This is a genomic window from Marisediminitalea aggregata (genome assembly GCF_900129565.1).
GTDB lineage: Bacteria > Pseudomonadota > Gammaproteobacteria > Enterobacterales > Alteromonadaceae > Alteromonas > Alteromonas aggregata.
Map to the genome: position 1 here is coordinate 57,672 of NZ_FQWD01000009.1, position 42,664 is coordinate 100,335.

The 42,664-nt window shown below is 45.1% G+C and carries 45 protein-coding genes and 1 pseudogene (1 of these 46 running past the window's edge); 39 read left to right on the top strand and 7 right to left on the bottom strand.

Annotation, left to right across the window (positions count from 1 at the left end; translation table 11 throughout):
• The 3 genes in view from BUB81_RS20900 to BUB81_RS20910 are tightly spaced (each overlapping or abutting the next) and all read right to left on the bottom strand, a layout consistent with a single transcriptional unit that may run on beyond the window.
• Positions 1 to 1,667, bottom strand: partial view of a hypothetical protein gene (locus tag BUB81_RS20900; RefSeq protein WP_073325302.1) — the 5' portion only. Its footprint begins 184 nt before the window's first position; 1,667 of the gene's 1,851 nt are visible here — the first part of the coding sequence; it begins with the start codon at positions 1,665 to 1,667; its stop codon lies beyond the left edge, outside the window.
• Positions 1,657 to 3,210 carry a site-specific integrase gene (locus BUB81_RS20905; protein WP_073325303.1) on the bottom strand — a complete coding sequence of 518 codons (1,554 nt, stop codon included), beginning with the start codon at positions 3,208 to 3,210 and terminating at the stop codon, positions 1,657 to 1,659. Before BUB81_RS20905 ends, BUB81_RS20900 begins: the two co-directional genes overlap by 11 nt.
• On the bottom strand, positions 3,158 to 3,877 hold the full coding sequence (locus tag BUB81_RS20910) for an ion transporter (protein ID WP_084526783.1): 720 nt from the start codon (positions 3,875 to 3,877) through the stop codon (positions 3,158 to 3,160). The genes BUB81_RS20905 and BUB81_RS20910 overlap by 53 nt, the downstream gene beginning before the upstream one ends.
• Positions 3,878 to 3,960: 83 nt before the next feature.
• Here BUB81_RS20910 and BUB81_RS22220 point away from each other — a divergent pair, with 83 nt between their 5' ends.
• A complete protein-coding gene (locus BUB81_RS22220; protein WP_175555848.1) occupies positions 3,961 to 4,131 on the top strand; it encodes a hypothetical protein in 171 nt (56 codons plus the stop codon).
• Between the two features lie 45 nt (positions 4,132 to 4,176).
• Here the strand turns inward: BUB81_RS22220 and tolC are convergent, their stop codons facing one another.
• Entirely contained in the window at positions 4,177 to 5,547 is a 1,371-nt protein-coding gene (tolC, locus tag BUB81_RS20915) for an outer membrane channel protein TolC (RefSeq protein WP_073325304.1), read from the bottom strand.
• Between the two features lie 313 nt (positions 5,548 to 5,860).
• Here tolC and nudF point away from each other — a divergent pair, with 313 nt between their 5' ends.
• The 7 genes from nudF to BUB81_RS20950 all read left to right on the top strand — a co-directional run bounded on the left by nudF (position 5,861) and on the right by BUB81_RS20950 (position 12,254).
• Positions 5,861 to 6,481 carry an ADP-ribose diphosphatase gene (gene nudF, locus BUB81_RS20920; RefSeq protein ID WP_073325305.1) on the top strand — a complete coding sequence of 207 codons (621 nt, stop codon included), beginning with the start codon at positions 5,861 to 5,863 and terminating at the stop codon, positions 6,479 to 6,481.
• A 43-nt stretch (positions 6,482 to 6,524) separates the two neighbouring features.
• Positions 6,525 to 6,923 (top strand): DUF1249 domain-containing protein, encoded by a 399-nt coding sequence (locus tag BUB81_RS20925; protein WP_245819315.1) that lies wholly within the window; start codon positions 6,525 to 6,527, stop codon positions 6,921 to 6,923.
• Positions 6,920 to 7,651 carry a metallophosphoesterase family protein gene (locus BUB81_RS20930; RefSeq protein WP_073325307.1) on the top strand — a complete coding sequence of 244 codons (732 nt, stop codon included), beginning with the start codon at positions 6,920 to 6,922 and terminating at the stop codon, positions 7,649 to 7,651. The genes BUB81_RS20925 and BUB81_RS20930 overlap by 4 nt, the downstream gene beginning before the upstream one ends.
• Positions 7,648 to 8,232, top strand: coding sequence for a YqiA/YcfP family alpha/beta fold hydrolase (locus BUB81_RS20935; RefSeq protein WP_073325308.1), 585 nt, complete (start codon positions 7,648 to 7,650; stop codon positions 8,230 to 8,232). The genes BUB81_RS20930 and BUB81_RS20935 overlap by 4 nt, the downstream gene beginning before the upstream one ends.
• Before the next feature lie 131 nt (positions 8,233 to 8,363).
• Complete coding sequence (parE, locus tag BUB81_RS20940; RefSeq protein WP_073325309.1) at positions 8,364 to 10,256, top strand: DNA topoisomerase IV subunit B; 1,893 nt, start codon at positions 8,364 to 8,366, stop codon at positions 10,254 to 10,256.
• Positions 10,257 to 10,285: 29 nt separating this feature from the next.
• Entirely contained in the window at positions 10,286 to 10,936 is a 651-nt protein-coding gene (locus tag BUB81_RS20945; RefSeq protein ID WP_245819314.1) for an HAD family hydrolase, read from the top strand.
• Positions 10,937 to 10,961: 25 nt separating this feature from the next.
• Positions 10,962 to 12,254 carry a YfiM family lipoprotein gene (locus BUB81_RS20950; protein ID WP_073325311.1) on the top strand — a complete coding sequence of 431 codons (1,293 nt, stop codon included), beginning with the start codon at positions 10,962 to 10,964 and terminating at the stop codon, positions 12,252 to 12,254.
• 29 nt (positions 12,255 to 12,283) lie between these two features.
• On the opposite strand, the gene BUB81_RS20955 is transcribed toward BUB81_RS20950, so the two are convergent.
• Positions 12,284 to 12,595: a primosomal replication protein gene (locus tag BUB81_RS20955; RefSeq protein ID WP_073325312.1), complete on the bottom strand. Its 312-nt coding sequence runs from the start codon at positions 12,593 to 12,595 to the stop codon at positions 12,284 to 12,286.
• A 113-nt stretch (positions 12,596 to 12,708) separates the two neighbouring features.
• Here BUB81_RS20955 and BUB81_RS20960 point away from each other — a divergent pair, with 113 nt between their 5' ends.
• Positions 12,709 to 12,900 (top strand): putative motility protein, encoded by a 192-nt coding sequence (locus tag BUB81_RS20960; protein ID WP_073325313.1) that lies wholly within the window; start codon positions 12,709 to 12,711, stop codon positions 12,898 to 12,900.
• Here BUB81_RS20960 and epmB read toward each other — a convergent pair.
• Positions 12,891 to 13,943 (bottom strand): EF-P beta-lysylation protein EpmB, encoded by a 1,053-nt coding sequence (epmB, locus tag BUB81_RS20965; protein ID WP_073325314.1) that lies wholly within the window; start codon positions 13,941 to 13,943, stop codon positions 12,891 to 12,893. The two genes, BUB81_RS20960 and epmB, sit on opposite strands and share 10 nt — an antisense overlap.
• 34 nt (positions 13,944 to 13,977) lie before the next feature.
• Between epmB and efp the strand changes: the two genes are divergently transcribed.
• From efp to BUB81_RS21110, 29 genes are all read left to right on the top strand, one after another.
• On the top strand, positions 13,978 to 14,547 hold the full coding sequence (gene efp / locus BUB81_RS20970) for an elongation factor P (protein ID WP_073325315.1): 570 nt from the start codon (positions 13,978 to 13,980) through the stop codon (positions 14,545 to 14,547).
• A gap of 49 nt (positions 14,548 to 14,596) precedes the next feature.
• Positions 14,597 to 15,571, top strand: coding sequence for an elongation factor P--(R)-beta-lysine ligase (gene epmA, locus BUB81_RS20975; RefSeq protein ID WP_073325316.1), 975 nt, complete (start codon positions 14,597 to 14,599; stop codon positions 15,569 to 15,571).
• A 238-nt stretch (positions 15,572 to 15,809) separates the two neighbouring features.
• A complete protein-coding gene (locus tag BUB81_RS20980) occupies positions 15,810 to 18,242 on the top strand; it encodes a TonB-dependent receptor (RefSeq protein WP_073325317.1) in 2,433 nt (810 codons plus the stop codon).
• Positions 18,243 to 18,434: 192 nt separating this feature from the next.
• Positions 18,435 to 19,820, top strand: a complete 1,386-nt coding sequence (locus tag BUB81_RS20985) for a DUF4397 domain-containing protein (protein WP_073325318.1) — start codon at positions 18,435 to 18,437, stop codon at positions 19,818 to 19,820.
• A gap of 394 nt (positions 19,821 to 20,214) precedes the next feature.
• Positions 20,215 to 20,583 carry a 50S ribosomal protein L14 gene (rplN, locus tag BUB81_RS20990; RefSeq protein WP_073325319.1) on the top strand — a complete coding sequence of 123 codons (369 nt, stop codon included), beginning with the start codon at positions 20,215 to 20,217 and terminating at the stop codon, positions 20,581 to 20,583.
• A gap of 12 nt (positions 20,584 to 20,595) precedes the next feature.
• Positions 20,596 to 20,910, top strand: a complete 315-nt coding sequence (gene rplX / locus BUB81_RS20995) for a 50S ribosomal protein L24 (RefSeq protein WP_073325320.1) — start codon at positions 20,596 to 20,598, stop codon at positions 20,908 to 20,910.
• 16 nt (positions 20,911 to 20,926) lie between these two features.
• Complete coding sequence (gene rplE, locus BUB81_RS21000) at positions 20,927 to 21,466, top strand: 50S ribosomal protein L5 (protein WP_073325321.1); 540 nt, start codon at positions 20,927 to 20,929, stop codon at positions 21,464 to 21,466.
• Positions 21,467 to 21,477: 11 nt separating this feature from the next.
• Entirely contained in the window at positions 21,478 to 21,783 is a 306-nt protein-coding gene (gene rpsN, locus BUB81_RS21005) for a 30S ribosomal protein S14 (protein ID WP_073325322.1), read from the top strand.
• A gap of 12 nt (positions 21,784 to 21,795) precedes the next feature.
• A complete protein-coding gene (rpsH, locus tag BUB81_RS21010; protein WP_073325323.1) occupies positions 21,796 to 22,188 on the top strand; it encodes a 30S ribosomal protein S8 in 393 nt (130 codons plus the stop codon).
• 14 nt (positions 22,189 to 22,202) lie between these two features.
• Positions 22,203 to 22,736 (top strand): 50S ribosomal protein L6, encoded by a 534-nt coding sequence (rplF, locus tag BUB81_RS21015; RefSeq protein ID WP_073325324.1) that lies wholly within the window; start codon positions 22,203 to 22,205, stop codon positions 22,734 to 22,736.
• 12 nt (positions 22,737 to 22,748) lie between these two features.
• Entirely contained in the window at positions 22,749 to 23,102 is a 354-nt protein-coding gene (rplR, locus tag BUB81_RS21020; RefSeq protein WP_073325350.1) for a 50S ribosomal protein L18, read from the top strand.
• Between the two features lie 9 nt (positions 23,103 to 23,111).
• Positions 23,112 to 23,612 (top strand): 30S ribosomal protein S5, encoded by a 501-nt coding sequence (gene rpsE, locus BUB81_RS21025; RefSeq protein WP_073325325.1) that lies wholly within the window; start codon positions 23,112 to 23,114, stop codon positions 23,610 to 23,612.
• Positions 23,613 to 23,618: 6 nt separating this feature from the next.
• Positions 23,619 to 23,798: a 50S ribosomal protein L30 gene (gene rpmD, locus BUB81_RS21030; protein WP_073325326.1), complete on the top strand. Its 180-nt coding sequence runs from the start codon at positions 23,619 to 23,621 to the stop codon at positions 23,796 to 23,798.
• Between the two features lie 3 nt (positions 23,799 to 23,801).
• On the top strand, positions 23,802 to 24,236 hold the full coding sequence (gene rplO / locus BUB81_RS21035; protein WP_073325327.1) for a 50S ribosomal protein L15: 435 nt from the start codon (positions 23,802 to 23,804) through the stop codon (positions 24,234 to 24,236).
• A 5-nt stretch (positions 24,237 to 24,241) separates the two neighbouring features.
• On the top strand, positions 24,242 to 25,561 hold the full coding sequence (gene secY / locus BUB81_RS21040; RefSeq protein ID WP_073325328.1) for a preprotein translocase subunit SecY: 1,320 nt from the start codon (positions 24,242 to 24,244) through the stop codon (positions 25,559 to 25,561).
• A 25-nt stretch (positions 25,562 to 25,586) separates the two neighbouring features.
• Positions 25,587 to 25,703, top strand: coding sequence for a 50S ribosomal protein L36 (gene rpmJ, locus BUB81_RS21045; RefSeq protein ID WP_073325329.1), 117 nt, complete (start codon positions 25,587 to 25,589; stop codon positions 25,701 to 25,703).
• A gap of 164 nt (positions 25,704 to 25,867) precedes the next feature.
• Positions 25,868 to 26,224, top strand: a complete 357-nt coding sequence (gene rpsM / locus BUB81_RS21050; RefSeq protein WP_073325330.1) for a 30S ribosomal protein S13 — start codon at positions 25,868 to 25,870, stop codon at positions 26,222 to 26,224.
• A 15-nt stretch (positions 26,225 to 26,239) separates the two neighbouring features.
• A complete protein-coding gene (rpsK, locus tag BUB81_RS21055; RefSeq protein WP_073325331.1) occupies positions 26,240 to 26,632 on the top strand; it encodes a 30S ribosomal protein S11 in 393 nt (130 codons plus the stop codon).
• Between the two features lie 24 nt (positions 26,633 to 26,656).
• Positions 26,657 to 27,277: a 30S ribosomal protein S4 gene (gene rpsD / locus BUB81_RS21060; protein ID WP_073325332.1), complete on the top strand. Its 621-nt coding sequence runs from the start codon at positions 26,657 to 26,659 to the stop codon at positions 27,275 to 27,277.
• 19 nt (positions 27,278 to 27,296) lie between these two features.
• Complete coding sequence (locus BUB81_RS21065; RefSeq protein WP_073325333.1) at positions 27,297 to 28,286, top strand: DNA-directed RNA polymerase subunit alpha; 990 nt, start codon at positions 27,297 to 27,299, stop codon at positions 28,284 to 28,286.
• A gap of 39 nt (positions 28,287 to 28,325) precedes the next feature.
• Positions 28,326 to 28,727, top strand: coding sequence for a 50S ribosomal protein L17 (rplQ, locus tag BUB81_RS21070; RefSeq protein ID WP_073325334.1), 402 nt, complete (start codon positions 28,326 to 28,328; stop codon positions 28,725 to 28,727).
• Positions 28,728 to 28,959: 232 nt separating this feature from the next.
• Positions 28,960 to 29,994 (top strand): hypothetical protein, encoded by a 1,035-nt coding sequence (locus BUB81_RS21075; RefSeq protein ID WP_073325335.1) that lies wholly within the window; start codon positions 28,960 to 28,962, stop codon positions 29,992 to 29,994.
• Between the two features lie 2 nt (positions 29,995 to 29,996).
• The gene (locus BUB81_RS21080) at positions 29,997 to 31,922 is read left to right on the top strand and encodes a rhamnan synthesis F family protein (RefSeq protein ID WP_073325336.1); all 1,926 of its coding nucleotides are present in this window, start codon (positions 29,997 to 29,999) and stop codon (positions 31,920 to 31,922) included.
• 8 nt (positions 31,923 to 31,930) lie between these two features.
• Positions 31,931 to 33,115, top strand: a complete 1,185-nt coding sequence (locus BUB81_RS21085) for a glycosyltransferase family 2 protein (protein ID WP_073325337.1) — start codon at positions 31,931 to 31,933, stop codon at positions 33,113 to 33,115.
• The gene (locus tag BUB81_RS21090) at positions 33,090 to 34,346 is read left to right on the top strand and encodes a glycosyltransferase family 2 protein (protein ID WP_073325338.1); all 1,257 of its coding nucleotides are present in this window, start codon (positions 33,090 to 33,092) and stop codon (positions 34,344 to 34,346) included. Before BUB81_RS21085 ends, BUB81_RS21090 begins: the two co-directional genes overlap by 26 nt.
• Before the next feature lie 21 nt (positions 34,347 to 34,367).
• Entirely contained in the window at positions 34,368 to 35,696 is a 1,329-nt protein-coding gene (locus tag BUB81_RS21095) for a hypothetical protein (RefSeq protein WP_073325339.1), read from the top strand.
• A gap of 102 nt (positions 35,697 to 35,798) precedes the next feature.
• Complete coding sequence (locus BUB81_RS21100) at positions 35,799 to 36,803, top strand: hypothetical protein (RefSeq protein WP_073325340.1); 1,005 nt, start codon at positions 35,799 to 35,801, stop codon at positions 36,801 to 36,803.
• Between the two features lie 12 nt (positions 36,804 to 36,815).
• A complete protein-coding gene (locus BUB81_RS21105) occupies positions 36,816 to 37,538 on the top strand; it encodes a hypothetical protein (protein ID WP_073325341.1) in 723 nt (240 codons plus the stop codon).
• 183 nt (positions 37,539 to 37,721) lie between these two features.
• Positions 37,722 to 40,430: a glycosyltransferase gene (locus tag BUB81_RS21110; RefSeq protein ID WP_073325342.1), complete on the top strand. Its 2,709-nt coding sequence runs from the start codon at positions 37,722 to 37,724 to the stop codon at positions 40,428 to 40,430.
• Positions 40,431 to 40,826: 396 nt separating this feature from the next.
• On the opposite strand, the pseudogene BUB81_RS21115 reads toward BUB81_RS21110, so the two are convergent.
• Positions 40,827 to 41,819: pseudogene (locus BUB81_RS21115) on the bottom strand (IS3 family transposase).
• 232 nt (positions 41,820 to 42,051) lie between these two features.
• On the opposite strand from BUB81_RS21115, the gene BUB81_RS21995 reads away from it, so the two are divergent.
• Positions 42,052 to 42,664 (top strand): hypothetical protein (locus BUB81_RS21995; protein ID WP_139241653.1); only part of this gene is annotated, 613 nt, incomplete at its 3' end.

Genomic DNA, 42,664 nt, shown 5'->3' on the forward strand with positions numbered 1-42,664 from the left:
GCAGGCGTTTGCTGCAACTGCTGCAACGTATCTTTGAAGCTGAGCATCAGCCAGATATCTTCCACATCAGTAACGAAAGTGTGTTGCTGACAATTAAAGCAGGAAAGGAAATCGGTACAGGCTGATTCGCTTTTGTCCGTTGCAACTCCTGCTCGCCTGAGCGACTTTTCAATGATTGAACCTGCGCCCTTACGGCTGTCGTTACAACGCGCACCAGTCGGTGTTCGTGCTTCGTGCGTTCTGTCCTGCCCTTGCCTCAGACGCTGGTATTCGTAGTTATCAAGGATGTCACCGTATTTGTATTTGGCTTCGCTAACCGCCTCTTTGATTTTTTTCCCTTTCGCGACATCATACTTTGCGTTCATTGCAGCACTCAGATTGTTTTCGTGCTCTTTGTCTGTACCATAAATGTATGTCCTAGCGGTGACTTCCGGTGAGTTGTTGTTACTCATGGCTACAAGGTATACCGACTCCGTTACGCGAAAGAGGATATCGGATCTTGTTTTTCGAAATTTGGAAGGGGTGATTGTGGTAAGCCCCAGGTGCTTCAACAGTCTATTTATAGCCTGTTGTGGTTGCTTCGAGCCTTGCGAGTAAGATATTGCACGGCCATCCATCGTAAAACAGGGAAACAAGTAGGCGTTATCATCTCCATTTGCCAGTTGCTTCGATATGTCGAGCCAGCTTTCTATAAATCGTCTGGCGTGCTTACTGAACCCTATAGTGTTATCTTGTTCCTGATAATTGGCTCGACCTTTATCTGAATTAAACAGATACTTACCACCTTGTACTTCTCGAAAAGACACATCGCAAATTCGCATATCTGCCAAGGGGGTTGAATTCATGCCTGTGAACATATAGGTCAACATCATTGCTAACTCGACGATGGGTTTGTTGGGGAGGGCGTTTCTCATGGCATGTGCAAAAGCTGTTTTTCTCCCTCTGAGCTGCTTTCCGTTTGCGCCTTGTTTTTTCGCCTCTTGTTCGATAAGGCTTTCGTCATAAAGTGGGTGCTTTGACGGAATGCTCCCTGCTCTAAAATGATTTAACAAACTGAAGTAAGCACTGAATAGGGCTTTAACAGTAGGCTTTAATTCAGTTTCTAAATCGAGTGTTTCAGTGTCAGTCTTAACATTCTTAATTGATGGAAGCTTCTCTGCATCGTGCCGACGATTATTTTGCCGCAACAGCCACGAAATAGCTCCCTTTCTACATTTGAACTGAGAGCGTGTTAGCAATCCTAATCTATATTGTTGTTGGCACCATCCCATGTATTTATCAATCAGTTCCCACGCCAGGTGTCCATCTTCGGGTATTGCTACATTTGAATCATCCACCCAAACGAGATAATAGACTAAACCGCTGAAATACTCGTACGCTGAATTGGTGTTAATGCCCTCAAAGAGCTGATAGCACTCCCTAATGAAATCGTCACGCTTTGCGTCAATCAGCTCTACTCCTTCTTTGAATTTGGGAATAAACTTCCCAAAGCCTCCGTTGCTCAATTTAGGACAGCCGATATATTTGAGTCGTTTGAAGTACAGAGTGGATGATGGGGTGTTGGTTACCATGTCCTCAATGCGCAAAGGCTCAACAGAACCAGACTGCCTGACCATTGATTTCGATGGTTGCAGGGCTTTTCTTTTGTTTGTCCGGCTATTGCTCACTTGATTCTCCGAGCTGTAACGCTAATGCTTCTGCCTCTAAGTCATCGAAGACTCCCGCGTAATCCAAAATGTCTTCGTAGATTTCATCGCCTGTCGGCGTGTCCTGGGCTATTTTGAGATAATTACTGGTTGTCACGACATCCTCATGCCCAAGACATTCCGAAACCTGAGCCAAGGCTTCATCTGAACCTATGTTTTGCTTCAGTGCGGAACGGAACAGTGATACCGCAAAAGTCGCTCGAAGGTTATGGATGACACCATCAAGCGCTTTGCCTGTTGTCGCTTCAACGGTGCTCCGAATTTCATTCCATCGCGTGTTGGCTTCGCTTAACTTAGTGAAGAAAGGCTTCCCTGTGGTACTAATGAAAAGGTACTTCTTGCCTTCCTCGATAGCATCGTCACCCTCAAAGAGACCATCCTTACCTTCAGCTCTTTCGGTCTGACACATATCCTCAAAAGCCTTCAGACGCTTCTTGTACCTGTCAGTCAACGTATATTCGTACAGAAGCTGCATGATACGAGTGGGAATGATTGTCCTGCGGGACTTGTTACCACCGCCTTTTGTTTTGGTTAGAGAACCATATTGACCGCCGACACCCAAACGCATGTAAGGCTTGCTCCTATCAGGCTTGACGACTTGACCCAGATGCAGGCTGGCAACCTCCTCCTTTCGCAGTCCTGTGTACCTGGAGATGAGGAAAAACAAGCAGTATTCGATAGGTAGTTTGGCAGTTTTCACCTCCCCACCGATGTTTTTGAGCACAGTCTGAGTTTGGGTAAGGATATGCTCAACCGCTGCCCACTCATTGTTAGTGAGAGGTATTAAGTCCCTACGAGACGATGGTAGCGCCCCGCCTTCGTTTCTTTTTGACTTGCCAAAGTTTAGTCTCAAATCGGTAGTGTGGACGTCTCTGGACATGTAAGCCTTCATGCTAGTGCCTGATGCTTGATAGTGAACAGTGACGACCTCGTGCTCAAACGGAGGGTTGTTAAACTGATAGCCGTTGCGAATGTGGAAGGAGTAGAACTTAACGACTGCATTCATGTAGGCAGTTGCAGTTGTTCTCGCTATTCGCTTGTTAGGGTCTGTCTCTTCCAACACAGCCTTCTTAAGTGCTGCGCGGTACAGATACGTAATCTTTTGGCTTTTGCGTACCGGAAACGAATCCCAGGTTGGTCTGGGTAGGTCTACCAACTCATCGTAAAGGTCTTCGTCATACTCGTTATCCCAAAGCTCCTGAAGACTGATTAAGAACGAGAAGAAGTGAAGCAGTGCCTTACTGTATTGCTCCGACTCCTGTTTGTTCTCATCAATATGATGCGACATGAGGAAGCGATTAACATGCTCCATTGGCTCATATGAAACGATGTCTCCATTTTCATTTCTGCCAACGAGATTTAGTAGTGTGAGCTTTTTGATGTGAACAGGATGTAGCCTGGATTCTTCCATTTGCGGTTGTCCATCATCGTCGATAGAAACCAGTGGAGTTCTATACGTATATGGTTTGATTTCTGTTGTTTTGACTTCGTAGACAAGAGTCATGGGACATCCCAAAAGGCCGTGTATTAAACACGACCTTAATGAAAATTCTCAACCTGTCAAATGTGTATGGATGTATTTTTGAAAAAAATGTGTAGCGGTAATCGGTCCAGTCCTCGAAGGTCATTACCCGGAACAAGGTCAGTAGCGAGATAGTGATGTCACCCCAAAGCACCGGGTTGATTTGTTCAAACAGGGTGCTGCCTATCGCTGCGTAGATGTAGAAGATGATAAACATCAGCAACATGACATACCCAAGCTGCGGCAAGGCTTTCATTAGCGATACCAGCAATATGCGTAGTTCAGGGATAATTGAAATCATCCGCAATACCCTGAAAACCCTCACCAGACGCGCAATTAATGCTGTGTCACTATTCTCCAGTGGCAATAGACTCACCAGAACAATAATGGTGTCGAACCAGTTCCAGAAGCTTTTGAAAAAATCGAGTTTTCTTCGTTCGGCTAAAAAACGAATGGTCAGCTCAACCAGAAAAAATGCACTAATAAACCAATCAAGCAGATTGGTGATCTGGTTAACAGTACTGGGCATGTCGTATGTCTTAGCACCTACTAACAGGGCCGAAAACAGAATGACGCCGATAACAAATAGCTCAAACGCTTTGTTAGAGCGGATTTTTTCAAAACGATTTTGTAGTTGTGAGGCTTGCATAGTTGAAGTGTAAATGTTGAGAATTGTTACTATTTAGGATTATACTTAAGTGTAAATCACTTCCATCAGGAGCAGGCTGTATCATGGACGAGAGCAATAAGAGTTTGCAAGCTAAATTATCCCGTTTGAATCACCAATTAGATAACTACTCTTCCAGCGTTGATGAAATAAAAGCGTTAAAAGTGGTTATGGAAGATATTTTAGAAGACTTGGAATCTCTGTCAGATACTTTCGAAGCACAGCACATAAACTAAAAAGCGCCCAACAGGGCGCTTTTGAAATTAAGCTCCGGCGAAGAATTAATCCGCCGCTTTCATACCTTGTTCTAACAACTCGATATCTTCAGCTTTCAGGTTACCCGCTGCTTGCTTAAGCGTGACCATGGCCTGAATAAAATCGTAACGCGCACCCGACAGGTTGGCGCGAGCGTTGAACAGGTTACGCGTACTGTTTAATACGTCAACGATGGTACGAGTACCAACATCAAAACCTGCTTCAGTGGCTTTTAAGGCACTTTCTGCAGACACAACCGCCTGCTCTAAAGCGCGAATGGTAGAAATAGACGCTTTAACATCGTTAAAGGAGCTGCGCACAGACTGAACTGTTTGACGGTAGGCCAGTTCCAGATCCTGACTTGACGATACGTACAAATCACGCGCGCGGTCAGCCTGAGCCGAGACAGAACCACCTTGATAAATAGGCACATTCACAGACACACCAATGCTTTGGCTGTCGAAGAATGGCGTACTGTTTCTGAAGAAAGGTGACTCCGTAGTGCCTTTAGATGCACCGTAAGACGCACTTAAGCCAACGGTTGGATAGTGACCCGCAGTCGCGATGTCGATATCCATTTTCGCTACGTCCAGAGCCAGACGTTGTGCTAACAGTGTCAGGTTGGCATTTTCAGCAATACTCAACCAGCCATCTACTCTTTCCGGTGTCGGCGCGGTTGCCGTAAAGCGTTCTGTATTCAGAACGTACAAACGGTCGTGATATTTACCCGTGATCACGCGAAGAGCTTCACGCGCCAATTCAATCTGATTTTCTGCAACAATTTCCTGAGCAACGGTACTGTCGTAATTGGCCTGTGCTTCGTGAACATCAGTAATCGCCGTCAGGCCCACTTCAAAGCGCTGTTTAGTTTGTTCCAGCTGACGCTCGATAGCGCGCTTTTCTGCCTGTACAAAGTTGAGGTTATCCTGGGCGCGCAGTACGTTCAGGTAGGCAGTCACGGTGCGAACGATGAGTTCTTGCGTTGCGGCTGCGTACGTGGCGTCGCTTTGTTCGGCGGTAAGTTCTGCGCGATCCAGCCCTAACCAGTTTGAGTGATCATACAATGACATGTTCAAATCGATACCGTAACTGGTTGAGTTACTGTCGATATCAACGTTTACAATGTTGAACCCAGTAGAGCCGTCGTCATTGTCTACCTGGATAGTCTGCGTCGTCTCACGCGATGATTTTGAGTAGCCCAGAGAGCCTGAAACTTGTGGAAGTAATGCAGCACGGCTTAGAGGGATCCCCTGGTAAGCGGCATCACGTTGCGCCTTGGCACGATTTACTACCGGATCGTTTGCAAGGGCTTGTTGATATACTTCCAATAAACTATCGGCTAATACCGGTGTAGTCATCCCGAAACCGAGCATTAGTGATATCAGTGTTTTTTTCATTTGTGCGCCTTCAATCTCAATTGTTTTGCGTATCCAAGGTGTGTTGATGGACTGTTTTTACGGTGGTAAGGTGCAAAAAGTTACTTCGTGTAACGCGCACCTCAACGCCATTGAATACGATTCCATGATCTGTTCCGTACTCTAAGTAAGTCAACGACTAAAAGATACTTATAAGACGTAACAGAGCTTGAGCAAGTGTAACAGAATATGTGTTATGCCCACTCAATGTGTATTACTTAAATTATAAATACACGGATGATCGTAAATGATCAAATTCGTATATTAACCGGTTTACTTAACAAAAGAGAATGCAATGAAAGCGAAAATTCAGCGTTTCAACTCAGCTGACATCGAAATTCTGAATAAAAAGCCGTTATACGAAGGCTTTTTTACCATGATGATGTATGAGTTCCGCCATAAAAAGTATGACGGTAGCTGGAGTGATGTCGTCAGGCGGGAAATGTTTGAACGGGGCCACGCCGTCGCTGTACTGCCTTATGATCCTGAAACAGAAGAATTCGTACTCATTGAGCAGGTCCGTATGGGTGCAATGGCTACCTCTGACACACCCTGGCTCATTGAGGTCATTGCCGGGATTATCGATGTAGGAGAGACTCAGGAGTCAGTATGCCACCGCGAAGCGGCTGAGGAAGCCGGCATAGAATTAACACACCTGTCTAAAGCGCTCAGTTATCTGGCAAGCCCGGGCGGAACAACGGAAAGATTGCATATCTATATGGCCAAAACAGACGCCACTAAAGCGTCAGGCGTACATGGTTTAGCCTATGAATCAGAAGATATTTTAGTGCACCGGGTAGCAGAAAAAGACGCGCGTGAGTGGTTGGAAAACGGCAAAATAGACAACGCGGCGGCCATTATTGCGTTACAATGGTTTTTTATGAATAAACACTCTTTACTGGCGAGCTGGCAATAACGTGGCAACTCCATTGCGTAAATATGTACCCAACCTTCCCACGCTGCAGGCAATCTGCGAGCGTAATTACGTACATTTGTTGTCGATGCTACCAGACTGTGACACTGAAGAGCTGATCTACCGCTTCAGCGCTGGTAAAGGCCTGAGCTATCAAATTCAAATCATCGAATCAGCGCGCTATACCAGTACATTAGCAATAGAGCAGGTGGATGTTGCCACCCCGGACTTCATGAAGCCAGCCATGACAGTGCGCTTGTATCACGATGCCAGAATGGCTGAAGTCACATCAAGTCAGAATGCCGGCGCGCTAGCTCCTTCTTACGAATACCCCAATGCGAAGATGCGCTTGCGCAACGAAAAGCACATGGTGAACTTGTTCCTCACTGAGTGGTTGCATTTTTGTCTTAACCACGATGCCCAGCCTATCGCTCAACCTCAATGACGTTGATTCAAATTTCTGACTGCCATTTACTCGAAAGCCCGGCGCGAAGTGGCTATGGCGATATTAATCCGCTACAGAGTTTAGAAGCCGTACTGAAGACAGTTGTATCACTGGATGTCGACGGAGTGTTAGTAACCGGTGATATTAGCGGCGATGATTCTGAACAAAGTTATCAGCATTTTATTCAGGCTATTAATCAACATTTACCCGATATACCCGTAAAAGTGATTGCCGGTAATCACGACAATAATGCGTTGTTTGATACCTTACTGTCTCCCTGGTTACTCACGCCTGATAACTGCTGGCAACTGGGTGAATGGTGTATTCACGGGCTCGATACGCGCTCAACGGGTACTTTAGGCAAAATAGATGCGATACAACTAGAACAAGTCAGCGCACAAATGCAAAAGCATGCAAACAAACAGCACTTACTGGCAATTCATCACCACCCGGTTGCAACCCAAAGCTGGATGGACAAACACGCCTTACATGGCGTGCCGGAACTGGAACGCTGGCTGACGCAAAACCCGGTGCAGGCTGTTGTGCACGGACACATTCACGCAGAATACCAAGCTAAGTTAGCCAACACGCCAGTGTTGGGCGTGCCGTCGACCTGTTGGCAATGGGCTTTAACCCAGGCGTTTGATCTGGACGAGACGGCACCAGGCTTTCGGGTATTCGATTTATCAACTTCAACATTACACACTGAAATACGGAGAGTGGCATGAGTGCCGTATTGTATTTACACGGATTTTTAAGTTCCCCGCTGTCGGTAAAAGCGCAGCAAACCCGTCGCTATTTGTCTGAACAGTATCCTGACATCGAATTTGTGTGTCCGGAGTTGTCGAATCACCCCGCACAATTGCAGGAACAACTATTAACCTTAATAGCGCAAAACCCTGCGTTAACCCAAGACGGACTAAAAGTGATTGGTAGTTCCATGGGCGGCTACCTGTCGACCTGGTTAATGGAAAAGTTCGGTGGCAAAGCAGCACTGATCAATCCTGCGGTTCGGCCTTTTGAGTTGCTGGCCGGCTATTTGGGCGACCACATTAACCCTTACACCAAAAAGCAGTTTACGCTTCAGCAATCAGACATTGAGCATATTAAGCAGCTCTATGTGCCGGATATTGCTAACCCTGCGCATTTTAAAGTGCTGCTACAAACCGGTGACGAAACATTGGATTACCGGTTAGCAGTAGAACACTATCAGGGCGCAGATGTTGTGGTAGAGGAAGGCGGCGACCACAGCTTCGTCAATTACGATCAGCATTTACCCGCCATTATGGCGTTTTTGTTGTCGGTATAATGACGAAATTGCGCTTATTCTAAGCGCCTGATAACATCGATGAAAACAACGCAGTTTTTCAGCCCGGCTTCTACAGCTAAGCTCAAGCACTGACTAATACAGACACCAGACAACGAAGAACAATCACAACTATGTCGAATCAATATAATTCTGATGCAATTGAGGTGTTAAACGGCCTGGAGCCGGTAAAGCGCCGCCCGGGAATGTATACCGATACCGCTCGCCCCAATCACCTGGGACAGGAGGTTATCGACAACAGTGTGGACGAAGCGCTGGCGGGCCACGCATCGAATATCAAAGTGATTCTGCATGAAGACCAGTCGCTGGAAGTGGTTGACGATGGTCGCGGTATGCCCGTAGACATTCACCCCGAAGAACGTATCTCGGGTGTGGAGCTGATCATGACCAAGCTGCACGCGGGTGGTAAGTTTTCAAATAAAAACTACGAGTTTTCCGGTGGTTTGCACGGCGTAGGGATCTCGGTGGTTAACGCCCTCTCTACCCGGGTGGAAGTGACCATTCGACGCGATAGCCAGGTGTATTTCATTGCCTTTGGTGACGGCGATAAAACCGAAGACCTGTCTGTTATTGACACATGCGGACGCCGCAACACAGGTACCAGCGTGCGTTTCTGGCCAGATCCACAGTATTTCGATTCTGCCAAGTTCTCCGTATCGCGCCTGCGCCACAACCTACGTGCAAAAGCTGTGTTGTGTCCGGGATTGCGGATTAAATTTGACGACAAGGTAAACAAAGAAACCCACGAGTGGTTCTACGAAGATGGGTTACAGGATTACCTGTTAAGCGCGGTGAAAGAATTTATTACCGTGCCGGAAGACGTGCCGTTTACCGGTAGCTTTAGCGGAAATGGTGAAGCGGCGGACTGGGCTGTAATGTGGCTGCCTGAAGGCGGTGACCTGGTCACTGAAAGTTACGTTAACCTGATCCCAACGGCGCAGGGCGGAACACATGTCAATGGTTTGCGCCAAGGCTTACTTGAGTCCATGCGGGAATTCTGTGAATTCAGAAACCTTATGCCTCGTGGCGTGAAACTCACCCCCGATGATATCTGGGACCGTTGTACCTATATTCTGTCTACTAAAATGCATGACCCACAGTTTGCCGGGCAAACGAAAGAGCGGTTGTCCTCGCGTCAGGCGTCAGCCTTTGTGTCTGGCGTGGTAAAAGATGCATTTAGTTTGTGGTTAAACCAACATACCGATGTCGCTGAAGCGCTGGCCGAAATGTGTATTAACAATGCACAGCGACGTTTACGTCAGAACAAAAAAGTTGCCCGTAAAAAGGTGACGCAGGGCCCGGCATTGCCGGGTAAGCTTACCGATTGCTCGTCGCAGGATATTAATTACTCTGAACTGTTCCTGGTGGAAGGGGACTCAGCGGGTGGTTCTGCAAAGCAGGCTCGTGACCGTGAATTCCAGGCCATTATGCCGCTGCGCGGTAAAATCCTGAACAGTTGGGAAGTCGACTCCAGTCAGATTCTGGGTTCACAAGAAATTCATGATATCTCGGTAGCGCTGGGCATTGATCCTGACTCAGATGATTTGTCGGGCCTGCGCTACGGTAAAATTTGTATTCTGGCTGATGCCGATTCAGACGGACTGCACATCGCCACACTATTGTGCGCTTTGTTTGTACGCCATTTCCGCACTCTGGTGAATGCTGGTCACGTGTATGTTGCCATGCCGCCACTGTTTCGAATTGACGTGGGCAAGGAAGTCTTTTACGCGCTGGATGAAGCCGAAAAGCAGGGTGTGTTAGATCGTATTGAAGCGGAAAAGCGCAGAGCCAAGGTTAACGTACAACGCTTTAAAGGACTGGGTGAGATGAACCCATTGCAGCTTCGCGAAACGACCATGGATCCGAACACCCGTCGTTTGGTACAGCTTACCGCTGACGATGCCGACGACATGTTAGAAATGATGGATATGCTGTTGGCCAAAAAGCGCTCCGGCGACCGCAAACAGTGGCTGGAAAGCAAAGGCAATATGGCAGAGGTGGTGTAACCACCTCACTATCAGGGATGAGCAACGATTTGAAAGCAATTCTATTCGACCACGACGGTACACTGATCAACTCAGAAGCGGTGCACTTTGCCCTCTGGCAACAAGTGCTCCGCCCGTTTCAGGTTGAACTTACCGAACAGTACTACAATGACGTCATGGCCGGTATTCCGGTTCCGCAGAATGCGATTGATGCCGTAAGGGACTTCACGCTTCCTATTTCTGCTGAAGAATTAGCTGAAAGTAAGCAATTACTTACAAAAGCGCACCTTATGAAAGGCCCTTTCCCTTTAATGCCTGGTGCCGACGATACGCTGAAGCGCTGTAAGGACAAAGGGTTGCGGCTAGCGATTGTCACCGGCGGGAGCCGGTTATCGGTTATGCGCACTATGGAATGCTACGGCTATGAAGACATCATTGAGTGCGTCGTTGCCGTCGAAGATGTGGAGCGTAGTAAACCGGCGCCGGATTGTTATTTAAAAGCCCTGAACGAAATGGGTCTGTCGGCGTCTGAGGCGATGGCAGTTGAAGACACCGAGCATGGCCTCAAAGCGGCAGTTGCGGCAGGGTTGCGTTGTGTTGCTATTCCAACAGCGCAGTCAGAGACGCATGACTTTAGCGCTGCCAGTGCCCAGTATTCGAATCTGTCTGACTGGGTTCGTGCTGAAATAGACTGTTTATAATTCAGAAGCGGAGAGTCGCGCTTACATGTTTCGTCGATTATTTTTAATCATTCTGCTGACGCTGTTGATTGCGATAGCCGGTTTAGCATTTTTAACCCTCGATCAGTCACCTATTGTAACGCGGGAGTCTTCCCGGCAAGTAGACAATGCCGACACGGTTAAGGACCTGCTAAAGCAGTTAAAAAACAGTGTCGAAGACCGCCACGCGCAGCAAAAAGTGCTGATCTCTGAATCGCAATTTGAAAGTCTTATGGGTTTTGCACAACGAGCGTTGCCCGGCTTTCAGGGGGCAGTGGAGATTGATCCGGGTAAAACGGTAATTCAGGCCAGTATGGCGCTGCCTGCGCCGGCAGACAGTTTATTTATCAACCTGACTGCTCAGGTATTTCCTGCCGATGGCGTCGACATTGATTATGTACGCATTGGCAGTTTAATCATCCCCGGCGATACCGCCCTGAATATTGCGGTATGGCTGGTGGATAAATTCACAAAGAGCGATGTTGCAAGCACGGCTGCCAATCAAATTACCCGCGTTACGATGACAGACGCAGAACTTACGCTGGATATGCGCCCGCTGGATGAGCTGTTGGCACAAATTGATGTCGCGCGGGAAAACATCAGCGATGGCGAAGATCCGTTAGGCGAATTGACTACATCGTATCTGGCCTTTTTAGACGATTCTCCGCTGGGGAATTCACCCACGCCGCAAACCATTGCCAAGTATCTTAATCTGGTATTAAGCCGAGCAGCCGCTTTGAGTGATGAGTCTACTGCGGTTATACACAACCAGGCCGCGTTGTTGTCGCTGGCTATTTATCTTGGCGACCACCGAATTTCCCAACTGGTAGGCGCCAGTCATCCCACCCCTGGTGATGTTGCAGAGCCAAGAGCGCCTGCAGTACTGGCTCAGCGCAATGATTTAGCCAAGCACTTTACAATTTCAGCGGCCATACAAATTCTGTCTCAGCAAAATATGACACTGGCCATTGGTGAGTTTAAAGAGTTAATGGACCGGGCAATGGGGGGCAGTGGATACAGTTTTGTGGACTTGGCTGCCGATATGTCGGGTATGGCATTTGCCCGAGTGGCCAGCGATCCTAACAGCGCGCAACAGGTGCAGGCGATGGCAGAAACGCGACTTCGGGAAAGAGATATCCTGCCGTATATCGGTGGTCTGCCTGAAGGACTCAGTAAAGCAGAATTTCGTCGTCGCTATACCGAAGTGGACAGTCCGGCTTACCGTAAACAGGTAGCCGACATTCAGCAGCGCATCGACAATTTGGCGTTGTACCAGCTAAACACCGGCTCCGGTAATTAGCTGGTCAGCAAAAAAAACAGGCCCCAGAGTTATTTTTGAGAAACGGCCGTAAACTGCCCAAGTGTGGCTAACGCTAGTTCAATTTTCTTTACCAGCGGCACCAGTGCCGCTTTGGCTTCGTCTTCTGGTAAGGTTTTTAACGCTTGCCAATCCTGCGCAATTTCTTCTACATACGGTGAGAAGCGTTTAGCGCGGGTAGTGAAGCCGCTGTCTTCGGCAAAGATCGCCGCAAACTTGCCTTTTTGTTGTTGCTGAAGCTGGTCCAGTCGTGCGTCGGCGTCTACCGCTTTGCGATATAACGTTTGCAGCGTTTCTTGTAATTGCTGATGTACAGAATCCAAGTGAGCGCTCCTGTAAAATTCATTAAAGTTAACTAAAGTGTGGCCGATACAGCCATGAGGTGGGCAATTCTGCCCACTTTTTAACATTGCTACAAGCAAATAAGGAAACTGGTATGGATATTCAAGGTGCAAACGCCTCTGGAACGTCCGGTGCGTCGCTTGAGTTGGCATCGCTGAAACTGGCCAAAGACCAGCAGAAGCAAGATGGTCAGGCTACGCTTCAGTTGCTGGAATCAGCCGCTGACGTACCAAAAACCACATCCGCCAATCCGGCTATCGGCGCCAACATCGATACCTATGCGTGATTAATGGGGCTTTGCTCCAGCGGATGAAGACGTAAGTCGACCGGCGTTTTGCCAGGTTGGCCACCAATTTCGGTAACGAGTTTGGGGACCATAAATCCTGGCTGACGCTTTATTACTTCTGCCATCAGTGCTCTGGCTTCATCCAATGTCATATCAAAATGCGCCGCACCTTGTACTTTGTCGAGCGTATGCAGGTAATAAGGCATGACACCCGCGTCAAACAATGCTTCGTTGAGTGCTTCCTGTGCGTCAGCAGTATCGTTTACACCGCGCAGTAACACGGCCTGATTCAGCAGCGTCACCCCAGCCTGTTTTAGCGTTGCCAGACGGTTAACTAGCTCAGTTGATAACTCATTTGCGTGGTTGACATGTAGCACCAGAATACGTTGCAGAGGGCTGGTGGCGAACCAGTCAAAAAAGGCGCTGTCCAATCGCTCCGGTAGCACAACGGGCAGTCGTGTATGGATCCGCAGGCGTTTGATGTGACTGATGTCGGCAATTTGCCGGGCCATGTCGGCCAAATGTGTGTCTTTCGCCATCAATGGATCGCCGCCGGAAAAAATGACTTCATTGATTTGACTGTTGGCCGCAAGGTAGTCGATATGCGCGGCAAATTCCTGTTTCGACAGGCTGTTATCGCTGTAGGGGAAATGCCTACGGAAACAGTAACGACAGTTTACCGCACAGCCACCTCGCACGATCATAAGTACGCGACTATTATATTTGTGCAGCAGGCCCCGACCGGCGGTATCGTGTTCGCTCAGTGGATCCAATACAAACCCCGGGGGCGTTAAGAACTCTTTGCGGTCAGGCAGAACCTGAAGTAACAACGGATCGTGACGGTTACCTTTTTCCATCAATCGGGCAAAATGACGCGGCACGCGCATGGGAAATAAACGGCGTGCTTCGGCGTCAGCTGCAAAATCGCTGCTGTCGATTTGAAGGTACTGCAGCAATGAAATAGGATCAGTAAAGCTCATGGCCAATTCTTTTTGCCAGTTTTGCTCTACAGTTAAGCGATTTTTTTGTATTATTTGCGCCACTAAAACTAAAACCTATCAGTGTTATTGAGGAATTATGGCTAATTTCAGCACTAACGAGTTCAAAGCGGGCCTGAAAATCATGCTCGACGGCGAGCCATGCAACATTCTAGAAAACGAATATGTTAAGCCGGGTAAAGGCCAGGCGTTTAACCGCGTTAAAATTCGTAAGCTTATTTCTGGCAAAGTGCTGGAAAAAACCTTCCGCTCGGGTGAATCAGTTGAAGGCGCAGACGTAATGGATACGGAACTGGCTTATCTGTACACCGACGGTGAATTCTACCACTTTATGAACAATGAAACATTCGAACAAATCGCTGCTGACGAAAAAGCGGTGGGTGAGAACATTAAGTGGTTGGCAGAAAACGACGTTTGTACCATCACACTGTGGAATGGTTCACCTATTACGGTAACACCACCCAACTTCGTAGAGCTGGAAATCACCGAAACTGACCCTGGCCTGAAAGGCGATACGGCGGGAACCGGCGGTAAGCCTGCTACACTGTCTACCGGTGCGGTAGTTCGTGTACCCTTATTCATTCAAACCGGTGAAGTGATCAAAGTAGACACGCGTACCGGTGAATATGTGTCACGCGCACAAAAATAACTATGTATTGCGCAGGCACCTTGCCTGCGCTTATTCCTGAGCATTCTGCATGTCAAAGCCTGCCTGGCACCCCACTGCATCGTTACAAGCACTTAAAGCACGCGCTGAACTGTATCAGCAAATTCGCCAGTTTTTTGCCAGCCGCAATGTACTGGAAGTCGATACGCCGACGCTGTCTCACGGCACGGTAACCGATGTGCACCTGGATGCCTTTTCCTGTGAATTCAATCACAGCAGTTCAGGTAAACCCGAAACCTTGTATTTGCAGACGTCGCCTGAATTTGCGTTAAAGCGCCTGTTGTCAGCGTATAAAACCTGCATATATCAGTTGGGCAAAGCATATCGGCACGAAGGGCAGGGGCGTTGGCACAATCCCGAATTCACCATGTTGGAGTGGTACCGGGTTGGGTTTGATCACCATACGCTTATGCAGGAAGTCAGCGACCTGTTTAAGGCGGTCCTTGATGTGCCAGACACAGAAACGTTGAGTTATCAGCAGGTGTTTCTCCAATACTTGTCGCTGGACCCGCTCACGGCAAAAACAGCTGAAATTGCAGCGGTATTTAATCGCTGCAATATCGATTTAAGCGATGACTATCCAATCGACCGCGACGGCATGTTACAACTGCTGTTCAGCTACGAAATAGAGCCGAAAATTGGCCAGCAAATGCCTTGTTTCATTTACGGCTACCCGGCCTCACAGGCTGCGCTTGCTCAGCTAAACGAACAGGATCCGCGCACTGCAGATCGGTTTGAGGTGTACTACAAAGGCGCCGAACTTGCCAATGGCTTTCACGAATTGCAAAACGCAGAAGAACAGCGCAAGCGCTTCGAGCAAGACAACCGTTTGCGTAACACCTTCCGCTTACCGTCCAAGCCAATTGATGAACATTTCTTAGCTGCGCTCGAGTCTGGCTTACCCGCATGTGCCGGCGTTGCTTTAGGTGTGGATCGCTTGCTTATGATCAAACTCGATGCACAACACATTGAAGACGTGCTGGCTTTCCCGGTTGCACGGGCTTAACACGCGCCATACCTTTCGTTTCTCTTTCTTTTTTCATTTCCTGCTGAATAGTGTGTTCTGAGCGGCATTATTGAATATCTGAACAGGCTGTTTTGGCATAATTTGCCGCCTCAGAGCGATAACCCGTAAACAATTACCGGTGAATGACAGTTGACGATCTGTGTCAAAATTGGGTAATGTTATATTATAACGTCTCAGTCGAGGCGAATGTATTCCAGTATTTAGCACAGAGCAGTCAATGAAGAACAAAACACTTATCGGTTTAGCCGTAATGGCAGCACTCGGTTCACCAGCCGCCATGGCAACGGTTGTAAAAGGCACAGTGAATAATCAGCAAGGCCAACCCGTAAAGGGTGCAGAGGTCCGTATCGAAGGATCTAAGGAGGTGACCTTTACGAACGAACAGGGCCAATACCAGTTTGATAACGTGAAAATTGAGCATATCCACTTGCATGTGTATTCATCAGAGTACGTGCACGGTGATAATGACCTCGGCAATGTGAGTACTGACCAGGTTGTCGACTTTACGCTTACGCCAGTGTCAGTGGAAAACATTGTAGTCACTGCCAGTGTCCTGGGTTCTTCAGTACTCGAATCGGTAACGCCGGTATCGGTGATTGGTCAGGATCAGCTTCGTAAAATACAGGCCGAGACACTGGGCGAAACCTTAAAGAAAACACCCGGCGTTCACAGCACCTATTTTGGACCGGTATCAAGCAGCCCGGTCATTCGTGGTAATGACGGCCCACGAGTTAAGATCGTTCAAAACAGCCTTGATGTATCTGATGTATCTCGCATTGGTCCGGATCATAACGTCGCAGCCAACAGCAGCAGTGCTACACAAGTTGAAATTTTGCGCGGCCCGGCCACGCTGCAATATGGCAGTGGCGCCATTGGCGGTGTTGTTAACGTCGTTGATCAACGCATTCCTACTGAAGTACCTGCTGAGTTAGAAGGTGAGGTAGAAGCAAACTATGCAACCGTGAACGACGGCAAATATGGCCGTTTTAACCTAAACGGTGGCCAGAACAACTTTGCCTTTCACGTAGACGGATACAGCCGTAAGACGGGAAATGCCGACATTCCGGGTTTCGCCTCGGCAGAACCGGATGAAGATGAAGAACGCGGTATTCTTGAAAACAGCCAGATGGATACAACCAATATTACGGCGGGTTTATCACTAATAGACGATGAAGGATATTTCGGCTTTGCAGTAGAAAAACTGGATAACCTGTATGGCGTGCCTGGGCATCATCACCATCATGAGGAAGAGCATGAAGAAGGTGAAGAAGAAGGCCATGAGGAAGAGGAACACGAAGAAGAGGGGACTCGTCTGGATGTCGACATGACCCGATATCAGGCGGCGGGTGAATGGTATTCACCTATGGCCGGGCTGAGTACGGTTAAGTTTGCTGCGTCTTATACCGATTATGAGCACGTTGAGTTGGAAGGTGACGAAGTAGGCACGCGGTTCACTAACAAAGGCAGTGATATGCGTTTAACTGCACACCATAAAGACATCGCCGACTGGCATGGTGTGATTGGTGTGCAGTATCACAACAGTGACTACACCGCTGACGGGGAAGAAGCGTTCACGCCACCCACCGAAACCCAGAGTGCGGCAATCTTCCTGATTGAGCAAAAGAAAGTCGGTTCTGCGACCTTCGAATTTGGTGGTCGAATTGAAACCACGGAATACACTGCACAGGACATGGACTTTGAACTGGAAGCCGAAGAGTTGGATCATGACGAAGAACATGAAGATGAGCACGAAGGCGAGCATGAAGAAGAGCACGGACATACCTTCTCTTTCGATGAATACCGCTTTGTAAGCAGCTCGTTGTCTGCCGGTGTGAACTGGGAATATACCCCGGGCTACTCGTTAGCCGTCACCCTGTCACGTAACGAACGTGCGCCAAGTCAGCAAGAGCTGTTCTCTGCTGGTCAGCATTTGGCTACCCAAACATTTGAAGTTGGCCTTGTGTTTGATATGGACGAAGAAGGTGAAGTGAGTGATACGCTTAAGCCGGTTAAAGAAGAGGTTAGCACCAACCTGGATGTGACCTTCCGTAAGTTTTCCGGCATGGGCGGATATACGTTCTCATTCTTCTACAACGATGCCAGTGACTATATTTATCAAAGTGCTACCGGTTTGATTGCGTTAAGCGAACACGAAGAGCATGAAGAAGAGGGCGTGGAAGAAGAAGCTGAGCACGAAGAGGAAGGTTTGCCGGTCTATTATTTCCGTCAGGCTGACGCCAAGCTATACGGTTTGGAAGCGGAAGGCTTTATTGATGTTACCAACACTCTGCGTGTTAGCTTATTCGGTGATTACATAAGAGCTAAAATTGATAGTGAGGACTTACCTCGTATTCCTCCGCTGCGTCTTGGCTCAACCCTGAGTTATCAGGATGAAAGCCTGAGTGCTGATGTCTCGATTACCTGGTATGACGAACAAGACAAAGTGGCGTCTTATGAAACCACCACTGACAGCTACACCATGCTGGACGCCTCTGTGGAATATATCATTCCAGGCAATTACGAATGGTCTGTGTATGCACGCGCGAATAACCTGTTGGATGAAGAGGCACGGGTTCACACGTCATTTATCAAAGACCAGGCCCCCTTGCCGGGCAGAAACTTTACAGTAGGTACTCGCTTGGTATTTTAACGGAACGTTTTCCAATAGTTTGGCGGCCCTCGTGCCGCCTTTTTTGTGTCTGAAGCTTACCAATGTGTTGTTAATGTCAGTGATTGCAAAGGTTGTGTAAAGAGGCGAACCACCTTGCTCCTGTAGCGTCTTTACACGTGTACCATACGCGCCGATGCGTTAATTCCGTTTTTTGCAAGGACATTTACATTTATGCACTTCCCGTTAATCAAGACCCTGTTTCGCGCTGCCAGTGCGCTGTTTTTAGTGAGTGTTCTCACCGCGTGCGGTGGTTCAGGCAGCGGTGGTAACAGTGATTACACCTACGCTTATTTACACTTCTACAATGGCTCGCCAAATGGGGCTACCGTTTATTTTCGCGAGTTAGATGGCGATGATCTCGGCGCCGCACAGTTTGGTGACAGTAGCTCGCTACTTGCACTGGACTCAGGTGAGTTAGAGTTAGAATTTTACCGTCTTGATTCAGATGATCAGGAAGTGGTGATTGATGAACTTACCGTACAGTTAAAGAAATCGTACAAAACGGTTGTCATTATGCGCGGTGACTTTGAATCCCCATCGTTTGAGTCGTACCAGTTTAAGCGTGAGACGTTGGACGAGTACTTCCGTCTGATGGCGACGTCAGTGTTAGTCGACGAAACACAGTCCTTTGACCTCTATATGAGTGATGCAGGCGACCCGTTTGAAGCCGCTAACTACTTAGGGACTATCGAGGCGGGTGAACTGACAGAATACACCTACTGGGATGGCGATTCAGACAGTGAAGACTTCAACGAAGATGAATATACCATTTATCTGACTAACCCCGGCGAAACCGACGTTGTATTTGAAACGCCCACGATTAACTTTGCCTACAACACTGAATATGTACTGCTAATGCGTGATATCTCAGGAGCTATTCAAAATGGTATGGCAATGGATGTATTACTGAACTCCTCTACCGTGTCTGAGGTCACCGACGTCGATGCGTTGTCTCAATACCGTATTTACAATAGCCTGGACAGTGATTCACCTATTACCGTTACCTTTACCGGCGACGACGAAGGAGAGGCCATTACGTTAACTTTGGCTGCGGGTGAAGTAAGTGACTTTACCGAAATTAATTATGGTGATTACCGTATTTCAGCGTCCATTGGCGATACCAGCCTGACAGCATTCAACAACAAGCTGATCACACTCAATCAAAGTGAGAGTAAAGCAATTGTGATTTATGAAAAAGCAGGGGCACTAGCGTCGCTGAGTTTTGTAGAGAGCTCGTTATCACAGGCCTACGACAAGACCATCAACTTTGTAAACCTGGTTGAAGACTACGACGATGTAGACTTTTACCTGGTGCGACACGATGAAACTATCGACACGGCAGAATACAGTGTCCAGAACGTAGAGTTCACTGAAACCGACACTGACGTTGTGCCTGCGGACTACTATGAAATCATTGCTGTGCACGAAGACAACAATGACGAGCAATACTTATTGTATCGCTTGCCACTGACCGGATTCAATGAAGATACAAACTATATTATTACTGTAGAGCCGTCTGACAACGCCTCAGGATATGAAATCGTAGTCGTAGACTAGTCTCGACTGACTAAACACCTTAAAAATGACCTGTAAAATAAATCGCCGGGCTAGCCCGGCGATTTTTGTTGTCCAAGAGCATATAAAAACGATAATATACGCGCTCTTATTGATGTTTACACATCTGCCCCCATACTGCTTGGAACAGTGAAATTCCGGCCTGTCTAAGGCTTAACAAGTAGTCTGAACCTTGAAACACAGCACATTTGCTGTGTTAGCCTGCTTTTTTCTTGAATTAGTCAAAAATAATTCAAAATCGAACTACCTTCAGTGAATCTTTTCTGTTATTATTTCGCGCCCTTTTTAGCGGGGTATGGTTTAAAAATGGTCAAAATGGCCGTTTTTAGCACAGTAGGCGACTCGTAAGAGTCATATTAAATAGCGGAGCACTAACATGATCCAAATGCAAACTAACCTGGATGTTGCCGATAACAGCGGCGCTCGCAGGGTTCAGTGTATTAAGGTTCTTGGTGGCTCGCATCGCCGTTATGCAGGCATCGGTGACATCATCAAAGTTACTGTGAAGGAAGCAATTCCTCGCGGTAAAGTAAAAAAAGGTGACGTACTGAACGCAGTGGTGGTGCGTACTAGAAAAGGCATTCGTCGCGCTGATGGTTCTACCATCCGTTTCGATAGCAATGCAGCTGTGTTGTTGAACAACAACAAGCAACCAATTGGTACGCGTATCTTTGGACCGGTTACACGTGAGCTGAGAAGTGACAACTTCATGAAAATCATCTCACTGGCCCCAGAGGTACTATAAGGAGTCACGATAATGGCTAGAAAAATTCGTCGTGATGATGAAGTAGTCGTATTAGCGGGCAAAGACAAAGGCAAGCAAGGCAAAGTCGTGCGTGTTTTAACGTCTGAAGACCGTGTAATCGTTGAAGGTGTTAACCTTGTCAAGAAGCACCAAAAGCCTAACCCACAACTGGGTGTAGCTGGCGGTATTGTTGAGAAAGAAGCATCAATTCACGTTTCTAATGTTGCGGTAGTTAACCCTGCTACGGGTAAAGCTGATCGCGTTGGTTTCCGTACTGAAGACGGTAAGAAAGTTCGTTTCTTTAAGTCTAACGGTGAACTTGTTTAATTAATTGGAGAGTACGATGGCGAAACTGCATGATTTCTATAAAGAAACAGTAGTAGCTGAACTTGCTAAGCAGTTCGGATACAAAAGCGTCATGCAAGTCCCTCGGATTGAAAAAATCACTCTAAACATGGGTTTAGGTGAAGCAGTTGCTGACAAGAAAGTTCTTGAGCACGCGACAGCCGATATGGCTGCTATCGCGGGTCAAAAGCCTGTTGTTACAGTTGCACGTAAATCAGTAGCGGGTTTTAAAATCCGTGAAGGTTATCCGATTGGCTGTAAAGTAACCCTGCGCGGCGAGCGCATGTGGGAGTTCTTAGAGCGCTTAATTTCGATTGCAATTCCACGTATCCGTGACTTCCGTGGCTTAAATGCCAAGTCGTTCGACGGTCGTGGTAACTACAGCATGGGTGTTCGCGAGCAAATCATCTTCCCTGAAATCGATTTCGATAAGGTAGATAAAGTTCGCGGTATGGATATCACCATCACTACAAGTGCTGGCACTGACGAAGAAGCGCGCGCATTACTAAGTGCGTTCAACTTCCCATTCAGAAAATAAGGTGTAGGGTTATGGCAAAAGAATCAATGAAGGCTCGTGAAGCTAAGCGTACTAAGCTAGTTGCTAAGTATGCTGAAAAACGCGCCGCGCTTAAAGCGATTATCAGCGATGTTAACGCCTCTGAAGAAGAGCGTTGGGATGCTGTATTGAAGCTGCAACAATTACCACGTGATAGCGCCAAATCTCGTCAACAAAACCGTTGTCGTGTAACTGGTCGTCCACATGGTTACCTACGTAAGTTCGGTCTGAGCCGTATTAAGTTGCGTGAAGCAGCTATGCGCGGTGAAGTCCCTGGCTTGAAAAAAGCCAGCTGGTAAGGAGTAGCTGATATGAGCATGCAAGATCCTATCGCGGATATGTTTACCCGCATCCGTAACGGCCAGATGGCACAGAAAGTTGCTGTAGCTATGCCTTCATCTAAGCTTCGCGTTGCGATTGCTGAAGTATTGAAAGCAGAAGGTTACATCACTGAGTACGCTGTATCTGGTGACGTTAAGCCTACTTTGGAAGTGACTCTTAAGTACTTCGAAGGTAAGCAAGTAATCGACACTATCGAACGTGTTAGCCGTCCTGGCCTGCGCATCTATAAGAAAAAAGATGAGCTGCCAAAAGTGATGGGCGGACTGGGTGTCGCTATCGTGTCAACTTCTAAAGGTGTGATGACTGACCGTGCTGCGCGTAAAGCAGGCATGGGCGGTGAGATCATCGGTTATGTAGCGTAATCGGAGGAGTTGAAATGTCTCGAGTAGCAAAAGCCCCTGTTGACGTAGTATCTGGTGTAGAAATTTCTATCTCAGGTCAAGAAGTCACTATCAAAGGTAGTAAAGGTACACTGACTCGCGTTTTCAATGACGCGGTTGAAGTTGTGCAGGAAGAAAACCAGGTTAAAGTACTTCCTCGTGAAGGTTTTGCCGACGGTTGGGCGCAAGCCGGTACTGCACGCGCTTTGGTTAACGCCATGGTAATCGGTGTATCTCAAGGTTTTGAGAAAAAACTGCAGCTGTTAGGTGTTGGTTACCGTGCACAAGCACAAGGTAGCAAACTGAACCTGACTCTGGGTTTCTCACACCCTGTAGTATACGAAATGCCTGAAGGCATTACAGTTGAAACTCCTACACAAACTGAAATCGTCGTTAAAGGCGCCGATAAGCAGGTTGTAGGTCAGGTTGCGGCGAACATTCGCGCTTACCGTCCACCAGAGCCTTACAAAGGTAAAGGTGTTCGTTATGCAGACGAAAACGTACGTCGTAAAGAAGCTAAGAAAAAGTAGGTGGGTGATACGATGGATAAGAAAGCAGCACGCTTGCGTCGCGCAACTCGCGCACGCGCTAAAATTCGTGAACTGGCCGCGCATCGCCTGGTGATTAACCGTACACCTCGCCACATCTATGCTCAGTTAATCGCTCCTAGCGGTGCTGAAGTATTGGCGGCGGCTTCTACGGTTGAAAAAGATCTGGCTAAAGATCTGAAATCAACTGGCAACGCTGAAGCAGCGGCTTTAGTAGGTAAAACAATCGCAGAACGCGCAATTGAAAAAGGCATCAAAGATGTTGCTTTCGATCGCAGCGGTTTTAAATACCACGGTCGCGTTAAAGCATTAGCTGATGCAGCTCGCGAAGCTGGCCTTCAGTTCTAGGAGTTAATAATGGCTAAACAAGAAGTTCAAACAGGTGATATGCTTGAAAAATTGATTGCCGTTAACCGCGTATCTAAAGTGGTTAAAGGTGGTCGTATTTTCAGCTTCACTGCATTGACTGTAGTTGGTGACGGCAATGGCCGTGTTGGTTTTGGTTACGGTAAAGCACGCGAAGTGCCAGCCGCTATCCAGAAAGCGATGGAAAAAGCCCGTCGTAACATGGTTAATGTTGACCTGAACGGTCACACGTTGCAGCACCCTATTAAAGGTCGCCACTCTGGCTCTAAAGTTTACATGCAGCCTGCATCAGAAGGTACCGGTATTATCGCCGGTGGTGCAATGCGTGCAGTACTTGAAGTAGCTGGTGTGCAGAACGTACTTTCAAAATGTTACGGTTCTACTAACCCAATCAACGTTGTTCGCGCAACTATCAACGCTCTGACAGAGATGAACTCTCCGGCTGGCGTTGCTGCGAAACGTGGATTATCTGTAGAAGAAATTTTGGGGTAATTCGACATGGCAACAGTTAAAGTAAAGCAAACTAAAAGTGCGATTGGCCGTCTGCCAAAGCACAAAGCAACGCTGAAAGGCTTGGGTCTGCGTAAAATCAACCATGTTCGCGAACTGGAAGATACCCCTGCCGTACGTGGCATGATCAACCGTGTATCATACATGGTTGAGATCGTGGAGGAGTAAGACATGCGTTTAAATACAATTTCTCCAGCAGAAGGTTCTAAACCTTCAGCGAAGCGCGTAGGTCGTGGTATTGGTTCTGGTCTTGGTAAGACTGGTGGTCGTGGTCATAAAGGCCAGACCAGCCGTTCTGGTGGTTCTATTAAGCCAGGATTCGAAGGCGGTCAAATGCCAATCCAGCGTCGTCTTCCTAAGTTTGGTTTCACGTCTCGTAAGAGCTTTGTTACTGACCAGGTAACACTGACTGAAATCGCTAAGGTTGAAGGTGATACTGTTTCTTTAGACACTTTGAAAGCAGCCGGTCTTATTAAGAAAGACGTACTGTTCGTTAAAGTTATGAAGAGCGGTGAAGTATCACGCGCTGTGACTGTAAGCGGGTTGAAGGTTACTAAAGGTGCCAAGGAAGCGATTGAAGCTGCTGGCGGTAAAGTAGAGGAATAAGCTAGATGGCGAAACCAGGATTGGATTCGGGCGCTAAAAGCGGCTTGAGTGAGCTTAAAGCGAGATTGTTGTTCGTACTGGGAGCAATTGTAGTATTCCGGTTAGGTTCTTATGTGCCTATTCCTGGTATCGACGCTGCAGTACTGGCACAGTTGTTCGAGCAACAAAAAGGTACCATCGTAGAAATGTTTAACATGTTCTCCGGTGGTGCGCTTGAGCGTGCATCAGTTCTGGCTTTGGGGATTATGCCTTACATTACTGCATCGATTATCATGCAGCTGCTCTCCGTTGTGCATCCGCCAATGGTAGAGTTGAAAAAAGAAGGTGAAGCAGGTAAACGTAAAATCAGTCAGTACACGCGTTATTTAACGCTGGTACTAGCGACTTTCCAGTCGATTGGTATTGCAACCGGCCTGCCTAACCTGATTAATGGTTTGGTGATTAATCCTGGCTTCGGATTTTACTTTACAGCGGTAGTGAGCTTAGTCACGGGAACCATGTTCCTGATGTGGTTAGGTGAGCAAATTACTGAACGAGGTATCGGTAACGGTATCTCTATCTTGATTTTTGCTGGTATTGTTGCCGGTCTGCCAACAGCGATAGGTCAGACTGCGGAACAGGCGAAACAGGGCGACATTAACATGTTGCTACTGTTATTGATTGGTGCCATTGTGATTGGTTTGACGTACCTGGTTGTGTTCGTAGAGCGCGCCCAACGTCGAATCGTGGTGAATTATGCAAAGCGTCAGCAGGGCCGTAAGGTGTTTGCAGCGCAGAGCACGCATTTACCACTTAAGGTCAACATGGCGGGTGTAATCCCACCAATCTTTGCATCCAGTATTATTCTGTTCCCTGGCACGATTGCGGGCTGGTTCGGACAGAATGAATCAATGGCGTGGCTTCAGGACGTAGCATTGCTACTGTCTCCAGGTCAGCCGTTGTACGTGATGTTATATGCAGTTGCTATTATCTTCTTCTGCTTCTTCTATACCGCGCTGGTATTTAACCCGCGTGATACAGCAGACAACCTGAAGAAGTCCGGTGCATTCATTCCAGGCATCCGCCCGGGTGAGCAAACGTCACGCTACATCGATAAGGTAATGACTCGTCTGACACTTGCTGGCGCTCTATACATAACCTTTATTTGTTTAGTGCCCGAGTTCATGTTGATTGCGTGGAACGTGCCTTTCTACTTCGGTGGAACGTCACTGTTGATTATCGTAGTTGTTATCATGGACTTTATGGCACAGGTGCAGACCCATTTGATGTCAAGTCAATATGAGTCTGTTCTGAAGAAAGCGAATCTTAAAGGCTACGGCCGCTAAGATAAGCCTACTACGGAGTGATGTAATGAAAGTTCGTGCATCAGTAAAGAAGATTTGCCGTAACTGCAAAATCATTAAGCGCAACGGTGTTGTTCGAGTGATTTGTAGTTCTGACCCTAAGCATAAGCAGCGTCAAGGCTAATCTAACGCGGTGAATAATTTGTTAACACTGTAAGCAGAACCTGACACCAGGTTCTGCTTTCGGCGCAACTAAATTAATCATCTATCATTTGCAATTTGTTCGACGGATAAGTATCCTAACGGGCTTTTTAGGTCGTCGACATATTTTTAAGAGGAGTGCTGTTAATGGCCCGTATCGCTGGCATTAACATTCCTGAGCACAAGCACGCTGTGATCGCCCTTCAGGCAATCTATGGCGTTGGTCCTACACGTGCGAAAAGCATCTGTGCAGGCGCTGGTGTTGCAGAAGATACAAAAATCAAAGAGCTTGACGAAGCAACTATTGAGAAGCTTCGTGAACAAGTGGCGTTATTCACTGTAGAAGGTGACCTACGTCGTGAAGTTTCTATGAGCATTAAACGTTTGATGGACCTGGGTTGCTTCCGTGGTATTCGCCACCGTCGTAGCTTGCCTCTACGTGGTCAGCGCACTAAAACTAATGCGCGTACCCGTAAAGGTCCTCGTAAGCCAATTAAGAAGTAAGCGAGGGGACAAGTTATGGCAAAAGCACCAACTCGTAGCACGCGTAAGCGCGCTAAACGTCAGGTTGCAGACGGTATGGCTCATATCCATGCGTCTTTCAACAATACAATTGTGACTATCACTGACCGTCAAGGCAATGCATTGGCTTGGGCAACTTCAGGTGGTTCTGGTTTCCGTGGTTCACGTAAATCAACTCCTTTTGCTGCACAGGTTGCTGCTGAGCGTGCTGGCGTTGCCGCACAAGAATACGGTCTGAAGAACCTTGAAGTATTCGTTAAAGGTCCAGGTCCAGGCCGTGAGTCTGCGATCCGTGCTCTGAATGCTACAGGCTACAAGATCACAAACATTACCGATGTGACCCCTATTCCTCACAACGGTTGTCGTCCACCGAAAAAACGTCGCGTTTAATCGACGGACAGTTGGAGAAAGATCATGGCAAGATATTTGGGTCCAAAACTCAAGCTTAGCCGTCGCGAAGGAACAGACCTGTTCCTGAAAAGCGGCGTTCGCGCAATCGATTCTAAGTGTAAAATCGATACAGCTCCTGGTCAGCATGGTGCCCGTCGTGGCCGTCTGTCTGACTACGGTGTTCAGCTGCGTGAAAAACAAAAAGTCCGTCGTATGTACGGCATTTTGGAAAAACAATTCCGTAACTACTACAAAGAAGCCGCTCGTCTGAAAGGCAACACTGGTGAAAACCTGTTGCAACTTCTTGAGCAGCGTCTTGATAACGTAGTTTATCGTATGGGATTTGCCAGCACTCGTGCGGAAGCGCGTCAGCTGGTTAGCCACAAAGCAATTATGGTTAATGGCCAAGTGGTAAACATTCCATCGTTTAACGTTACTGCCGAAGACGTGGTTTCTGTTCGTGAAAAAGCTAAGAAGCAAGCGCGTATTGCGGCTGCTTTGGAACTGGCTGAACAACGTGAGAAGCCAACCTGGATTGAAGTAGACAGCAACAAAATGGAAGGTACGTTCAAGCGTGTTCCTGAAAGAACAGACTTGTCTGCCGAAATTAACGAACAGTTGATCGTCGAACTTTACTCTAAGTAAAGCTAACTAAAGAGGAAGCATTGTGGGTTCTGTGACTGAATTCCTTAAACCGAGATTAGTAGAGATCGAAAACGTATCTCCTACTCGTGCCAAAGTAACTTTGGAACCCCTGGAGCGTGGCTTTGGCCACACTTTAGGTAACGCCTTACGTCGCATCTTGCTGTCGTCTATGCCTGGATGTGCAGTAACAGAAGTGGAAATTGATGGCGTACTTCACGAGTACAGCACCAAAGAAGGTGTTCAGGAAGACGTAATTGAAATCTTGTTGAACCTGAAAGGTTTAGCGGTTCGCTTAGAAGGCAAAAACGAAGCGACGCTAACTCTGGTGAAATCTGGCGCTGGCCCTGTTGTCGCTGGTGATATCCAGCATGATGGTGACGTAGAAATCGTTAACCCTGAGCACGTAATTTGTACTTTAACTGGTGAAGCTGAAATCAGCATGCGCATTAAAGTTGAATTGGGCCGTGGTTACGTTCCAGCGTCAACTCGTCGTTCCTCTGAAGAAGATGATCGTCCAATTGGTCGTTTGTTAGTGGATGCTTCCTATAGCCCTGTAGAGCGTATTGCTTACACCGTAGAATCTGCGCGTGTTGAGCAGCGTACAGACCTGGACAAGCTGATCATTGATATGGAAACGAATGGTACTTTGGATCCTGAAGAAGCCATTCGTCGTAGTGCAACCATCCTTGCTGAGCAATTGGATGCGTTTGTTGAACTGCGTGATATCTCTGAGCCAGTACAGAAAGAAGAGAAGCCGGAATTCGATCCGATTCTTCTTCGCCCTGTTGATGATCTGGAGCTGACAGTACGTTCTGCGAACTGCTTAAAAGCAGAAGCTATCCAGTATATTGGTGACCTGGTTCAGCGTACCGAAGTTGAGTTGCTTAAGACTCCTAACTTAGGTAAGAAATCGCTAACTGAGATCAAAGATGTTCTAGCATCACGTGGACTTTCTCTGGGCATGCGCCTGGAAAACTGGCCACCTGAGAGCATCGCTGAAAAAGATTAATCAGGTTTATCGCAAACTGATTTGTAGAAGGATAAAACTATGCGCCATCGTAAGAGTGGTCGTCAGTTGAATCGCAACAGCAGCCATCGTCAAGCTATGTTCAAAAACATGGCCGGTTCTTTGGTTAAACACGAAGTGATCAAAACGACGTTACCTAAAGCGAAAGAATTACGTCGCGTAATCGAGCCTCTAATCACACTGGCTAAGCAAGACAGCGTTGCAAACCGTCGTCTGGCAATGGCCCGCACTGGTGATAAAGAGGTTGTAGGTAAATTGTTCAACGAGCTTGGCCCGCGTTACGAAGCTCGCCCAGGTGGATACACTCGCATTCTTAAATGTGGTTTCCGCGCCGGCGACAACGCGCCTATGGCTTTCGTAGAGCTAGTAGACCGCCCAGTTGTAGAAGCTGAAGAAGAAGCAGTAGAAGCAGCTGAAGAGTAAGCAATTACTCAAATCGGATACGCCGATTTAATGATAAAAAAACCCGCCTTTTGGCGGGTTTTTTGTTTTTACTGCCATGTCGTCTAGTTGCCTTTATTCAATGATAAAATCAAATTTGAACATAGATGAGATAAAGTCTATCTGAGACTTTTTCAATATATGATGTTACTATTTCTGGCTGCTACAGCATTGCATCGAAAGCAAATTTTCATTCTAGGTAAGCTTATTATTCATGGTTGAATCTACATCTCTTAAACAATTTGGTTTCAATTTTTGTGGACCAATTGTTTATACCTACATTAAGAAAGTATCAGAGTTTCTCGAAGAAAATCCTAAACAGGTATACTGTTTGGCAAGAGAAGGGTATCTCTTTAAAGCAGCTATGGAGGCTTATTTACCTAGCTTAGATGCTAACTATTTATTAGTCTCACGAACGTTTCTTTTTAGAATACTTCTTAGTGATGATCGTTCTTGGTCCTACAGCTTGGGACATGCTTACGATGGGGAGTTATTAACGTTTTTTGTTTCGCGTTATGGATTTACGCTTGAGCAGGCTCTTAGCTTTTTAAATACTGAGGAAATACAGGAAACTATTACGTTACCTAAAGATGCACATAAGATAGAAAGAATCCTTGAAAGGGAGTCGTCTACTATTGAGGGACTTATTAAAGCTACCAGACAAAATTACTTGTCTTATTTATCTGGTATCGGTTTAACGTCAAACACGCTCAATGAAGCATTGTTATTGGACGTAGGATACTCCGGAACTATTCAAAAGTTACTTTCATTATTATTGGAAAGCGATAGTCATGGAATGTACTTCATAACAACAGATTCAAACAATGAAGAAGTCGAAGGCCACATTGCTAACCTTAATTACGTTTTCAAGGACAAAGTAAAAATGGGGGGCGGTTACACATTGCTTGATCGCTCTATGTTCTTAGAGTCGCTTTTCACGTCTCCTGAAGGTCAATTCGTAGATTTACTCGTTGGCCATGATCATAGTTTCATTCCATGCTACGGGAAGAGAAACTACACTCAACAGCATTTTGAGAGACTTAATTTGGTTTTCGAAGGCATCATTGAAGCGGTTAAACATTATAAAGCGAATAAAGTTGAATTCTCGTCAAGCGAGATTGAGTCACTGTACAGCTTATATGTAAACAAGCGGCACTTATTGCCGCAGGCCAGTTGGGCATTGTTTGAATTTGATGACGCGATTTCCGGGTTCGGAAATGTTAACTCGTTACAGTTTTTTGGAATGTAGATATGAAGACAAAAATTAAAAAAATCATACGTTCTGCCCAGGCGGGTTCTGAAAAACTATCGAGCCCTTCTTTAGCGAAAGCTTATAGTTTGGCAAAAAAGAGTGGGCTATTTGATGCGAAGTGGTATCAGGAACACTATGGCAGTTTCATTAGCGAATGGCATGCATTCAAAGATTATATTTCTAAATCGACGTTTGCTAATGTAAACCCTTCACCAATGTTTGATACCGAAACGTATAACCGTTGTAACATAGATGTTTATCATCAGGGAATTTCCCCTCTAATACATCATATGTACCATGGTCAATTTGAGGGAAGGACATTTTCAACGGCTATTAATCGTTGGGTTCCAACAGATAATCTGGTACCTGTAGAAACAGGAACATGGCAAAAGCAAAAGGTCGCACTCGTACTACATATTTTCTACGCAGATTTTGTAGACAAGTTTTATGAATGTATTAAAGCTTTTCCTACTAAAGTTGATGTTTTTGTTACTGCATCTACAGAGCAAATCGCTAACGCTGCGAAAAACAAGTTTTTAAGTAGTGGTAAGGCTAGCTCAGTTAAAACCGCGGTTTGCGAAAATAGAGGACGGAACTTTGGACCATTCTTAGTTCACTTCGCGAAAGAGTTGCTAGAGTATGATCTGATGTGTCATGTTCATTCCAAAAAGTCACTCTACAGCGGAAGAGAGCAGACACAGTGGTTTGATTATCAAAATCAATTCCTGCTAAAAGATAAGCACGTTGTAACGTCAGTGTTGCGATTATTCGATGAACGTCCAGAGCTAGGGATATACTATCCAACTTCGTTTTGGATGATGCCTGCGTGGGTAAATCACTGGACCTGCAACAAACCTTTTGCACAAAAATATGTAAACAACTGGGAAATAGATATTGATGATAATTTTATAAACTACCCAGTTGGAGGTATGTTCTGGGCTAGGCCTAAAGCATTAGCCCCATTACTAAAAAGTACTTTTGAATACAGTGACTTTCCTGAAGAGCCTCTACCTAATGATGGCAGTGAGTTACATGCCTTGGAAAGGTTATTAGGATTATTGGCTGAAAAAGAGGGTTACGAACAGTTCTTTTATTATCCTCCATTAGGCAGGTTTACCAGAGACAAATCTTACATATCTACCAGTTACTATAAGCCGCCTCAGGCATTACTTAATGACTTACAGAATTTTCAGGTAGTATCGTTTGATGTGTTCGATACTGTGTTACGCAGAAAATTTACGGAACCTGATTACGCTAAATATTTATTAGGCAAAGAGCTCACTGATTTAGGATTTTTTGATGGTCCTGACGAATTTGTATCGTTAAGAAATGAAAGCGAGCTCATATGCCGAAAGGAAAGAGACTTTAAGGGGGATGTTAGCATTGTCGAAGCGTACCAAAAGTTAGCAGAAGTAATGAAGGTGGATGAGATTGTCGCTTTAGATTGGATGAACAAAGAGTTTTTATTTGATTTAGAGATGTCCGAGCCAAAAGACGAAATGGTAGAAATTGTTAAGCAGTTGAGTTTAGCTGGCAAAGAAATCTGGTTTATTACTGACATCTATTACACAAAACAACAAATTGAAACCATGCTGAAGAAAATTGGCATTGCGATTCCGTACAAGTTGTTTGTAAGTTCAGATTTAAGGAAGAGAAAAGACGCTGGCACAATGTGGGAACATATTAAAAAGCTGGTAAATGAAAAAGGGCTATCTTTCATCCACGTTGGCGACAATGTTCGCTCGGATGCTCAAATTTGTGGCGACTATGGGTTGCAAAATATTCACATTTTGAATCCTTTAGACAAATGGGCAATTGCTGGATTTGATGAAATCACCAAGTTTAATCAGCCAAATGAAAACGATGTGCTGAAGTGGGGCGCGCAAATCAGTCACTTTGGTAGATATCCTTTTTTTGGTGAGTAGCAAAAACTATGAGTAAGGGTAGCCAATGCAATGTAAAAATTATAGCCATAGCAAAGGATGAAGGCGCCTACTTGGCTGAATGGATTCATCATCACTTGTATTTTGGATTTAGTGAAATTGAAGTTGTATTAAATAGGACGTCGGACAGCAGCCTTCAGGTGTTGAAACGCATAAACAAAGAATATCCTCAGGTTAAGTGGAGGTTCGCAGATTTCGTAGATCTTATTCCTGGTAGCGTACATAAAAAGCTTCAACATATAGCTTATGGCATGGTACTGAGTGACCTGGTGAATAATCCGACCCTAATTACACATGTAATGCTTATGGATATAGATGAGTTTTGGGTACCTACAGACCCTACTCTTACAATAGGGGGCTTTGTAGAGAACATTGGAACCGAAAATGCAATTTGCTTTAATTGGCTGAATGACTTACCGGCTAAAGAAGCTTTCGCAACTATACCTAGTGTACTAGTGGGATCAACTTCAGGTGTGGTAAAAAGTCTATTTCCATTATCCAGAAAAATCAGAGCTATTAGATTACACAAACCATTGCTAACTCCTAATAATTACATCAGTGCTGATGGAAAAGAGTTTAAAGAATCTAAAAATGAAGATGAGCATGCGGCTACCGGTTGCTATTCAGGTGCATTCATTTATCATCGGTTTTACAGATCGGAAACCGAATATGTTTCTTCATTATTTAGGGGAAACCCAGAAGGCAGTGCTTTACCCTATAAAACAAATCGCAATGGCCTGCCGGATAGTGAAATAACTGAGTTAAGCTACACTTTTGCAGAAGAAAGATATGTTGCTTATACCTCGTCTTTTGAAGCGTTTATACAAGCAACAGGTGTTTCGGAGCCTACAGAATTGTCTAAAGCATTTGTGCTTGAGCGATTCGAAAAGGCGATAAATTCAGTTGAGCAAAACCTTCCGAAATACCACAAGCAGATATTGAAGTTGTTCCGAAATGTGACAGAGCCACGCGTAGCGAATGCTATAAAGCAGTTCCATAACAAACTAATGGTTGACTATGGTAACGATGTAGACGCGATTAGGGATCTTGCCATTAGTGTTGAAACCTATTCATTGGCAGAAGCAAGACGAATCATGTTGAAGGCTCGGGAATTAAGGCCGCATGGCCCCAGAATTAATGCAAAAATAAATGAGTATAATCAAAAAATTATTTAAAGCCGGCAATGTATCGACACAAATTGATGGCAGCGGGCACAAACGAGGTAAGATCAAGCTCGTTGCGATTGCGAAAGATGAAGCCTTCTACTTTCCTGAATGGGTGCATCATCATTTGTATTTTGGGTTTGATGAAATAGACATTTATATCAACCGGACTACAGACAACTCCGTCGAGGTATTAGATAGCATTTCGTCAATTTATCCCCAAGTAAGTTGGTTTAGTGCTGATTGGATAGATAAATGCCCGCAAGACGCGAAAAAACAGATCCAGTTTATCGTCTATAACAAAGTGTGGGACGAAGCTTTAAGAGAAGGCGGATACAGCCACATCTTTTTTCTGGATATTGATGAGTTCTGGATCCCGAAAAGTTTTGATTTAACCATACATCAGTTCCTAGACAATTATTCACAGTCAGATGTTATATCTTTTGAATGGTTGAATGATTTAGGCGACTTAAACGCTTTTAGTGAGCTGCCGATAAACATAAAGGGTAATTTGTCGCCATTGGTAAAAACACTATATCCAATCGACACCCCGATTGTAGAACTACGACATCACGTTGGGCTATTAGAAAGTAACGCAAAGCATATTCTCGTTGACGGCGCACTTTTTAAACCCAGGCAATCCCTTATTCAAGCCGTCCATGAGGACCTGCAAAGCTTGAAGGCTGCTTTTATTTACCATCGGGCTCATCGTTCTATAGAAGAATATATTTCGCTTTTATATCGTGGACGGCCCGGAGAAACTTTCCCCTATAAAACGAATAGGCATGGGCTGCCAACACCTGATTCGTGGTATCAGGAAGTAGCATTACCTGAAGATGCTTATTTCCAATACACTGCCAGTTTAAATAGATTCAAGGAAGAAATTGATTTTAGCAATATCAGCAAAGCCGCTAAACAATTTGTACTCACTCGTTTCAATGAGTCTATGGCAAATTTAAAAGAATATGTGGCTCAGGATTATCCAGTTATGATGCAAATGTTCAGAGGGGTATTTCATCATGAAGTGGTATCTGTGTTCAGTCAGCAGCGCGCCAGAATGGTTGAAGAGTCCCCCAGCGATTTTCGCTTAATACGTGACCTTGCCATTGATGCCGCGTCACAGAGTATAGACGAAGCAATCACATTAATGGAAAAAGCGCATATCTTGAATCCAACAGGCCCATTAATAAATAAAAAACTGGACGAATTTAAGCGAATCGCGACAAGTCAGCAGGCGAAATAGTTCGTTGAGATTTTGACTATTATGAACGTAATCTTGCACGTTGGACCAGGTAAAACCGGCTCATCAGCCATCCAAAAGTGGTTAAACGAACATTCAGACACTTTACTGTCGGAAGGTGTTTTTTATCCCGAACACAGTTTGGATGAAAATGGAGTGAGCTCTGGTAATGCACTTTCTATATTTGAATATGATTCCAAAGGGCAATTGCATTTCTCTGAATCGAAGGCGAAATTTCTTTTGGAAAATGCCCGGGCAAAACAATGTCATACATTATTGCTTTCTTCTGAAGCGTTTATCGCCAGGTTTGAACCGGTTTTACATTTTTTTGATAGATGCAAAGTTATTTTCTATTTGCGTAACCCAGTAGAGTGCGCGGAATCACTATATAACCAGTCTGTTAAGCGTCATTATAATTGCAACACTATACAGGTCCCCTCTGAAGTATCATTTTCCAGATTACTTAAGCTTAGCCAAACTATAAAAAACAAGAAAGATGGTCAGCTATCCGTACGTTTGTATGGAGCCCGTTTTTTCAACGGCGGAAATATTATAAGAGACTTTACATCAACTATTGGTTTAACAGCTAATATGGATGGCTATGACAAGCAAATAAATGGCTCTTATTCATTTCCCGCACTTGAGTTTAAGCGCTGGTTTAATCTTGTGCCGATAAGCGCTGTTCACCATAGGCTGGATAGATTTCTTCAGCAATACTGTGGTAAGACGGAACAATTTTCACTTTACACTAAAAAGCAGTACGAGGAGTTTAAAGCTCTATCTATAAATGCGCTTGAAGATTTGTTTAAGAATATTGGCGTAGAAGGCGATAAGCAATTTTTAGAAGAAGTAAAGCAATCATCACAAGCTCCTGTATTTGAGCAAGGACTGGGGAAGGAGTGCTTAACGGATTTAGTTCAAAAAATAAAAAGCGAAGACAAACATCTTTATTCTGAGCTGAGTCAAATCGCACTTAGTCCGGCTCATCCTGATTTGAGAGACGGGGTCATTGGCAAAGCATTTTCAGGCGTAAGAACTCCACTTGGCCGAAAATTAAGACCAGTATCTTTATCCTTTCGTAAAAAGCTTACTGTTACAGATTGTTTTAGTTCTGTACCCGTTTCTGTTGTGTCAAAAGAACACTTGCAGTGGATAAGAGACAAATTAAAGCTTGCTAACAATATTGATGATGGAATTTTACTCAGGGATTTTGCCTTGTTTCATGAAGAATTAGGCAACATTGATATGGCATACTATTTTATGCGAGAAGCGCGAAGGTACAGGCCGCATGGTGTTATTATACTTGGTAAGTTAAAGGAGTATTCTGACAGCTTATATAGTAAACAGATGTAAGCTAAGTGCTTAATTGGTATGGCATTCCGCCGTTCCAACACAAGCTGGGCATAGCGCCAATGCGTTTTTCGATTTTGCAAATTATTATTGACGGTGCAGGTTTTGTTTAAAAAGAAACAAGCAAATCTAATAGTTAGTCTTACTACTTACAGTAGTCGGATTCATACAGTACATCATACAATCAATTCATTGCTTAAACAGGAATTGCTGCCGAAGAAGATTATACTTTGGTTAGACGAGAAAGAGTTTACTTCGGATACTATCCCTGACACTTTGAAAGCAATTTCAAGTTCCATTTTCGAGATATGCTACTGTGCTAATCTCCGAAGTTATAAGAAGTTGATCCCTACTCTTGAGAAATACCCTAATGAAACAATTATAACAGTGGATGATGACTTTGAGTATCCTGCTACTCTCGTAGCGGATTTGTGCAAGTACTCTAACTTTTATCCCGGTCATGTTGTCGCGGCAAGAGGGCGAATTATCAATCGTGTGGACAATTCCGTTGCGCCTTACCCAAGTTGGACGTTTATTTCGCAGGAGCATGCACTGTCGGGGGAACACTGTTTGATTCCGATTGGATATGGGGGGGTTCTTTATCCAGCTGGATGTTTCGACAATAAAATAACCGATGAAGACGAATTTATGAGTTTGGCGCCTAATGCTGATGACTTATGGTTTAAAGCGATGTCTTGGTTAAACGGAACGCCTGTTGTAGTGATACCCATTTCATGTTCAATAAAAATGAAGACAATTGATGGTACTCAGGAATCTGCACTGTACCTTACTCACAATGCAGGTGATGCTAACACAGAACAGATGAAAGCTCTGATCAATAGATTTCCTGCCTTAGGCCACAAGTTAAATAGCCCGGATTTTTATGATTGTAAATCAAATATAAAGTTTCTATTAGGGCAGCAACAACTGATTGCTTTGGGCAAAGAAGCAAAAGACAAAGTAGTGGATATCAGAAACGCAGCGTTATTTCTGGAGCAACAGCAGCCAGGTTTAGCCATGCAGTTGTTGTTTTTGGCTAGCAAGCTTAAGCCTGAGGGCGCATTTATAAAAGAAAAGTTAGCGGCACTTCGAAGTCGGCTTAGTAAATAACGGATTATCACCATGTCTAAAGTTAAAATCGCTATGATGGGATGTTTCAGGAGCGGGACTAATTTCGCCAAAACCATCTTAGAACAAAATTATAATTGTGAAGTTAAAAATAATGTATTTGGATGGAAGCACGGCCTGCTACCGATTATTTCTGCGGATTCAAATGCGCAATATCATTTTGACTATGAAAAAGCATTTTTCATTACTAAGAATCCTTTTTCATTTTTATCTTCACTATTTAAATATCATTTGTCGGTAAAGCGTAACCTAATAGCACCTAACGAATTTAAGCAGTTTATTCGTACCAAAATTATTGTTTTTGATCAGGGACAGGCGAATTCCCCCCAGCTGAGATTTAATAATCCAATAGATTTTTGGACAATGATGAATTGGAACTACGCATCAAAGACAGACTTTGTGCATATTCGATACGAATGGTTAGTTGAAAACCCCGAAGTCATTATAGAGCGGGCCGCCGGCAAGATGGGACTTGAGAGAATTTCAACCAATTTTATTACTCCTCAAAAAGAAGTAAAACGAATTAACGACGCAGAAACAACCAAATCTCTTGAGGATTATCAAACCACGGTAGATTTTGATAAAGGGCGATATTTAAAACATGGCTACATGACTGACTTTGACAGTGATGATGTTCGTTTTGTTTTATCTCAGTTAGATGATGAGTTGTTAGATAAATTGGGATATGTGGAATTGGTAGAAAATCTCACTGCTTAATATTGAAACCTTCAGAAATTACTGGAGCGATTGGTTTCGTGATTTTACCATTGAATGTTAATTTTTGTTTTCGAGCGTAATAATTAAGGCCCTATCGTTCACCACTAGAAGCAGAGGATATTGGTAACGCTAATCGCTGTAACCAACAGAATTGAGATTACAACATATAAGGAAAACTCGAGGATGGCAGAAGAAAGAAAAATTATAGGATACGTTGATCACCTTGAAGGCGGATATGTAACAGGATGGGCCGCAATCTTGGGTAATGAGAATCCAGTCGAAATTGTAGCCTATAATGAGTCTGGCGAGCTATTAGGTATCACATCTGCCGAACTTTTCAGAGATGACCTCAAATTAAACCAAATAAATGAAGGCAAACATGGTTTTAAGTTAAAACTCAATAATGACCTTTTGTCTTTTTCGAATAAAGTTTCGCTTCGAGATGCAGAAACAGATGCGCCTTTAAATTTTCCCGAGATCGAGGTAGAACTGCCAGAAGTACGTGTTCATGTCAGTATTGTATCGCTAGTTAATAACCGCTTAGAGTTTGTTGCTGTCTCTAATCAAAGCGAGTGGAAAAAAACTATCGTTTTCAGTGTAGAGGGGCAAACCATTGGTGTGGTTTCTGCAGAGAGTGAAAACCGGACTTTCCATGGTCACTTATGGGTGCCAGCAAGATATTTAGATTCGCAAGTACATGTTGTTGAATGTCATTGTCCAGGTGAGCCATTACTTTGCGGAATCGGTGAGTTTAAAGGGGACCCAGTATTAACACCTCTTTCATTGTTGTCACACAGTAATAAAGAGCCTGGACTCATCAGTAAAGCGCCGTCAGCTAATAAACGCTACGAATCTTTAACGCTTCAATTAGAAAATCAAGTCGACTGCAAGCTCAACATTAAAGACCTTTCTACAGTGCATACGGTATTGGTGGAAGGTTATGAAAGTCGTAAAACATTTCCAAAATTTTCTCTTCCAGAAGAGAAAAAGCCCGTTGTTTCAGTAATTGTGCCTGCCTACAACAAGTTCGCTATGACCTATCATTGCATTGCTTCTGTTGCATTGGCATTTAACAAAACGAGCTATGAAGTTATTCTGGCTGATGATTGCTCCGAAGATGAAACCACCAAGGCAGAAACAATAATAGCTAACCTGCAAATTTCGCGAAACAAAGAAAACCTAAGGTTTTTGCGTAGCTGCAACGCTGCAACAGCGAAAGCACGGGGTAAATACATTGTCTTTCTGAATAATGATACTGAAGTGAGCAGTTATTGGTTGGATGAATTAATAGCTCAGCATGAAAAAGATGAGTCTGTAGGTTTAACCGGATCGAAACTTTTAAATGCAGATGGCACGCTTCAGGAGGCAGGAGGAATTATCTGGGGTAACGGCGAGCCCTGGAACGTTGGGCGTAATCAATCGCCTTACGCACCCGAGTGGAATTACGTCCGTGAAGTCGATTACGTCACTGGTGCAGCTTTGTGTGTGCGCAAAGATGTTTGGGAAAAAGTCGGTAAATTCAGTGAAGAGTTTGTACCTTGTTACTATGAGGATGCAGATCTCGCGATGAAGGTGGCTGATGCGGGATACAAGGTCCTTTATGTTCCCCATTCGGAAGTGATTCATCTTGAAGGTCGTTCGCATGGAACAGACATTACCCAAGGACTTAAGAAATATCAAAAGATTAACGAGGCGACGTTCCGCAGAAAATGGTTTAACGTATTTAAGCATTATCCCAAACCTGATCTTCAAAAATTACTCGTTGAGAAAGACCGCAAAGCCGAGCAGCGCATCCTTGTTATTGATTATGCAACGCCGATGATGGGCGTTGATGCGGGCAGTTACGCCGCTGTGCAGGAAATTAAGTTGATGGTTGCATTAGGCTTCAAAGTAACTTTTGTTCCTGAGAATCTTGCGCCCATGGGGAAATATACCAAAGTGCTTCAGAATATGGGGGTAGAGGTGCTTCTATCTCCATTTTATTATTCTCTCCAGCATATTTTGGATACTCGGCTTGATGAAATGGATGCGGTCTACATTACGCGTTACGATGTGGCCAGTAAATATATTGAAGCCATTAAAGAAAAGCATAAACCAATCGTTTTTAATAATGCTGATTTACACTTTTTACGCGAGATCAGGGCTGCAATAGCAGCAAAAGACCAAACTCTAATGGATACAGCCGTCATTACCAGGGGAGTTGAACTTGAAGTGTGCAGAAATGTGGATGCAGTTCTCACCTATAACACCACTGAGCATGCTGTAATTGCTAGTCATAACATGTATCAGGATAATCTGCACGTTACCCCTTGGGTTCTTGATAGCAAACCACAAGGCCCTGGTTTCAAAGAGCGGAAAGGTATTGCTTTCCTGGGCGGTTATAATCACAAACCCAATGTGGAAGCTGTAGAGTTTATGGTGAAACAGGTGATGCCTAGGTTGCTTGCTGTGCGGCCTGATATCACGTTTTACATTTATGGCAGTAAGATGCCTGAAGCTTTTGAGGAATATGCATCGGAAAATGTAGTAGTTAAAGGATTTGCGGAGACCCTCGATGGGGTCTATCACGACCATCGCATTTTCATAGCACCCCTATTATCCGGCGCCGGGATTAAAGGGAAAGTGCTGGATGCAATGGCTTATGCAACACCAACCGTGTTGACTGATGTGGCTGCTGAAGGGACAGGTTTGACTAATGGCTTGAATACGTTGATCGCCAATGACCCGGAAGAATGGATAGAAGCAATCATTAAACTGTATGAAGATCAAAAACTGTGGAACCGTTTTGCCGAGAATAGTCGATTATTGGCAGAGGAAAACTTTTCCTTCGAGCACGGAGTTAAGCAATTTAGAAAGATTTTTGAATCAGTTGGCGTCTATTCATCAAAGTAAACCCTATTCTGAAAATAAGTAGAAAGTGTACGGCAGTTGAGCAATTGCTCAACTGCAAAGCTAATTGAATTCGCTCTTTTACGCTTGCTGACTCGACAAGTAGTTATGAGCTATGGTGAGTATAGCTTTGCAATGATGGGATGCTCCGCGTATCCTTTGCAATGCTTAACAAGGTCCTCATTCAGCGCTTTAGCTTTCGCCGTTTCGCCTAGTTCAATCCACACCAGCATCGACCTCAACATTGCGCCAGTATCGGAAATCCCAGCCTGAATTATATTCAAAGCCTGAGCTAAGTTTTCCTTTTCATGTTGATCTAATATTTGATTAATTTTTTAAAGATTCATTTGTTGACCTTTCCCCTGAATTAGCACCAATCCCTCGATGAGATTTTTCATATTATGCTGCCCGTTTTGCATACTCAACAGGCGGCAGGTAATTCAGTGAACTATGTGGTCGAACTTTATTGTAATGTTCGCGCCACAGATCGATTTCATATCTGGCTTCATCCAGGGTTCTGAACCAGTGTTGATTCAGGCATTCATTTCTAAATTTGCCGTTTAAGCTTTCGACAAATGCATTCTGTACCGTTGTCGCAAATCACCTTTTTAGGCTTTCCCCGTAATTCTATCAGTTGACTGAGGAAACGAGCGACTTGTCTTCCGCTAATCGAAACTGATACAAGTTGGCCAACCATTTCCCTAGAGAAATCATCAACCACATTCAGAACGCGGAAGCGCCTACCGCTGCTTAATTGGTCTGAAACAAAGTCCATAGACCAGCGTTGATTCGGCGCTGAGGGTACCTCGATGGGCTGCCTTGGCCGTGTTAGCTTTTTACGCTTCTTAGTGCGTACCTGTAGCGCCTCTTCGGTGTAAAGGCGATAAGTATGCTTGCGGTTAACAACCAAGCCTTCGCCTTTCAGTAAGCCATGAAGCATCAAATAGCCATATCGTGGATACTGCGACGCCAGCTCTTTCAGACGTGAACGAACTGAATCATCAGACTTATCTTTTTGGCAGTAGCGAAATCCTGTTCTGCTAACACCAGCAAGCTTACAAGCCACCCGTTCACTGAGCTTAAATGCTTCAATCAAATAGCGGGCAACAGGCTTTCTTGCTGCTGGCGTCACCACTTTTTTGACAGCACATCCTTCATTGCTTCAACTTCCAGAAGTTTGTCTGCCAGCATCTTTTTCAGCTTACTGTTCTCGGACTCTAATTCTTTCAGTCGCTTGGCTTCATTAACTTCCATGCCCGCATATTTGCTTCGCCAGTTGTAAAACGTACCCGACGATATGCCCATATCACGGCATATGTCGTCTACCTTGGCCCCAGCTTCATGCTGCTTGATTGCCTTGATGATTTGCTCTTCGCTGTAACGTTTCTTCATATTGAGATCTCCATTGTCTCCAGTTTATTGGAAATCTCATCAATGTCATGGTGTTATTTTTGGGGGAAAGGTCACTTCCATTAGAGGCGGCTTTTTACTGCATGGAAATTAACCTGCTTGCTTGGAAAACGATAGATCACTTTAAAAATATATTGAAGGAGTTTTCTTATACTTTAGTGCATGATATTTTGCGGTCATACAAGTAGTTTTAGATAATGATGGAATATTTACGATGTATAAACTTGGAATCGTTTTAAGTTTTTGCTTCTTTAGTTGTTCTCTTTTTGCAGCTCACAGCACCTTTTCAAATATCAATGATTTAATTGAAAACAGCGAATGTGACATTACCGCGTTAGAATCCTTACAGGCACAAATATCTGCACCAGTTTCAGGCAACTTGATTAGTAACAAACTAGCAGAGTGCCATAAGCAAAACTCGGAGATTCAATCGAGAGGTTATTATCAACCAGGGTTGAAGCTTAACTCTCAGAGTAAAGTATCCTTAACCTCAATGGATGTAACTCCACCAGAATTTCGTTCAGTGGAATTTTCATCCAATGAAGTAGATGTCAGTAATGGAGAGGTTACGGTTACTGTCCGTGTGAGTGTGTTTGAAGCAGAATCCGAACCGGATCACCTGTCATTATCACTAACTCCACCGACAGGTATTCCATCAAGTCAATCTAAGCAAATTATCTTTTTTCCGACAACAGGGCAAGGGTGGCAAGCTACATCAACGGCGGGTGTTTACACTCATGAAAGCACTGTTACTTTTGATGCTAATAGCGCTGCAGGTGTTTGGAGTGCCAAGGTTGACTGGATAGGTGACACGAATTCTAATACCG

Excerpts from the sequence above, each read along its gene's own strand:
- BUB81_RS20905 (WP_073325303.1), bottom strand. The coding sequence starts at position 3,210 with ATGACTCTTGTCTACGAAGTCAAAACAACAGAAATCAAACCATATACG.
- BUB81_RS20910 (WP_084526783.1), bottom strand. The coding sequence starts at position 3,877 with ATGCAAGCCTCACAACTACAAAATCGTTTTGAAAAAATCCGCTCTAAC.
- BUB81_RS22220 (WP_175555848.1), top strand. The coding sequence starts at position 3,961 with ATGGACGAGAGCAATAAGAGTTTGCAAGCTAAATTATCCCGTTTGAAT.
- tolC (WP_073325304.1), bottom strand. The coding sequence starts at position 5,547 with ATGAAAAAAACACTGATATCACTAATGCTCGGTTTCGGGATGACTACA.
- nudF (WP_073325305.1), top strand. The coding sequence starts at position 5,861 with ATGAAAGCGAAAATTCAGCGTTTCAACTCAGCTGACATCGAAATTCTG.
- BUB81_RS20930 (WP_073325307.1), top strand. The coding sequence starts at position 6,920 with ATGACGTTGATTCAAATTTCTGACTGCCATTTACTCGAAAGCCCGGCG.
- BUB81_RS20935 (WP_073325308.1), top strand. The coding sequence starts at position 7,648 with ATGAGTGCCGTATTGTATTTACACGGATTTTTAAGTTCCCCGCTGTCG.
- parE (WP_073325309.1), top strand. The coding sequence starts at position 8,364 with ATGTCGAATCAATATAATTCTGATGCAATTGAGGTGTTAAACGGCCTG.
- BUB81_RS20950 (WP_073325311.1), top strand. The coding sequence starts at position 10,962 with ATGTTTCGTCGATTATTTTTAATCATTCTGCTGACGCTGTTGATTGCG.
- BUB81_RS20960 (WP_073325313.1), top strand. The coding sequence starts at position 12,709 with ATGGATATTCAAGGTGCAAACGCCTCTGGAACGTCCGGTGCGTCGCTT.
- efp (WP_073325315.1), top strand. The coding sequence starts at position 13,978 with ATGGCTAATTTCAGCACTAACGAGTTCAAAGCGGGCCTGAAAATCATG.
- epmA (WP_073325316.1), top strand. The coding sequence starts at position 14,597 with ATGTCAAAGCCTGCCTGGCACCCCACTGCATCGTTACAAGCACTTAAA.
- BUB81_RS20980 (WP_073325317.1), top strand. The coding sequence starts at position 15,810 with ATGAAGAACAAAACACTTATCGGTTTAGCCGTAATGGCAGCACTCGGT.
- BUB81_RS20985 (WP_073325318.1), top strand. The coding sequence starts at position 18,435 with ATGCACTTCCCGTTAATCAAGACCCTGTTTCGCGCTGCCAGTGCGCTG.
- rplN (WP_073325319.1), top strand. The coding sequence starts at position 20,215 with ATGATCCAAATGCAAACTAACCTGGATGTTGCCGATAACAGCGGCGCT.
- rplX (WP_073325320.1), top strand. The coding sequence starts at position 20,596 with ATGGCTAGAAAAATTCGTCGTGATGATGAAGTAGTCGTATTAGCGGGC.
- rplE (WP_073325321.1), top strand. The coding sequence starts at position 20,927 with ATGGCGAAACTGCATGATTTCTATAAAGAAACAGTAGTAGCTGAACTT.
- rpsN (WP_073325322.1), top strand. The coding sequence starts at position 21,478 with ATGGCAAAAGAATCAATGAAGGCTCGTGAAGCTAAGCGTACTAAGCTA.
- rpsH (WP_073325323.1), top strand. The coding sequence starts at position 21,796 with ATGAGCATGCAAGATCCTATCGCGGATATGTTTACCCGCATCCGTAAC.
- rplF (WP_073325324.1), top strand. The coding sequence starts at position 22,203 with ATGTCTCGAGTAGCAAAAGCCCCTGTTGACGTAGTATCTGGTGTAGAA.
- rplR (WP_073325350.1), top strand. The coding sequence starts at position 22,749 with ATGGATAAGAAAGCAGCACGCTTGCGTCGCGCAACTCGCGCACGCGCT.
- rpsE (WP_073325325.1), top strand. The coding sequence starts at position 23,112 with ATGGCTAAACAAGAAGTTCAAACAGGTGATATGCTTGAAAAATTGATT.
- rpmD (WP_073325326.1), top strand. The coding sequence starts at position 23,619 with ATGGCAACAGTTAAAGTAAAGCAAACTAAAAGTGCGATTGGCCGTCTG.
- rplO (WP_073325327.1), top strand. The coding sequence starts at position 23,802 with ATGCGTTTAAATACAATTTCTCCAGCAGAAGGTTCTAAACCTTCAGCG.
- secY (WP_073325328.1), top strand. The coding sequence starts at position 24,242 with ATGGCGAAACCAGGATTGGATTCGGGCGCTAAAAGCGGCTTGAGTGAG.
- rpmJ (WP_073325329.1), top strand. The coding sequence starts at position 25,587 with ATGAAAGTTCGTGCATCAGTAAAGAAGATTTGCCGTAACTGCAAAATC.
- rpsM (WP_073325330.1), top strand. The coding sequence starts at position 25,868 with ATGGCCCGTATCGCTGGCATTAACATTCCTGAGCACAAGCACGCTGTG.
- rpsK (WP_073325331.1), top strand. The coding sequence starts at position 26,240 with ATGGCAAAAGCACCAACTCGTAGCACGCGTAAGCGCGCTAAACGTCAG.
- rpsD (WP_073325332.1), top strand. The coding sequence starts at position 26,657 with ATGGCAAGATATTTGGGTCCAAAACTCAAGCTTAGCCGTCGCGAAGGA.
- rplQ (WP_073325334.1), top strand. The coding sequence starts at position 28,326 with ATGCGCCATCGTAAGAGTGGTCGTCAGTTGAATCGCAACAGCAGCCAT.
- BUB81_RS21075 (WP_073325335.1), top strand. The coding sequence starts at position 28,960 with ATGGTTGAATCTACATCTCTTAAACAATTTGGTTTCAATTTTTGTGGA.
- BUB81_RS21080 (WP_073325336.1), top strand. The coding sequence starts at position 29,997 with ATGAAGACAAAAATTAAAAAAATCATACGTTCTGCCCAGGCGGGTTCT.
- BUB81_RS21085 (WP_073325337.1), top strand. The coding sequence starts at position 31,931 with ATGAGTAAGGGTAGCCAATGCAATGTAAAAATTATAGCCATAGCAAAG.
- BUB81_RS21090 (WP_073325338.1), top strand. The coding sequence starts at position 33,090 with ATGAGTATAATCAAAAAATTATTTAAAGCCGGCAATGTATCGACACAA.
- BUB81_RS21095 (WP_073325339.1), top strand. The coding sequence starts at position 34,368 with ATGAACGTAATCTTGCACGTTGGACCAGGTAAAACCGGCTCATCAGCC.
- BUB81_RS21105 (WP_073325341.1), top strand. The coding sequence starts at position 36,816 with ATGTCTAAAGTTAAAATCGCTATGATGGGATGTTTCAGGAGCGGGACT.
- BUB81_RS21110 (WP_073325342.1), top strand. The coding sequence starts at position 37,722 with ATGGCAGAAGAAAGAAAAATTATAGGATACGTTGATCACCTTGAAGGC.